The following is a 53160-nucleotide window of genomic DNA, read 5'->3' on the forward strand; positions in this document are numbered from 1 at the left end:
CGACGGTGGTGACGACCAGGGTCAACCGGCGCAAGGTTCGCCGCACCACCGCGATGTCGGTGGCCGGCGTAGATCCCGAGAGGCCCGGTCGAGCCTCCGACTGCGAGCGTTCGGCCGGCGGTAGTTCGGTCGTCATGACATGCCTCGCCCGGCGGAGCTTCGACTACTCCTAGCATCAGATCGATTAACCGGTCGTTAAGCTACCGGCCGGAGGGCGGTCCCGACGGCGGTCCCGACGGCGGGCCGCGCGGGCCGGGATGAAGCCCCGGAACGGCACCCGTTCCCGCCGGGCGGTGACGGCAGCGGCTTGAAAGCGCTAGACTTCGGCACAAGCTCTGGGGCACGGACGCGTCGCGGCTCGATCGAGGGTTGCGTGGCGAGGAGGAAATCCGATGGCCGAAGCCGAAGCCCAATGGCCGCGCCGCGTCGCGGCGAAGGTCGATCCGATCTGGGACGGCGTGCGGGTCGACGCCGAAGCGACCGCCCGCGAGGAGCCGGCCCTGGCCAGCTTCCTGCACGCGACCGTGCTGGCGCACGAGACCCTCGAGGACTCGCTCGGTTACCACCTGTCGCAGAAGCTCGGGTCGGAATCGATCACCGGGCTGTCACTGCGGCAGACCATCGACCGGGCGGTCCACGGCGAGCCCGATGTCGGGCAGCAGGTGCGGGCCGACCTGTCGGCGGTGTTCGACCGCGATCCGGCCTGCACGAGCTATCTCGAGCCGTTCCTGTATTTCAAGGGGTTCCAGGCGCTGCAGGCGCATCGGGTGGCGCACTGGCTGTGGGCCAACAACCGGCGGGCGATGGCGCTGTACCTGCAGTCGCGCACGTCGGAGGTGTACGGCGTCGATATCCACCCGGCCGCCCGGATCGGCCGCGGCATCATGATCGACCATGCCACCAGCGTGGTGGTCGGCGAGACCGCGGTGATCGAGGACGAGGTCTCGCTGCTGCACGGCGTGACGCTCGGCGGCACCGGCAAGGAGACCGGCGACCGGCACCCGAAGGTGCGGCGCGGGGCGCTGATCGGCGCCAATTCGACGATCCTCGGAAACATCGAGATCGGCCAGTGCTCCCGGGTCGGGGCCGGCAGCGTGGTGCTGCGCGACGTGCCGCCGAACACCACCGTCGCCGGGGTGCCGGCCAAGGTGGTCGGGGCGGCCGGCTGCGATCGTCCGGCATTGTCGATGGACCAGCGGTTCTGGGAAGACCCGCGGGTCTGAGACCGCCGATCCCGGAAGCAGCCGACAGCCCGTCTTTGCCTTTGTCGGACGTCCGCCCGATACTGCCGGGACGCGATCCCTTGATGGCGGATGGAGGGCGGGAGCATGACCGGGCGGCTGCGGACGACGGATGGCGAGGCTCCTGTGGCGGGTTCGCCGCCGGAGGCGATCTGGCAGGCGAGCGGCGAGGTGCTGCACCAGCACGCCTCCAAGGTCGGGCTGATCACGCATCTGCTGGCGACCGCGCTTGGCCATGACGAGGCCGTGGCGGCCGCCTTCGCCTATGCCGGCACCATGCATGACGTCGGGCGCACCGCCATGGCGGACGACCTGTTCGCGAAGGTCGAGGACCTGACCGAGGCCGAGGTCGGCGAGATCCGACGGCACACCGGCCACGGCGGGATGCTGCTCGAGGAGGCCGGCTACGATCCGGACGGCCTCGTCGTCCAGGCGGCCCTGCACCACCACGAGCGCTTCGACGGCACCGGATACCCGACCGGTCTGGCGGGCGAGGCGATCCCGCTGGTCGCGCGGATCGTCGCGGTCGCCGACGTTTACGATGCCCTGCGGGCGGCGCGCCCTTACAAGCCGGCGTTCGATCACGAGGCGGCCTGCCGGATCATCCTCGATGGCGACGGGCGTTGCCGGCCGGACCACTTCGACCCGGCGGTGCTGGCGGCCTTCCGCGACAGCGCCGAGGCGATCCGCCGGCTGTGGGACCCGGCGACGTAGCCGGCTCCCGGCGGTCGGCGCTACTTCGCCGACGCCGGATGGTACTGGTACAGCCAGGTCTCGGTCAGCACGGTATCGCCGCTGCGCAGATAGCAGCGCATGTCGACCGGTTGCGATCCGTCCGTCGTCAGGTCGAACTGGGCCCGCCAGTGGCCCGGCACGTCGTTCGGCACCGCCTCGGTGAACACGTAGGAGAACGCGCCGCGCGACGCCGTCAGCACCGCCTCCGGCAGGGTGCCGAACGGCAGGTCGGCGAGCGGCCCGCCGAGGAACTCGACCATGAACTTGCGCACGTTCTGCGGACGCGGCTGGCCGGGCTGGCCGCCGTTGCCGAGGCGGGTGGCCACGCACCGCCCGAGCCCGCTCGGGTACGGCTCGTCGGCCAGCCAGTGCAGGCGATAGGCGAGCTCGACGTGCTGGCCGGCGCCGTGCGGCGCGTCCGGCACCCACATGGCGCAGATGTTGTCGTGGATCTCGTCGTCGGTCGGGATCTCGATCAGCTGCACCACGCCGCGTCCCCAGTCGCCGCGGGGCTCGATCCAGGCGGTCGGCCGCTTCTCGTACTTCACGCCGTCCAGGTAGTGGTCGAAGTTGCGGTCGCGCTGCGACAGCCCGAAGCCGCGCGGGCCGGCGTCCACGAAGCTCGAGATCGTCACCTGCGGCGGGTTGTTGAGCGGTCGCCAGATCCGCTCGCCGGACCCGGTCCACATCGCCAGGCCGTCGGAGTCGTGCACCTCCGGCCGCCAGTCCACCATCGTCGACTTGGCGGTCTCGGAAAACCAGTACATCGAGGTCAGCGGCGCCAGGCCCAACCGCTCGATCGTACGACGCGGATGGACGCTGGCCTCGATGTCCATCACCACGCCGGCGGTGCGATGCAGCAGGAAGCGGTAGGCGCCGGCGACCGACGGCCCGCTCAGCAGGGCATAGACCGTGACCGGGGCGTCGGCGTCGGCCGCCGGCTCGAACCAGTAGGAGACGAAGTCCGGAAACTCCTCGGGGCCGGGCGCACCGGGCGCCAGCGCGATGCCGCGGGCCGACAGCCCGACCTGGCCGAGCTCGCCGACGCCGCGGAAATACGACGCCCCCAGGAAGGTCGCCCAGGGTTCGACCTTGTCCAGGTCGCCCTTCGACAGCGGGTCGTGCACCCAGAACCCGGCGAAGGCCGACGGTTCCTGGCCGAGCGCCGCCGCCACATGGCCCTCGCCGACGGTGAAGTAGGTCGGGTCGTACAGCACCTCGCGGGCGGTGCCGCCGTCGATCGCGTGCATGCGCACGGTCTTCGGGAAGAACGTCCCGACATGCTGGAACGAGATCGGGTAGGCGCCCTCGCGGTACAGCGAGAACTCCTTGCGGTAGCGCAGCTTGCCGTGGGCGTCGTAGTCGATCTTCGCGACGATCGCCGGCTCGGGCCGCGGCGGCGTCTCGTAGGGCCGGGTCGCCAGCTCCCGGGCGTGGGTCTTCAGCCAGTCGTAGGAGAACGGCTCGGCCGGGCCGAACTTCAGCCCGGTCGCGGCCGCGGCCGAACCGCTGCCGCCGATTGCCCGGGCGGTGCCGGCAGCGAGCAGGATCTGCAGGAAGGAGCGACGATCGAAGGCTGCCATGACTGGGTCCGTTTGATTGCGCATCGGGCCGCCGGTCGGCCGGCGGCTGCGCAACGCATCGCGCGAGAAGGGGTTCCCCTCGCGGCCGGCCCGACGGCGCGCGAGGGGGAAGCCGTTACCAGCTGCCGGTGTTGGCCATCGAGGCCCAGGGCTCGGCCGCGTCCTTGGCGGCGCCGTTCTGCAGCAGCTCGATGGAGATGCCGTCCGGCGACTTCACGAAAGCCATGTAGCCGTCGCGCGGCGGCCGGTTGATCGTGACGCCGTTGTCCTGGAGCTTCTGGCAGGTCGCGTAGATGTCGTCGACCCGGAACGCCAGGTGGCCCCAGGCCCGGCCGGTCCCGTAGTCCTCCGGGTCCCAGTTGTAGGTCAGCTCCAGCAGCGGCGCCTTCTTGTCGGAGGCGGCATCGGCCTCGTCCGCCGGGGCGGCCAGGAAGATGTTGGTGAAGCGTCCCTTCTCGCTGTCGTAGCGGCGGATCTCCTTCATGCCGAGCAGGTCGCAGTAGAACCGCAGGCTGGCGTCGACGTCGCTGATCCGGACCATGGTGTGAAGATACTGCATGGGCATCGGGCGTCCTCCGTTGGGCGGGCTGGGCGAAGTGAAGGCCGATACATAGCGCGGAGCGGGCCGGAGTCGATAGGGCGGTTCGGCACGGCACCGTGTCCGCCGTCCGCGAAGGATCGTCGGCGGCCAGGGCCGGGATTGCGGTCCTGCGTCAGTCGCCGCCCGGCGCCGCCATCGCGGCCAGGGCGCGGTCGCCGTCGCCTGCCTTGTCCTGCCAGCGCGCGACCAGGTAGCGGCGCAGGCCGAACAGCGCCATCAGCGGCACGCCGATCGACATCAGGGTGCTGCCGGCATGGGCGAGCGACCACGGCACCGCGGCGCCGGCCACGGCCAGCAGCAGCAGCGAATAGCCACGGCGAGCGCCGGTCGGCAGCCCGGCGATGCCGACGAAGCCGCGGGGCGCGAACAGGGTGAGGGCCGCGCCGACCGCCAGGATCGCCACCAGCACCCCGGTCTGCGCGGTGTCGACCAGGGTGCCCGCCAGCGCCGGTTGCCCGGCGTGGAACAGCCCGACGACCAGCGGCGTGATCACGAGCATGTGGAGGTTGATGCCGAGCAGGATCGGGTCGAAGGGCGTCCGCCGCAGCCGCAGTGCCAACAGCACGGCGGCGGCCAGCCCGCAGCCGGTCCAGCCGGCGGCCTCGAGGCCGACCAGGTCGCCGCGCCACAGCGCCAGGAACGTCACGGACGGCAGGGATTCCAGGATACCGGTCACCCATTCGCGCTGCTGCGAGCCGGTCATGGCGTTCCCTCCCAGCACTCGCCGGCGACCCAGCGTCCCGACCGGATACCCGAAATGGTAGCGGATCCGGTGCGGCTGCTCCAGCATCGATGCCGGCGCGCCGGGCGCCCGTCAGCCGGGCCGCACGCCCTCGGCCAGCATGGTCATGCCGGGGATCATCGGCTCGACCGACACCTCCTCGAAGCCGGTGCCGCGCAGCTCCTCGGCCAGCCAGGCGTCGTCGAGCGACCGGGCCTCCGGCGTGAACGCGGTATGCTGGAGCTGCCAGAGGGCGGCGAGCTTCGGGCCGGTACGGTCGGCCGACACGATGAAGTCGTGGATCAGCAGCCGGCCGCCCGGCGCCAAGTGGTCGAAGGCACGGGACAGCAGGCCCTCGTGCTCGTCGCCCGGCACCCCGGAGAACAGATAGGACATCAGGATCGCGTCCTGCCCGGTCGGCCAGTCGGTCCGGAGCGCGTCGCCCGGCACATAGGCGATGCGGTCGCGCAGCCCGGCCTTCGCCACATAGGCCTCGCCGATGACCGCGACGTTCGGGAAGTCCACGACGGTCGCCTTCAGGTCGGGGAACGCCTGGCAGAGCGTGATCGCGAAGGCGCCGGTGCCGCCGCCGACGTCGAGCAGCCGCTTGCCGCCCGACAGGTCGAGGCGGCGCGCCAGGCCACGGGCCGGGCCCAGGGATCCGGCGTGCTGGCTGCGCGAGTACAGCCGCGCCTCCTCCGGGTCGGAGAACCAATCGGCGTAGGAGCCGGTGGCGTCGTCCGGCAGCTTGTTGGCGAGCGCCAGCTCGATCTGGTCGAGCAGGCCGTACATCTGGCGGTCGACCTGCAGGCGCAGGTAGTCGCCGAAGTCGTGCCTGGCGCCCTTGACCAGGAAGGCCTCGGCCGCCGGCGAGTTGGCGAACCGGCCGTCCTCGGCCGCCACCACGCCGAGGGCGGCGAGCGCGGTCAGCAGGGTGCGCGCCCGCTCCGGGTGCAGGCCGGTCGCCACGGCGGCCTCCTCCGCCGTCATCGGGCCGTCCGCGAGCTGCGTGAAGACGCCGTGGTGCAGCGCCGCGAACAAGGCCTTCGAGCCCATGAATCCGAATGCGACGTCGGAGATCTCTTCGGCCTTGGTCAGCAGCGTCATCCGTCTGTCCTCATTTGTCGTGATCGCGACACAACTTATTCGAATTCGACACGTAATGCCAAACCGGACTGATTTTGGGCGACAGGGCCTGGACTTATTCCGGATCGCGATCGCCGCTCGGATGCTGCGCTGCGGCAAAAAATCCGCCGCTGCCGGTCACGCGGTCGCGAGTGTCGCGAGATCGTCCGGCGTGCCAGACTGCGGGGGCGTCTCCACGACCCAACCGGCACGGCCATCGCGATGCAGTCCGACCGTTCGCCTTCGAATTCGCCCGACGCTATCCCGGGCAGAGCGATCCCGCGCCGGGCCGTCCTGGCCGGCGGCGGCGCCGGCGCCCTGCTGGCGGCGGCCGGCCTGCCGGCCCGGGCCGAGCCGCGCGGGTTCCGGCTGCGGGTCGCACCGGCCACCGCGCAGCTGGTTCCGGCGCCGCACCCGGCGACCGCCGTCTGGGCCTTCAACGGCAGCGTTCCGGGCCCCGAGATCCGGGTCCGCCAGGGCGAGCGGCTGCGGATCGCGGTCGAGAACGCGCTGGCCGAGGCCACCACCGTGCACTGGCACGGGATGCGGGTGCCGAACGCCATGGACGGGGTGCCGGACCTGACCCAGCGGCCGATCGGGCCGGGCGAGACCTTCGTCTACGAGTTCGACGCGCTGGATGCCGGGACCTTCTGGTACCACCCGCACCAGCGCGGCTCCGAGCAGGTCGACCGCGGGCTGTCGGGCGCGCTGATCGTCGAGGAGGCCGAGCCGCCGGCGGTCGACCGGGACGTAACCTGGGTGCTGGACGACTGGCGGCTGCTGGCCGACGCCTCGATCAGCCCGGATTTCGACAACATGCACGACGCCGCCATGATGGGCCGCATCGGCAATTCGGTGACGGTCAACGGCGTGGTGCCGGAGAGCTTCGCGGTGCGGGCCGGCGAGCGCATTCGGCTGCGGCTGATCAACGCCGCCAACGCCCGGATCTTCGGCTTGGAGTTCGAGGGCCACGCGCCGCGGATCGTCGCGATCGACGGCCAGCCGGTCGAGCCGCACGCCCCGGCGGGCGGCCGGGTGGTGCTCGGCCCGGCGATGCGCGCCGACCTGGTGATCGACATGACCGGCGCCCCCGGCGCCCGGTTCCGGGTGATCGACTCGTTCTACCAGCGCGGCGCCTACCGGCTGCTGGAACTGGCCTATGGCGACGCGCCGCTGCGCGAGCGGGTGCCCGAGGCCGAACTGCGGCTGCCGCCGAATCCGCTGGCCGAGCCCGACGTCGCGGCCGCCGAGCGCCACAGCGTCGCCTTCGCCGGCGGCGGCATGGCCGGCATGATGGGCGGCGGCATGATGGGGCGCGGCCCCATGGGTGGGATGATGGGCGGCATGATGGGACGGGGTATGCAGCATGCCGGGATCTGGACGATCAACGGGGTCGCCGCTACCGGCCATGTCATGGCGCCGATGCTGACCCTGGCCGAGGGCCGCAGCCATGTGCTGGCGATGACCAACGACAGCGCTTTCCACCACCCGATCCACCTGCACGGCCACTCGTTCCGGGTGCTGAGCCGCAACGGGGTGCCGACCCGCCGCCGCGAGTGGCAGGACACCGTGCTGATGAACCCGCGCGAGCGCGTCGACATCGCCCTGGTGGCCGACAATCCCGGCGACTGGATGTTCCACTGCCACATCCTGGAGCACCAGGCGGCCGGCATGATGGGCGTGATCCGGGTGGCGCCCGGGACCACCAGGACCTGAGCGATACCGTCGCCGTCCGGGCCGGACTCGGGCAATCCGACTCAGGAAATCCCGCTCAGGCGATCCGACTCAGGCGATCGGGGTCTTGCTGCTGCAGTGTCCGTCGCGGGCCGGCTCGATGCTCTGGCCGCCGCCGGACGGCGGCCGCGGGATCGGCGTGGACGCCGCGCCTGGGGCCGATGGGGTGCCGGCGGCCGGCGGCGCCTGGACGCCGGTCTGCGGGGATTGCTGGGCCACGGCCGGCGCCGCTGCCGCCACCATCGTCAGGAGTCCGAGAACGACGGCGAACCGGGAAGCCCGCGGGGCCTGGCGCCCCGGGATGCACGCTGAGACGAAGACCATTCCGCCCTCCATTCCTCAAGAGCGAGCAGGTGTCGGGAATTCTAGCGTTGCGTATAGACTAGGTTCCGGTCCGGACACCGGTCAAGCCGAAGCCGGCCGGGCCGAAACCGAGACAGTCCCGAGGGACGGGGGAGAACGGAATGACCGCAACCGCGGAAGACCTGCTGGCGCGCCTGGCGAAGCTCGAGACCGGGCTGGTGAGCGACGTCATGGACGAGGCCGGGCTGCCGAACCACGCGCTGTCGTCGGCGCTGGCGCCGCTGGCCGCCGGCACCCGGTTCGCGGGAGTCGCGGTCTGCGCCCGCGGCGAGGCGGCGGTGTCCGGCGGGCATGCCCGACCGGCACTGCCGGGGCCGGCGCTGGAGGCCGCGATGTCCCCCGGCAGCGTGCTGGTGATCGACAGCGGCGGGTTCAGCCGCGGCGCCCTGCTGGGCGGCTTCGTCGCCTACAGCCTGCAGCGCGCCGGCTGCGTGGCGATCGTGACCGACGGCCCGGTGCGCGACGCCGACGAGATCCGCGGCCTGCGGCTGCCGGTGGTGTCGGGCGGCGTGACCCCGGTCAACGGCTCGCGGCGCTGGAAATGGACCGACATCGGCGTGCCGGTGACCCTGCCGGGCCAGGAGGGCCGGCCGGTCGCGATCGCGCCCGGCGACTACCTGCTGGCGGACGGCGACGGCGTGGTGGTGATCCCGGCGGCGGTGGCCGAAACGGTGATCGCCGACTCCGAGGAACTGGCCCGCATCGAGAAGAGCATCGGCGCTGGCCTGCGCGCCGGCGGCACCCGGGCCGAAGTGTTCAAGGCCAACCCGCGCTTCGACCACGTGCGGCCGGCGACCGGGAAGAGGTGAGCGCGCGCCGGCTCACGGCGCCCGTTCGGGTATCGCGGCCGGTGTCGCCCGCATCCGGCTGCCGACCACGGTTGCCAGCGCGACGGCGATCAGCGCCGCCGCCACGGCGAAGGTGATCCGCATGCCGTCCGCGACCGCTGCGGGACCGGCCGCGGCCACGTCGCCGACCACGGCGGCGAACACCGCGCCCATCGCGGACGCGCCGGTGATCAGCCCGAGGTTGCGCGACAGGTTGAGCATGCCCGAGACCAGCCCGCGGCGGTCCGGCGGCAGGTCGGCCATGACCGTGGTGTTGTTGGCGGCCTGGAACATGGCGTAGCCGGCCGTCATGACGACGATCGGGCCGGCATAGCCGGGGATGCCCAGGGTCGCCGGCAGGATCGCGATGGCAGCGGCGCCGACAGCGATCCCGGCGAGCCCGAGGACGGTCATGCGTCGGCCGCCCAGGCGGTCGACGAGCCGGCCTGCCGGGATGCCGGTCAGGGCCGATACGATGGGACCCACCGAGACCACCAGGCCGACCATGGCGGCCTCCAGCCCGAGCGTTCGGGACAGGTAGAACGGCCCGACCACCAGGGTCGCCATCATCACCGTCGAGACCAGCGCGCTGCTGGCCAGGCCAGCGGCCAGGGTCGGGTCGCGGAGCATCGCCAGGCGGACCAGCGGTGCGGCGGCCCGGCGCTCGGCGAGCACGAACAGCCCGGCCCCGACGGCGGCGGCCGCCAGCAGCACGGCGTTCGCCGGCCCGAAGCCGCCGCGTCCCTGGGTCATGGCCAGGGCATAGGCCGCCAGGGTCAGCGCCAGCAGCAGGGTCCCCAGCCTGTCGAACCCGGCCCGGGCCGGCCGGGGCGCCGGACGATCGGCCGGCAGGTGGCGATGGGCCAGCAGCAGGGCCAGGACACCCAGCGGAACGCCGGCCAGGAAGATCGCCGGCCACCCCGCCGCCGCGATCAGGAGGCCGCCGAGCGACGGGCCGAGGGCCGTGCCGACCGCCGACATGGTCCCGAGCAGGCCCATGGCACTGCCGGTTCTCTCCTTCGGCACCGCCTCGCCGACCAGCGCCATGGAGAGCGCCATCATGACCGCCGCGCCCAGGCCCTGGGCCACCCGGGCGGCGATCAGCAGTCCCAGGGTCGGCGCCGCTCCGCACAGCGCCGAAGCCACCGTGAACACGGCGATTCCGGCCAGCAGCAGCCGACGGCGGCCGACGATGTCGCCCAGCCGGCCGGCGCCGACGATCGAGGTCGTGACCGCCAGCAGATAGCCGATGACCACCCACTGGACGCCTTGGAAGCCGGCCTCGAACGCCTGCGCCAGTGTCGGCAGGCCGACATTGGCGACGCTGATGCCGAGCGAGGGCAGCAGCATCGACAGCGACAGGGCGGCGAGCGCCTGGCGGGCGGACGGCGCGCGCGCCGTGCCGTCGGCGGCACCCGCGTCGGGTTCTGCAGTGACCGGTTTGACCATGGCTTCCATCTCCTGACGGCCCCGGGAATGGAGCCGTCCAGGATCTAGGCGGACCGACGGCATGGCGGAACACGCAGCACTTGCATCCAAATGATGCACATGACGCCATGCCAGAACCGCGGACCGTGCTATGATCGGCCCATGGCGGTCCCCGACCTGAACCTGCTGGTCACCCTGGATGTGCTGCTCGCCGAGGGCAGCGTCGCGCGCGCCGCCGGGCGGCTGGGGCTCAGCCCCTCGGCCATGAGCCGGGCGCTGGCGCGGCTGCGCGAGACCACCGGCGACCCGCTGCTGGTGCGGGCCGGTCGTGGCCTTGTGCCGACGCCGCGGGCGCTGGAGCTACGCGAGCGGGTCGGCCGGATCGTGCAGGACGCGCAGACGGCGCTGCGCCCGCAGGAGAACCTGGACCCCGGGCGGTTGGCGCGCAGCTTCACCCTGCGGGTCCGGGACGGCTTCGTGGAGAATTTCGGGCCGGAACTGATCGCCTGGATCGGCGAGCGGGCGCCCGGCGTGCGGCTGCGCTTCGTGCCGAAGACCGACAAGGACAGTGCGGCGCTGCGCGACGGGACGGTCGACCTGGAGACCGGCGTGGTCGAAGGAACGGCCGGCCCGGAGCTGCGGGCGCAGGCCCTGTTCCGGGACCGGTTCGTCGGCGTCGTGCGCGCCGGGCACCCGCTGGCCCGGGGCGAGATCACGCCGGCACGATACGCGTCCGGCCGGCACGTCCTGGTGTCCCGCCGCGGGCGCGACCGGGGGGCGATCGACGATGCCTTGGAGGCGTTCGGGCTGCGGCGCGACGTCGCCACCGTGGTCGGCGACTTCGGGACGGGCCTGGCCCTGGCGCGCTCATCGGACCTGATCGCCGCCGTCCCGGAACGGCAGACCGGCAGGCTGCGCGCCGGCCTGCACAGCTTCAAGCTGCCGGTCGATCTGCCGGGGATCACGGTCGCGCTGCTGTGGCACCCGCGGATGGACGCGGACCCGGCGCATCGCTGGCTGCGCGGCTGCGTTCGCGAGGTCTGCCTGTCCACCGCAGGCCCGGGTGACACCGTTCGGTGAGTGAAAGCTGTCGAGAAGTTGGTGCGGGCGGTCGGACTCGAACCGACACTCTGTCACCAGAACAGGATTTTGAGTCCAGCGCGTCTACCAATTCCGCCACGCCCGCAGCCTCCCACTCCTACTACGGTGGCGCGCCGGATTCGACCGGAAATTTTGAGCTGTGGGCTCGCTCAGTGCAGGAAGGCCAGCAGCACGTAGCGGGTGCCGCGGGTCACCGGCCGGGCCTCGTGCAGCAGCGAGCAGGAGAACACCACCGCCTCGCCGGCCGCCGGGCGGTAGCCGACCTCGCCGTATTCCGGGAACACCAGGTGGCCGCCGTCGTAGTCGCCGGTGTTCAGGTTCAGGGTGACCGCGAACCGCCGGGTGCGGCCGGCGCTGGCGGTGTTGTCGCGGTGCGGCCGGAAATGCCCGCCCTCCTCGGCCTCGTAGCGCACGATCTTGAACAGCTCGTGGCGCTGGATCGGCGAGTGGGTGGCCCGCGCGATCTCCGGGATCACCCGGCGCGAGAAGATATGGCGGATCTCGGCCTCGAGCGGCGAGCCCTCCGGCACCACGTGGTCGCGCCGGACCTTGACCTCGTCGTCCGACAGCAGCACCGACTCGCCCTTGACCTGCTGCAGGAAGCCGGACGGCGCGTTGCCCTTGCGGTCGTGCACCTGGATCAGCCAGCGGCACCATTCCGGCGACAGCACGTTCGGGATCACCATCACCGGGGCCTGGACCGGCGGCCCCTCCCGGAACCGCTCGGGCGGCAGCCGGTCGCGCACCAGGGCGAGGCAGGTTTCGGCATGCCCGGCCGGCCCATCGCCCGGGGCATCGTCCAGCGGCAGCACGGCGGCCAGCCGCGAGGCGCGGTCGAACACCACGGTCGTCGGCTTCTCCAGGTGGAGGTTGTGGGCCAGTGCCCCCGCCGGGTCGGCCAGTGCGGTGAGGCCGTCGGACGGTGACCCGGCGACCGCCTCCGGGCCGCCGTGGCGCACCAGATACAGGTCGGCCCCGGCGTCCGCGAACTCGCCGGCCCGGGCCGCCAGCGCCGCCGCCACCGGCGCGGGATCGGCCGGCCCGACCGCGACGTGCACGACCGCGGTGCGGCCGGCCATGCGGGTGATCGGCTTGGTCCTGCCGTCGGCGCTGCGCAGCTCGACGACCGGGGCGAGGTCGCCGACGTCGAACCAGGGATGGAGGGGCGGCTTCTGCATGGCGCGCATCTTGGCGGCGCCGGGCGGGCTCGGCAACGGCCCGGTGGCGTCGCCACGGATCGCCGCGACGGAATGTCCGGCCGGCGGCGTTCAGGGTTGCACGGGGACGGCGAAGCAGGAGAGGCGACATGTCCATCCTTTCGCGTTCTTTCGCAATCCGGGCGCTGGCCGTGCTGGCGGTGACCGCCGGCCTCGCCGCCGCGGCACCGGTCCGGGCCGAGGGACCGGGGATCACCCTCACCGACGGCGGCCGCCACGGCCACGACGGCCGTCGCGGCGATCGCGGCTGGGACCGCGACCGCGGCGGTCACCGCCGACACTGGCGGGACGACGACCGGCACCGCGGCCGGCACTGGCGCCACGGGCCGCCGCCCCGCGTGCATCACCACTACGCGCCGCCCCGGCACTCGCCCTACCGACATTGCCGGGTCGAATGGAACTTCTGGTACGGCGGATACGTGAGGATCTGCGTCTAGCGTCGGATGAAACCGGGGGCGCGGCCGGCTGGCGCTTGCGGCCCCCGGGCGGCGCTGCTATCCGGGGCGGGTCCGCCATCCGCCCCGGGATCCCCACATGCTGCGGCCGTTCTACGACTGGACCCTGCGGGTCGCCGGCGACAAGCGGGCCGACTGGTGGCTGGCGCTGGTGGCGTTCGTCGAGAGCTCGGTGTTCCCGATCCCGCCGGACGTGATGCTGGTCCCGATGATCCTGGCCGACCGCCGCCGGGCCTGGCGGGTCGCAACCATCGCGACGGCGGCCTCGGTGGCGGGCGGCGTGGCGGGCTACGCCATCGGCAGCCTGTTCTTCGAGGCGCTCGGCCAGCCGATCCTCGACCTGTACGGCTATGCCGACAAGTTCGCCAGCTTCGCCGGGCGCTACAACGAGTGGGGTGCGTGGATCGTGTTCGGCGCCGGGGTGACGCCGTTCCCCTACAAGGTCATCACCATCGCCAGCGGGGTGACCCGGCTGGACCTGGTGGTGTTCATGGTCGCCTCGGTGCTGGCCCGCGGCATCCGGTTCTTCGCGGTCGCCGCCCTGCTGTGGTGGTTCGGCCCGCCGATCCGCCGCTTCCTGGACCGTTATCTCGGGCCGGTGACGGTGGTGTTCTTCGTGCTGTTGATCGGCGGCTTCGTCGCCCTCAAATATCTGGCCTGACCGATGAGGCGATCCATGCCCCCTTCTGTTCCCTGGACCGGGCTGGCCCTGGCGGCCGCGTCGGCGGCGGCGCTGGGGCTGGCGTTCACCGGGCAGTACGGCTTCGACCTGCAGCCCTGCGTGCTGTGCGTCTGGCAGCGCTGGCCGCATGGCGCCGCGATCCTGCTCGGGCTGGCGGCCTGGGCGCTGCGCGGCCGGCCGGCGGCCGCGACCGCGGCGCTGCTGCTGGCGGTGGTGGCGGAGCTGGCGACCGGCGGGGTAGGGGTGTTCCATGTCGGGGTCGAGCAGGGCTGGTGGCAGGGCACCGCGGAATGCGGCTCGACCACGGCCGCCAACGATCTGGCGGCGCTGAAGGCGCAGATCATGAACCAGCCGATCGTCCGCTGCGACGAGGTGGCCTTCGCGGTATTCGGCCTCTCCATGGCAGGATGGAACGCGCTGCTGGCGGCGGGACTGGCCGGGCTCGGCATCGGCGCCGTCATCGAGGATCGCAGGCAGGCCAAGGAGGACGCGGCATGACCGACACGACCGGGAACCGCAGGCGTGCCGGCCGGATGCCGGGCGAGCTGTCGCACGACGCCCTGATCGACCGGATCCTGCGGGTCGACCATGCCGGCGAGTTCGGCGCCCAGCGGATCTACGAGGGCCAGCTGGCGGTGCTCGGCAAACACCCCAGCGCCAAGACCATCCGCCACATGAAGGAGCAGGAGGACCGCCACCTGGCGGCCTTCGAGCGGCTGATCCGCGAGCGCCGGGCGCGGCCGACGGTGCTGCACCCGCTGTGGCACGTCGCCGGTTTCGCGCTCGGCGCCGGCACCGCCCTGATGGGCGAGAAGGCGGCGATGGCCTGCACGATCGCCGTCGAGGAGGTGATCGACGACCACTACCGCCGGCAGGCCGAGTCGCTCGGGCCGGACGAGGCCGAACTGAAGGCGACCATCGAGGAATTCCGCGCCGAGGAGGCCGAGCACGCCGAGATCGGCCGCGAGCACGGCGGCGAGGACACCGTGGGCTACCCGGTGATGCGGGCGGCGATCCGGGCCGGCTCGCGGATGGCGATCTGGCTGAGCGAGCGGTTCTGAGGGTTCGGCGGTGGCCGGGCAGGGGATGCTGATCGTCCTGAGCGGCCTGCCCGGCACCGGCAAGACCACCCTGGCCCGCGAACTGGCGCGGCGGCTGGACGCCGTGCATCTGCGCATCGACAGCATCGAGACCGCCTTGGCGCGGTCGGTCCTGCGCATCCGATCCGCGGAGGATGCCGGTTACGTGGTTGCCTATGCCGTGGCCGAGGACAATCTGCGTCTCGGCCACGCGGCCATCGCCGACTCCGTCAACCCGATCGAACTTACACGCAGCGCATGGCGGGACGTGGCGGCGCGTGCCGGGTGCGACGTCGTCGAGGTCGAGGTGGTGTGCCCGGACACGGCCGAGCACCGCCGCCGGGTCGAGGAGCGGACGGCTGACATCGAAGGGCAGCGGGTGCCGAGTTGGGCGGACGTCACGGCCCGACACTATGAGCCGTGGACCGTAGACCGCGTGGTGGTCGACACCGCGGCTGACACCGTCGACGATTGCGCGAGTGACGTCCTGGAGCGGTTGAGGAATTCGAACGGGCGATAGTCCTGACGGGATCTATCTACCGGCCCGCTGCCGCACCCCCATCCACCATGCCGAGCCCACCGCCAGCACCAGCAGTGCCAGCGCGACCGGGTGCTCGAGCAGCCTGGCCGGGTCGCCGCCGGTGATGCTGAGGCTTTGGCTGAGCGACAGCTCGAAGCGGGGGCCCAGGAAGAACGCGATGACGAACACCACCACCGAATACCCGGTGGCGGTCATAGCCAAGCCGATGCCGGCGAACACCAGCATCACCCAGACCCCGATCAGGTCGCCGGTCGAGAGATACACCCCGACGGTGCACAGCAGCAGGGCGGCCGGGAACACCACCGATTCCGGCGCCGCCACCACTCGCGCCCACAGCCTGAGGCCGAGCTGGCCCATCCAGAGGTTCACGAAGTTGGCCATCAGCATGGCGCCGAACAGGCCGTAGATCAGCCGGCCCTGGCTCTCGAACAGCAGCGGGCCGGGCTGGATGCCCTGGATCATCAGGGCGCTGATCACCAGGGCGGCGCCGATGCTGCCGGGGATGCCGAGGCTGAGCAGCGGGATCAGGTTGGCGCCGACCACGGCGGAATTGGCGCTCTCGGTGGCGGCGATGCCGTGCAGGTTGCCCTTCCCGAAGCTCTCCGGCTCGGACGACGCCTGGCGGGCCGAGGCGTAGCTCATGAACGCCGCCGCGGTCGAGCCGATGCCCGGCATCGCGCCCAGCACCGTGCCGATGACGGCGCCGCGCAGCATGGTGGCGCGGCAGCCCCAGTATTCGGCCCAGGACACCCGCGCGTCGGCCGGGTCCTGGGCGTCCGGGATCGCCACCGCCGGCCGGGCGGCGCCGCGCATGGCGGCCAGCCGGCGCAGGATCTCGGCGACCGCCAGGGTGCCGATCGCCACCGGCGCCAGCGGCAGGCCGTCGTAGAGCGCGAACTGACCGAAGATCAGCCGCGGCGTGCCGTGCTCCGGGTCCAGGCCGACGGTGGCGCACAGCAGGCCGAAGGCGGCGGCGGCCAGCCCCCTGGTCATCGACTCGCCGACCAGCCCGGCGATCACCGAGAACGCGAACAGGATCAGGCAGAACACCTCGACCGGGCCCATGTACAGCGCCACCGCGGCCAGCGGCGCCGACACCGTGATCAGCACGATGTCGCTGAAGGTGTCGCCGGTGACCGAGGCGTACAGCGCCATCTTGGTGGCCTTCAGCGGCTTGCCCCGCTGCGCCAGCGGGAAGCCGTCGAGCGCGGTGGCGGCCGCGTCCGGGGTGCCCGGGGTGTTGATCAGCACCGCCGGGATGGCGCCGCCGAACAGCCCGCCCTTGTTGACCCCCATCAGGAAGGAGATGGTGGCCAGCGGGCTCATCACGAAGGTGAAGGGCACGGCGATCGCCATGGCCATGACCGGGCCGATGCCGGGCACGGCGCCGACGAACTGCCCGACCGCGACACCGGCGACCACGTACAGCAGATTGACCAGGGTCAGGGCGTCGCCGAGGCCGGCGAGAACGGTGTCGAAGTCGGGCATCGCGTCAGCCCGGCAGGCCGCGGCCGAGCAGGCCGGCCACCACGACCCAGACCGCCGCCGGCACAGCGCCGGCGCCGACCGCCAGCCACAGCGGCCGGCGCTCGCCCAGCCAAAGCATCAGCACCAGCACCATGACCGGCGCCACCCACACGAAGCCGAGCCGGCCCATGGCCCAGACCGCGGCGGCGGTGTAGCCGAGATACAGCAGGGCGCGGGCGGTCGCGCGCCGGTCCGGGCCGCCGCCGCCACGGCCGGTCGCCGCCTGCATCAGGCCGAGCAGCAGCAGGGCGGCGGCCGCCAGGCTCGGCAGGGTCTCCGGCCGCACCCAGCCGTAGTCGACCGCCTCGACCTGGTCCGGGATGACGAACAGCAGCAGCGCGAGGCCGAGGCCGGCGACCGCAAGGCCGGACAGTCGATCGAGGGTCATGCCGGTCTCCCGAAGGTTTGCAGCGGTCGCAGCCGACCCTTCGCGGCCCCGCCGTCGCGGGGCACCCCGGGGCGATAGGGAAACTCTGTCGCCCTGAGGTGCGAGCGCAGCGAGCCGCGAAGGGCCGGGTTGGGCGCCCCCGCTACTGGCCGAACAGCACCGTCACGCTGCCGATGCCGTCCTGCATCATTTTTGCGGTTCCGTCGGGTCCCCGGTTGTCGACGTCGGCGTGGAAGGCGTTGGCGACCAGCTTGCGCACGGTGTCGGAGGTGATCGCGGCATCCAGCGCGCCGGCCAGCGCCGCTTTGGCGTCGGCCGGCAGACCGGCCGGGGCGGCGAAGTAGAACCACGGGTCGACCGCCAGGTCGTAGCCCTGCTCGCGCAGGGTCCGGGTGTCGGGCGCGTAGGCGTGCCGGTCGCCGGTGGCGCTGGCCAGCATCTTCAGGGCGCCGGTCTTCAGGTACTCGATATGCGCGCCGGCCGCGAAGGACGCCACCACATGCCCGCCCAGCAGGTTCTGGATCATCTCGGCCGAGCTCTTCGAGGAAACCGGGCGGATGCCGGCGTCGTCCTGCTTGTTGACGGCGCGCAGGATCAGCTCCTGCGGCTTGGCGTCGAAGGCGACCGGCGCGCCGCCGTTGGCCTTGGACCAGGCGACCAGCCCGGCGAGGTCGTCGAACGGCGCGTCGGCCCGGGCGACGATCGCCACCTGGGCGCGGGTGACGGTGGCCAGGTAGTCGAAGCTGTCGAGCTTGAACGGCAGCTTGTCGCCGCGCAGCACCAGGTTGATCAGCACCGGCATGCTGACCCCCATGCCGACGGTCAGGCCGTCGGGCGCGGCGGCGCCGACCCCGGTGAACATCGCCACCCCGCCGCCGCCGGGCTTGTTCTCGGCGATCACGTCCCAGCCGGTCTGCTTCTCCATCTCGGCGGCGATCGCGCGCCCCATGGTGTCGGTCTCGCCGCCCGGGCCGAAACCGATCTCCAGCTTGACCGGACCCGAGGGCTTCCAGTCGGCCTGGGCGGGCAGCGCCGCCGAAAGCGCTGCCGTCAGTGCGAAAGTCAGTGCTGCCAGTCTCATGTCCTGCTCCCCTGTCCCGGCGCCGGGTTGCCCGGAGCGGTCTCCGGCCGGTCGCCCGATTTCTGGTCGTCGATACGGATGGCGGCGGCGCGCGCGACCGTGCGGGCACCGTCCAGGAAGCCTGCGAGCACGGCCGGTGCCAGGCAGCCGTCCAGCAGCGCCTTGCGGTCGGCCATGGTGGGGGCGATCCGCCGGTACAGGTCCAGGCCGTCCGGCGTCAGTTCGAAGTGCCGGACCCGCCGGTCGTCGCCGGCCTGCTCGGCCCGCACCAGCCCGCGCCGCTGCATCGCCGCCAGGGTGCGGCTGACCTGGGCCTGCGCCATGGCGACCTCGGCCACCAGGTCCTTCTGCGGCATCCGGCCGTGGATCCGCAGCATCAGCAGGATGCGCCACTCGACGATCGACGAGCCGCGGGCCTCCAGCGCCGTGCCCATCTGGGCCTTCAGCGCCCGGAACAGCCGCTCGACCGCGACATGCACCAGGCTGGCGGCGTCCGGAATGTCGTCGAGCCGCAGGGGATCGGCCCTGTTCATCGCATCACGCAATCGACCCCCGACCGTCCATGGCAAGGCATTGTATATCAAGTTATATATTTATCGTCGTACCCCTGCAATCGCGGGTTGGTCCGAACCGGCGATCGTTGTTCGAAAACATCCACATGAATTGGATCCGTGCAGATCGATTGTCATCGAGACAAAGAATCAATTGCCCGCGTAGAGCGTCGGATATATCCGCCGGTCGGACATGACGGCCACGGACAACGACCATGACTGCAATTCCGCCGCAGAGGCACCTGTTCGATATTCCGGAAGATGTCGTGTATTTGAACTGCGCGTACAACTCGCCGATGCTTCGGTTGTCCGCGGATCGGCTGGCGGAGGGCGCGTACCGCAAATGCCATCCCTGGAACCGCTCGCCGGCGAGCTTCTTCGACGAAGCCGAGGACTTCCGCGCGGCCGTCGCCGGGACGCTCGGCGCCCCGGCGGATTGCGTCGCCATCGTGCCGTCGGCGAGCTACGGCCTGTCGGCGGCGGCGCGGGCCCTGGAACCGCACGTGCCGGACGGCCGCGAGATCCTGCTCGTGGAGAACGCGTTTCCGAGCAACGTCTTTCCCTGGCTCCGTCTCGCCGAGGCCACCGGCGGCCGGGTCGTGACCGTGCCGACCCCGCCGGACCTCGACTGGACCGTGGCGGTCCTGGACCGGATCGGCGTGCGCACGGCGGTCGTCGCCCTCGCGCAGTGCCACTGGACCAACGGCGCGTGGTTCGATCTCGAGCGGATCTCCGACGCGGCACGGGCCGTCGGGGCGGTGCTGGCGCTCGACGCGACGCAGTCGCTCGGCGCGGTGCCGCTCGACTTCGATCGCATCCGCCCGGATTTCTGCGTGGCGGCGGGCTACAAATGGCTGCTTTGCCCGTATGGCCTCAGCCTCATGTATGTGGACCCGAGGTGGCACGACGCCCGGCCCCTGGAGGAATCCTGGCTGGCACGGACCGGTGCCGAGGACTTCGCGGCCCTGGCGAACTACTCGCATACCTACCAGGCCGGCGCGCGCCGCTTCGACGTCGGCCAGAAATCCGTGCCGACGCTGCTGCCGGGCGGTATCGCGGCACTGCGGCAGCTCGGCGACTGGGGCGTGGCGGCGGTGGCGGAGAGCCTGCGGGGGATCAACCGGTCGATCGTCGAGGCGATGTCGGGGTTTCCCCTGGCACCGCTGCCCGAGGCCGTGCGGGCGCCGCATCTGCTCGGTTTCACCGCCGAGGCGAGGCTGCCCGACGACCTGCTGGCACGGCTGGCATCCGAGAAGGTGTATGTCAGCCGCCGCGGAGCGTCCCTGCGGTTCGCGCCGCACTTGCATGTGACGCCGAACGACCTCGACCGCCTGCGGACGGCGATGTCGAAGGTGCTCTGAGCCTGCGGGGCGTCAGAACGCCGGCAGCGTTGCCACCGCCGGGCGGCCGGCGTCGTCGTCCTGGTCCAGCTCGATGTCCCAGTACAGGTAGTCGCGCCAGCTCTCGTGCAGGTAGTTCGGCGGGAAGCCGCGGCCGGCGTCCTGCAGGTCGTAGGCGGTCGGCTGGCGCGGGCTGTATTGCGGGATCATGCCGATGTCGCGCGGCATGCGGTTGCCCTTGCGCAGGTTGCAGGCGCCGCAGGCGGTGACCACGTTCTCCCAGCTCGTGCGGCCGCCGCGCGAGCGCGGCACCACGTGGTCGAAGGTCAGGTCCTGGGTCGGGAACCGGTGGCCGCAGTACTGGCAGGCGAAGCGGTCGCGCAGGAACACGTTGAAGCGGGTGAAGGCCGGCCGGCGCGACTGGTGGACATACTCCTTGAGCGCGATCACGCTCGGCAGCTTCATCTCGAAGCTGGGGCTGCGCACCACCGTCTCGTAGTTCGAGACGATGTTCACCCGGTCCAGGAACACCGCCTTGACGGCGTCCTGCCAGGACCAGAGCGAGAGCGGGAAATACGACAGCGGCCGGAAGTCGGCGTTGAGGACAAGCGCAGGAGCGTTGTCCGGCCCCGTCACCGCGTCGTCTCCCGGGTCGGGAGTTGCGCGCGGTGATCGCGGCCGCGATGCCCGGGGCTAGGGCGACTCGTCGAGTGTTGCGGCCGGTGCCGCCACAACATCTTGACTGTCAGCTCCTCGTTCATGGCGTCGATCGCTTCCGTAGCGGGAGTTTTCGATGCGGTCGTGACGTCTGTATAACTACATGTTGTTACAGTTTTATGCGTGCCGCAAGGCCTCGTGCAGGCCTGCTCCAGTCATACAGAAAGCACGTGCTTGAGGAAACCCAGGCCGAGCCGCAGGCCGTCCTGGTCGATGCCGTGGGCGAGGCCGGGGCGGGCGAAGGTCTCCACCGGGATTCCGGCCGAGGACAGCACCTGCTCGGCCGCCGCCATCGCCTGGAACGGCACGATCTGGTCGTCGGTGCCGTGCACCAGCATCACCGGCGGCCTGGCGGTCGCCTCGGCGGCCAGGGTCGCGGCCCCCATCAGCGCCCCGGAATAGCCCAGCACCCCGGCCACCGGCGCCGGCCGTCGGGGCGCGGTGTAGAGCGCGGTCATGGTGCCCTGGCTGAACCCGACCAGTGCCAGCCGGTCCGGGCCGAGGCCGTGGCGTTCCAGCTCGCGATCGACGAAGGCGTTGACGATCGGGGCGGCGGACTGCACCCCGGCCAGCATCGTCTCCGGCCGGCGATCCTGCAGGCTGAACCACTGGTAGCCGTAGGGGGCCATGTCGCAGGGTTCCGGCCCGTTCGGCGCCACGAAGGCGACGCCCGGCAGCAGCGGCGCCCACATCGGCGCGATGCCGATCAGGTCGTTGCCGTCGGCGCCGACGCCGTGCAGCATCACCACCAGTGCCGTGGTCTCGCCGCCGTCATGGGGGCCGAAGCGCGGGCCGTCGAGTTCGATCATCCTGGTCTTCCCCTGCCTTCGAGTCGCCGGACGGTACCCGGCGCGCCTGTCTCTGTCATCATGCCGCCATGCCCGACCGCTCCGAGACCGTCGTCAGCCGCTTCGCCCCCAGCCCGACCGGGCTGCTGCATCTCGGCCACGCCTACTCGGCGATGCTGGCATACGACGCCGCGCACGCCGCCGGCGGCCGCTTCGTCCTGCGCATCGAGGACATCGACAGCGGGCGCTGCCGCGCCGAATTCGTCGACGCCCTCGAGCAGGATCTGGCCTGGCTGGGCCTCGACTGGGAGCGGCCGGTGCGCCGGCAGTCCGAACACATGGACGACTACCGGGCGGCGCTCGACCGGCTGCAGGCGATGGACCTGCTGTACCCCTGCTTCCTCAGCCGCAGGGAACTCGACGCCGCGCTGTCGGCACCGCATTTCCGGGCGATGCGCGGGCCCGAGGGGCCGGCCGTGGTCGACGCCGACCGGCTGCTGCCGGCAGCCGAGCGGGCGGCCCGGATGGCGGCGGGCGAGCCCTATGCGCTGCGCCTGCGCATGGCGGCGGCGCTCGCGCTGGCCGGACCGCTGACCTGGCAGGACGAGGGCCACGGGACGCAGGCGGCCGACCCGGCGGCGTTCGGCGACGTGGTGCTGGCCCGCAAGGACATCCCGACCAGCTATCACCTGGCGGTCACCGTCGACGACGCGCTGCAGGGGATCACCCTGGTGGTGCGCGGCGAGGACCTGTTCCAGGCCACCCATGTGCACCGGCTGCTGCAGGCGCTGCTCGGCCTGCCGACCCCGCGCTATCGCCACCACCGGCTGCTGACCGATTCCGAGGGCCGACGCTACGCCAAGCGCGACCGGGCGCTGACCCTGCGGGCCCTGCGCGAGGCCGGCCGCACGCCGGCCGATGTGCGGGCGATAGTGGGGCTTTGACCTACGCCCGTCGCGTCGTGGGTTCCGGATGAGCCGCGCTGCTGCGCGTCTCTCCGGAATGACGAAGAGGAAAACAGGCGGCGTTGGTCGCGCTCCACCACCCAGTCGTCATTCCGGACGAGCGCGCTATTGCGCGATCGAGCCGGAACCCACGAGGCGACGGGCGCCGGCAGCTTAGCCCTTGGCCTGGACGAAGCGGAAGCGGTCGTTGCGCATCTCGATGGCGGTCAGCACACCGGTGAATACCGCGCCGGTGTCCAGGTTGATGCGGTGCCTGGCCACCGTCGGGCGCTCGAACGGCTCCTCCGGGGAGTGGCCGTGCACCACCACCACCTCGAACGGCCAGGGCTCGGCCGGGTGCAGGAACGGGTCGCGGATCCAGGTCAGGACCTCCTCGGGCTGGTCCTCCAGCGGCCGCCGCGGGTCGAGGCCGGCATGTACGAACACATAGTCGCCGATGCGCCGCGACCCGCGCATGCCTCGCACCGCGTCCTGCACGAACTGCGGCACGGCGGCGCGCAGGGCCGGCGCCAGGCCCTGGAACGGGGTCAGGGGCGGTACCTTGAGCGCGCGCCAGGTCGGCTGCCCGCCGTTGGCGGCCCACAGTTCGGCCATTTCGACGGTCAGGGTGTCCTCGAAGGCGGCCTTCAGCCAGGCGTCGTGGTTGCCGAGCAGCAGCACGTCCTCGACCGGCATGCGGTCGCCGAGATAGGCCGACAGCCCGCCGGCGGCGAGGCCCAGGGTCTCGAACGACCGGTCGCCGCGGTCGATCAGGTCGCCCAGGAAGATGCAGGTGGCATGCGCCACGCCCGGCACCCGGGCATCCTCGGCGAGGGCGGCCAGCAGCGGGTCCAGCAGGTCGGCCCGGCCGTGGACGTCGCCGATCGCGCAGATCAGGTGGTCGGTGTGCAGCGGCTTGGGGGCGTGCGTCCACTCCCCGCGTTCGATCGTCACCATGGGTTCACGAGACCGCAGATCGCCGGTCGGTGCAAGGGATGGCGTTCACCCCCGAACCGGCCGGCGTCAGAACCGGTAGCCGACGCTGAAGGCGCCGAACAGGCTCGGGCCTTCCTGGCCATCGAATTCCTTGGTGCGCATCACCTGGACGTAGGACACCCGCATGTCGCCGAAGGTCACGACCACGCCCGCCGACAGGTCGGCGACCAGCAGTTCCTTGTCGACGCTGGGGCTGTCCCGGAAGGTGTTGCCGTCGAGGAAGATGTTGCGGGCCACCGCCCGGCCTTCGGCCCCGGCGAACAGGTACCAGCCGAACTCGTCGTCCGGCGCGCGCGCGGCGAAATACTCCGATCCCGGGGTGTGCGGCTGCAGGCGCGGCGGCCCGTAGTCGTATTGCGGCGGCTCGCCGAACCGCAGGGTGAAACCGGCGGCCGCGTGGGTGAACACGTTGCCGAGCGCCAGCCCGACATGCGGCGAGACGTCGCCCCGCAGGTCGCCCACGATCGGCTCCGACGGCACTACCCAGCGCCGCTCGAGGTTGAGCAGCACCGCCGGCTCGTCGTGCAGTTGGTGGTCCCAGCCCTGCGGCTCGGGCGAGTTGACGATCTCGTGGACGAATTTCTGGGCCTCCTCGCCGAGCGCCGACGGGCCGACCACGCCGAGCGAGAGCTGGACGCTGGTCTGGGTCCGGTTGCCGTCGCCGGTGGCGAGGTCGTTGAGCACGCCGATGGTGCCGTACAGCCAGCCGGCATAGGGCTGGTCGTCGGGATCCGGGTCGCTCACGGTGATGTCCGACGGCGTGTACATGTTCTGACCGAGCCCGACGGTCCAGCGCACCGTGCCGATGGTGCCGATCAGCGGCCGGGCGGCGTCGACCACGGCCTCCGGGACGGCGCCGACCGGACTGGTCCGGTTCAGCCGGATGCCGTTGGTGAAGTATCGGTCGGTGTTGTTGGTCAGGTCGTTCTCGAGGGTCAGCGTCCACACCGGCCGCTCGTCCTCGGGCGGCTGGGCGGTGCCGGTGCCCTCCGCCAGCGCGGGCCAGGACAGGCCGGTGGCCAGCGCGGGGAGAACGAGCCTTGTGATGCGCTGCAGCATACCGCCACTATGGCTCACGGCCGAGGCTGCCGCCATCCGAGTCTTGGGCCGGGGCCGCGCGAACGCCGATCCCGGAAGGCTTGACCCGGCCGCCGGGTTGTGGCTCAAATCCGAACCATGATGTTCGGAACCTGGACGCTCGGCCTTCGACTTACGGACCCGGCTCTCTGACGAGAGACCGGGATCTATCCGTTCGCCGTCCGCGTCCAACCCAAAGGTTCCCAGGCCGATGACTGTCGGCAAACCTTCCATACCCGCCCCCGCTAGCTGTCGCGTTCCACGTGGCGTGGAACGCGTCGACACGGCTCCGGTTCCGGGCGATCGGACGGCTTCTGCACGCCGCACCCCCAAATTCGCACGACGACGCGCGCCCGCCGGCTGAGGCGCAGGGCGCGCCACAGGAGACCGTCATGAACGTCCAACCCATTCACAAGTACCGATCCTACGCGCCGGTCGGCCTGAACGACCGGTCCTGGCCGGACAAGGTGATCGACCACGCGCCGATCTGGTGCTCGGTCGACCTGCGCGACGGCAATCAGGCGCTGGTCGACCCGATGGACGGCCCGCGCAAGCGCCGGATGTTCGACACCCTCGTCAAGATGGGCTTCAAGCAGATCGAGGTCGGCTTCCCGTCGGCCTCCGACACCGACTTCAACTTCGTGCGCGAGCTGATCGAGCAGAAGCTGATCCCCGACGACGTCACGATCCAGGTGCTGACCCAGGCCCGCGAGCACCTGGTCGACCGCACCTTCGAGAGCGTCCAGGGCGCGAAGAACGTCATCATCCACCTGTACAACTCGACCTCCGAGCTGCAGCGCCGCGTGGTGTTCCAGCAGGACCAGGCCGGGGTGAAGCAGATCGCCGTCGAGGGCGCCGAGATGGTGAAGGCGCGGCTCGACCGCCTGAAGGGCAGCAACGTCCAGCTGCAGTACTCGCCGGAGAGCTTCACCGGCACCGAGCTCGACTACGCGCTGGAGGTGTGCGAGGCGGTGATGGACGTCTGGTGCCCGGTCACCGACAACAAGATCATCATCAACCTGCCGTCGACCGTCGAGATGTCGACCCCGAACATCTACGCCGACCAGATCGAGTGGATGCACCGGCGGTTCACGCGGCGCGACCGCGTGGTGCTGTCGGTGCACCCGCACAACGACCGTGGCACCGGGGTGGCCGCCGCCGAGCTGGCGGTGATGGCCGGCGCCGACCGGATCGAGGGCACGCTGTTCGGCAACGGCGAGCGCACCGGCAACGTCGACATCGTCACCCTGGGCCTGAACCTGATGACCCAGGGGGTCGACCCGAAGCTCGACTTCTCCGACATCAACGGCCTGATGGAGACCGCCGAGTACTGCACCCAGCTGCCGATCCACCCGCGCCATCCCTATGCGGGCGAGCTGGTGCACACCGCGTTCTCCGGCTCGCACCAGGACGCCATCAACAAGGGCATGAAGGCGATCCAGGCCTCGAACTCGGGGCTCTGGGAGGTTCCGTACCTGCCGATCGACCCGCACGACATCGGCCGCAGCTACGAGGCGGTGATCCGGGTCAACTCGCAGTCGGGCAAGGGCGGCATCGCCTACATCCTGGAGACCGACCACCACATCCGGCTGCCGAAGGAATGGCAGGCGCAGTTCAGCCAGGTGATCCAGCGGCTGACCGACGCGACCTCGCAGGAGATCTCCAGCCAGGAGATCTGGAACGCCTTCGACAAGGAATACGTGGCGCAGCCGGACGGCCGCTTCGAGCTGGTCTCGTTCGAGGACAGCCGGGTGCCGGGCTCCAACCAGGTGATCCGGGTGACCGCCGAGGTGAAGTGCGACGGCGAGGTCCGGACCATCCAGGCCGAGGGCAACGGCCCGGTCAACGCGTTCTCCAAGGCGATGCGCGAGGCCTTCGGGCTGAAGTTCCGGTTCAAGGACTATGCCGAGCACACCCGCTCGGTCGGGTCCGACGCCGAGGCGGTCGCCTATATCGAGCTCAAGACTCCCGACGAGAGCGGCAAGAGCGTGTTCGGCGTCGGAATCGCCACCGACATCACGCTCGCGCCGATCAAGGGCGTGGTCAGCGCCTGCAACCGTCTGTAGGCGGCGCCCGGCCGGCTGGACGGCGGTATTGTTCCCGGCGGACGCGGATCATCACGACACCGTGTCCGCCGGGCCGCATTATCGCCCCTGGTCGAACGGTCGCGACGACACCATTTATCCGACATGCCCGGACCGACGTGGCGGCGCATCCTGCCCCGCGCCGCACGGTTCCTAGACTCCTCTCGGCGGTTCGGGACGCCGGTAGAGGCGCGAGCCTCTTCCGCCGCGACCGGGCCGATCCGCTCCATGCCCCCGGAGTTCGGATCGGCCCACCGCGGCCTCTCAGCCGGGAAGCCCGGCGCTCCCGCCATGACTACGCGTCACTTCGCCTCCAGGAACGCCAGCACCGCGGCGTCGAACAGCGCTTCCTGCTCGATGTTCGAGAGGTGGGCGGCGGCCGGCAGGATCGTGAGGTGCGCGCCGGCGATGCATTCCTGGATCTCGCGCGCCTTCTCCGGCGTGGTGCTGGGGTCGTCGGCGCCGACCACGATCAGGGTCGGGGCGGTGATCGCCTTGATGCTCTCGCGCTGGTCCATGCCCTGGATCGCCCGGCAGCAGCCGACGAAGCCGGCGACCGGGGTGTTCAGGATCATCGCCCGGATCTTGGCGACCGCCAGCGGGTCCTTTTCCCGGAACGGCCTGGTGAACCAGCGTTCGATGGTGGCGTCGACGACGCCGGCCATGCCCTGGGTCTCGGCCAGCTGGATGCGGCCCTCCCAGAGGTCGCCCGGGCCCATGTAGCTGGCGGTGTCGCACAGCACCAGCCGGTCGACCCGCTCCGGGTGCAGGGTGGCGAGCCGCTGGCCGACCATCCCGCCCTTCGACAGGCCGCAGAAATGCGTGCGGGCGATGCCCAGGTGATCGAGCAGCCCGACGGCGTCGGCGGTCAGCGTGTCGATGCTGTAGGCCCCGGCCGGGGCGGCCGACTGGCCGTGACCGCGGCTGTCGTAGCGCACCACGCGGAAGTGCCGGTTGAACGCCTCCATCTGCGGGTCCCACATGTGCAGGTTCGAGGCCAGCGAGTTCGACAGCAGCAGCGTCGGCCCCTCCTGCTTGCCGGAAATCTCGTAGTACAGGTTGATTCCGTTGACGGATGCGTGCGGCATGCTTTCCTCCCGAGTCCGGTTCGGCGGCATTCGAGCGCACCGTGGCGGCCACGGCAATAGCGCCACTCGACACGTCGCCGCGGCTCGGCTCGAATTGCCGGCGTCCCGCAGGGGCGGACCCAGCCCGAGGAGAACGCGCGAATGGCGCCCGACCCGTTGCCTGCCGAGGCCCTGTACCGCCGAACCGACCTCGCGGGGCTCGATTTCCGGAGCACCGCCGACCTCGACGACGTCGAGACCCTGGTCGGCCAGGACCGCGCGCTCGACGCCGTGCGGTTCGCCGCCCGCATGCGGTCGCGCGGCTACAACCTGTTCGTGATGGGGGCCAAGGGCTCCGGCAAGCACGCGGCGGTCCGCAACTACCTCAACGAGCGGGCGGCGGCGCTGCCGTCGCCGGACGACTGGGTCTACGTCAACGACTTCGACGACGCCCACCGGCCGCGCTGCCTGCGGCTGCCGCCGGGCGGGGGCCCGGCCTTCGCGCGCCGCCTGGAGGGCCTGGTCAAGGACCTGCGCGACACCGTGCCCGGGCTATTCGAGGCCGAGGACTACCGCCTGAAGCGCGAGGCCATCGAGAAGCGGTTCGCCGAGCGCTCGGAGGCGCGCTTCAAGGAGGTCGCCGAGGAGGCGACCAAGCGCGACCTGGCGCTGGTCCGCACCCAGCAGGGCCTGGTGGTCGCGCCGGTCGAGGACGGCAAGCCGATGCCCCCGGAGAAGTTCCAGGCGTTGCCGGCGGAGCGGCGGTCCGTCCTGCAGGCGGCGATCGAGGAGGTGCAGGGGCATCTGCGCGCCGCCCTCCACACGGCGCCGATCCTGGAGCGCGAGCGCCAGGCGGCGGTGCGCGCGCTCGACCGCGAGGAGGCCGGCGCGCTGGTCGACCTTGAACTGGCCGAGGCCCGCGACGGCCTCGAGCTTCCGGCGGAGACCGCCGCCTGGCTGGACCGGCTGCGCGACGACCTGATCGACAATGTCTCGGCCTTCGTCCGGCCGGCCGAGGGCGACGAGAACTCCGGCGGCCCGGCGATCTCCGGCCCGCCGGAGGCCCGCTTCCGGCGCTGGGCGGTCAACGTCCTGGTCAGCAACGGCGCAGCGCGCGGCGCGCCGGTGATAACCGAGGACCATCCGACCCTCGGCCGGCTGATCGGCCGGATCGAGCACCGCGCCCAGATGGGGGCGATGCTGACCGACTTCACGCTGATCCGGCCCGGCGCCCTGCACGTCGCCAACGGCGGCTACCTGCTGCTGGACGCCCAGAAGCTGCTGACCAACGCGCATGCCTGGGACGCGCTGAAGCGGGCGCTGTACGCCGAGCGGGTGGTGATCGAGGGGCCGGCGGAATCGGCGGCGACCGCCCTCATGGTGTCGATCCAGCCCTGCCCGATCCCGCTGGCGGTCAAGGTCGTGCTGTTCGGCGACCAGCGCGTGCAGGCGGCGCTGTCGGCAATGGACCCGGACTTCACCGACCTGTTCAAGGTGGCGGCCGACTTCGACGACGTGATGGACCGCGATGCCGCCCACGACCTGCTGTACGCCCGGCTGGTCGCCACCATCCAGCGGCGGTCCGCGCTCCGGCCGTTCGACCGCGGCGCCGTCGAGCGGGTGATCGAGCACTGCTCGCGCCTGGTCTCCGACGCCCGGAAGCTGACCGCCCGGGTCGGGGTGATCGCCGACGTCATGCGCGAGGCCGACTATGTCGGCCGCGACCGCCGCCACAGGGTGATCCGGGCCGAGGACGTCGAGGACGCGCTGGAGGCGCAGCGCTACCGTTCCGACCGGGTCGAGCGCCGGATGCGCGAGCAGATCCTGCGCGAGACCGTGCGGATCGCCTCCGACGGCGAGGCGGTCGGCCAGGTCAACGGCCTGGCGGTGCTGCAGGCCGGCCAGCTGGCCTTCGGCCGGCCGACCCGGATCTCGGCGCGGGTCCGGGTCGGGCGCGGCCGGGTGATCGACATCGAGCGCGAGGTCGAGCTCGGCGGCCCGCTGCACTCCAAGGGCATGCTGATCCTGCAGGGCTACCTGGCCGGCACCTTCGCGCCCGACGTCCCGGTGGCGCTGCAGGCCAGCGTGGTGTTCGAGCAGTCCTACGGGGGCGTGGATGGCGACAGCGCCTCGTCGACCGAGCTCTACGCCCTGCTGTCGGCGCTGTCGCAGCTGCCGATCCGCCAGGGCATCGCGGTCACCGGCTCGGTCGACCAGATGGGCATGGTGCAGGCGATCGGCGGCGTGAACGAGAAGGTCGAGGGCTTCTTCGAGATCTGCAACGCCCGTGGCCTGAGCGGCGGCCAGGGCGTGATGATCCCGCGCGCCAACGTCGAACACCTGATGCTGAAGCCCGAGGTGATCGAGGCCTGCCGGCGCGGCGCCTTCCGGATCTGGCCGATCGACAGCGTCGACGACGGCATCGAGGTGCTGACCGGGGTCGCGGCCGGCGAGCGCGGGCCGGACGGGCTGTTCCCCGAGGGCAGCGTCAACCGACTGGTCGAGGACCGCCTGCTCGGGTTCGCCGAGGCGCGGCGGAAGTATCTGGGGGACGGTGACGAGGCGTGATCCGGCTCTACGGCCGGCAATACGCGTCGACGGGTGCGGCGCCGGCGACCTCCCAGACGGCGCCCTTGGTGATCAGGTATTCGCTGGCCCCGAATTTCGGGGTATCGGGGTTCCAGTCGTAGGTGTAGCCGAGCCGGGTCCACGGCGCGCCGCCGGCGGCGTAGGCCCAGGCGTAGGCGGCGTTGAACCAGGCCAGGTAGTCGTCGACGCCCTTGACCTTGGGCGCCACCGGCAGGCCGTTCGCCATCGGGAAGGCGACGTTGCAGGCGGTGTCGCCGGTCTCCGGGTCGGGGCACGGCCGGAACAGGTCGGTTCGGTCGACCCAGAGCTCGACGAACATGTCGTAGGGGCGGTCCGGGACCAGGCCGAGATGCTCGCGCAGCCGGTCCTTCAGGGCGTCGCCGGCCAGGCCGGTCGCCCGACAGAACTCCCGGATCTGCGGCGCCAGGGTCACCCAGGCATGGACGCCGCCGGTCACGCCGCCCGGCGTGTTCCGGTAATACTTGTCGTAAGACGCCTGCGACATCAGCGAGACGACCTTGATCTGCTTCTTGGCAGCCGGGTCGCGCCATATCAGCTTCGGATTGCCGTCGGAGATTGCGAACAGCCCGTCGTAGACGTTGGCCGCCGACTGGCCGCTGGCGTCGCCGATCGCGGCCTCGAAGGCGACTGCGTCGAGGGTCGGCGGCGCCGGAGTCGGAGCGGTGGTGGTGGCGCAACCGGCAAGCAGCAGCCAGACGGCGGCGACGGCAGGCAGGATCACGGGCTTTATGCGGACGACCCGTCAGGTTTTTTCAACTATAGGAGATATCACTGCTTCGGGGAAAGCCCACTCGGGCGGTCCAGCCTGGCCGGGGCCGCCGCCTGACAGTCCGGCGAACGGGTGTTATGATCAGGTCGCACTACAGGATCTGGGTGACGGTATGGCTGGGAAGTTTTCCGATGATGCGATTCCGCTCTCCGAGTTGAAAGCCGACCCGGATCGGGTCGTCGGCCATGTGCTGGAGACCGGCAGACCGGTTCTCCTGACCTCCGAAGGACATGGGGTCGCGGTCGTTCAGTCGATTGCCGGCTATGAGGAATCCGAGGAAGAGCGAGCCTTCATGCGTGCTGTGGCGCAGGGACTCGCGGATATTGAAGCCGGGCGTCACGTCTCGCTGGCCGAGGCCAAGGCGCGCTTCGGCCTCGAGTAACCGGATGCCCGGGGTCGTCGTCGGCGTCGCCAACTCGGCGATAGCGGACTTGAACGCACTCCGATCCTGATATGTTGAACAAGGGGCTCCCGCAGCAGGTAATCGCCTGATCGCCGAAATCTTCACTCGGGTCGAGGTTCTGCACGATTTTCCGGAGATCGGGAGGATCGTACCCGAGTTCGGCCGACACGGCCTGCGAGAACTGATCCATCCACCGTTCCGTATCGTCTACCGTTGCTCGTCGTCTCAGGTATGGGTGATCCGCGTCTGGCGAAGCGAGCAGCAACTCAAGCTGCCGCCGGACCCGTCCACTCGCTGACCACCGTCTCGAACGCCGGGCGCGGGCGCTCGTTCGGCGGGGTCGTGGGCGTGCCGATGTAGATGAAGCCGATGATCTCGGTGTCCGGGGAATGCCCGAGCGCCTGGCGGACCGCCGGGTGGTAGGACGGCCACTCGGTCAGCCACTGGGCGACGAAGCCGCTGGCATGGGCCGCCACCAGGATGTTCTGGCACAGCGCGCCGCCCGAGAGCTGCTGCTCCATCAGCGGGATCTTCGGGTGGTGCGGGTCGACCCGCGCGGTCACCGCCAGCAGCACCGGCGCGCGCTGCGGCCGCTGGCGCTCCAGTTCGACCTGGCGTGCCTCGGCCTCCGGGTGCTCGGCCGCGAAGACCGTCGCCAGCACATCGCCGAGGGCGGCCTGGCCGGGCTTGTGCAGCACCTGGATGCGCCAGGGGCCGAGCTTGCCGTGGTCGGGCACCCGGATGCCGGCGGCCAGGATCTTCTCCAGGGTGGCGGCGTCCGGCCCCGGCTCGCCCATGTCCTTGGCGACCACCGAGCGGCGGGTCAGAAGCAGATCGAGGGTGTCCATAGGGGGTGATCTCCGTCGGGTTCCGGGCGAACATAGGCATCCGCAGGGCCAAATCAAAGTGCTCTATTGCATGTCGTTCGCAACAATGGGTCCCGCCATGCCCGATACCGTCGTCCTCGCCGTTCATTACCAGAACGAGAACTGCCATCCCGACGGCAAGGTCGGGATCGGCATCGGCGAGGACCGGGCGTGGAGCGAGGCCAGGCTGGCGAGCGCGAAGCGGCTGTTCGCGGCATCCCGCGCCGCCGGGGTGCCGATCGTGCACACCCGGCTGGCCCTGCCGGCGGACATGGCGACGGTGATCGCCAACACGCCGATCCTCCGGCGCTTCGTCGAGATCGGCGCCTGGGTCGAGGGCGGCTGGGGAGCGGAATTCCTCGACGGGCTCGGCCCCGAGGACCGGGAGCCGGTGGTCACCCACACCCGCAACAATGTGTTCCACAACTCGATCCTGGACGAGGTGCTGTTCCCGCTGCGACCGCGTCGGCTGGTGGTGTGCGGGGTATCGACCGCCTACGCCGTCGACCACGCCGTGCGGCACGCCGCCGACCTCGGCTACGAGGTCACGGTGGCGGCCGACGCCTGCTCGACCGCCACGATCCGCCAGCATGAGGCGACCCTGGAGACCCTGAAGCTGCTGGCCCGGATCGCCACCGTCGACGAGATCGTGGCGGAGTTCGCCGCTCTCGGGTAGAATGCCGCCGCCGTCAAAACGACGGCACGACCCGGTCCCGAAGCGGACCCGCCGAAAGAATTTCGGAGACACGCCATGACCCGATCCGCCTCCAGATCCCTGATCCGCCGCGCCGCCATCACCGTTGCCGCGGCCGCTGTCCTGGCCGCGAGCGCTGCCTGCACCCCGGTCGAGGTGGGTATCGGCGCCGCCGCGCTCGCCGGCCCGCAGATGGCGACCGGCCGCAACACCTTCTACTGGACCGACCGGCTGTTCGGGCGGTCCTGCGCCGATGTCAGCTATTTCGACCGGCCGGTGCGCTGCGTCAACGACGGCTGACCGCCTCGGTTTCCCGCGGCGTCTTCGGTCGCTCCATCCTTGACCGGCGATTGTTGTTGTTGACTGACGGCAATAAATTTACGTAAAACGTAAATATGAACGCGACATCTCATGCCGAGAAAGACGCGCGCTCCCGGCTGATGCGGCTGGCCGGGCTGCTGCGCTGGATGCTGCTGGCGGTGGCGGCGGCGATCCCGGCGGCGGCGCTGCTGATCGCCGTCCTGGCGCCGCAATGGGTGCTGCAGCGCGCCGGGCTGGCCGGGCTGCCGCTCGACCTCGCGGCCGGCGACCCGTGGCGGCTGCGCGCCGCGATCGCGGTCGGCGCGGTGCCGTCGCTGGTGCTGATCTGGGGGCTGGCGCGGCTGTCGACGCTGTTCCGCCGGGTCGCCGAGGGCGAGGTGTTCTCGGAGCCGGGGGCCCGGGCCCTGCGCGATTTCGCGGTCGCGGTGCTGGCGCATGCCGCGCTGGCGCCGCCGGCGCATACCGCGGTGGTGCTGGTGCTGACCCTGGCCAACCCGCCGGGGCAGCGGCAGCTGGCGATCGCGCTCGGCTCCGACGACGTCGCCGGGGTGGTGATCGGCCTGGTGTTCCTGGCGGTCGCCTGGATCCTGCGCGAGGGCCGGCGGATCGCCGACGAAAACGCCCTGATGATCTGACCGATGCGGATCGTGGTGCGGCTGGACGTCATGCTGGCGCGGCGGAAGATGCGCTCCAAGGAACTGGCGGAACGGGTCGGGATCAGCGAGACCAACCTGTCGCTGCTGAAGTCGGGCAAGGTGAAGGGCATCCGCTTCGCCACCCTGGAGCGGCTGTGCGAGGCCCTGGACTGCCGGCCCGGCGACCTGCTGGACGTCGAGCCGGGCGAAGGGAGCGAGACATGAGACGGATGCTCGCGGCGGCGGCGCTGCTGGCGGCGGCCGGGCTGCTGCCGGCCGGCTGCGGGTCGATCGACTGGCGCGCCACGGTGGCCGACCTCGCCGGCAGCGCCTGCCGTGGTATCGGCAACTGCACCGTCGCGTGCGGCGACGGCTCGACCCTGGACGGCCGGCCGACCGGCGCCCGCTGCCCCCGCTGATCGGCCCGCGCTAGTCGCCCGGGCCGTTCAGCCGGTCCAGACCGAACCGCATCGCGAAGGCCAGGAAGCAGCAGCCGGCCACCACCGCGCACATCGCCAGCGGCGTGCCGTCGTGCAGCAGGCCGACCAGCAGGCTGGAGAGCGCGCCGAGGCCGAACCGGACCGCGCCGAACAGCGCCGAGGCGGCGCCGGCGCTGGCCGGGAACGCCCCCATCAGCCGGGCCGTGCAGTTCGCCGCCACCGGCGCCTGGATGCCGACCACCACCAGCAGCGGCGCCGCCACCAGCCACAGCCCGCCGATCCCGGTCAGTCCGGCGAACAGCAGCACCGCCCCGCCGGCGGCACCGGCGGCGATCGACAGCCGGGTGATGCGGCGCAGCCCGAGCCGCTCCAGGTAGCGGGCGTTCAGCGCGGAGGCGATGACCAGAGCGACCACGTTGATGCCGAACAGCGCCCCGTACCACTGCGGCGGGACCCCGAAGAACTCGATGTATACGAACGGCGTGCCGGTGATGTAGGCGAACATCGCGGCACTGTTGAAGCTGCCCGACGCCAGGTCGGCCAGCGCCCGCCGGCTGACCAGGATGCGGCCGTAGGCGGCGAACGCGCCCAGCAGCCGGATGCCGATCCGGGCCGAAGGCGGCAGCGACTCCGGCAGCAGGGTCAGGCTGGCCAGCAGCCCGGCCGCGCCGAACGCGGCCAGCACGTAGAAGATCGCCCGCCAGTCGGCGACCAGCAGGATCTGCCCGCCGACCGTCGGCGCGGCCAGCGGGGCGATCGCCATCACCATCGCCATCAGCGACAGCACCCGCGCCGCGCCCTCGGTCGAGAACAGGTCCTTGGCGACCGCCCGCGCCAGGGCCGAGGCGGCACCGCCGCCGACCGCCTGCAGGAAGCGGCCGAGGGTGAGCGTGCCGATGCTGTCGGCGACCGCGCACATCAGCGAGGCCAGCAGGAACAGCGCCAGCCCGGCGGCGATCACCGGCCGCCGGCCGACCCGGTCGGAGATCGGCCCGTACACCAGCATGCCGACCGCGAAGCCGAGCAGGAACACGGTGATGGTCTGCTGAACCTGGGCCGGATGCGCCGCCAGCCCGGCGGCGATGTCCGGCAGGCTGGGGAGGTACATGTCGACCGCCAGCGGGCCGACCATGACCAGCGACCCGAGCAGGACGATCAGCGACCGGCCGGGAGCGGGCGCGGGGGCCGGGGGAGAGGCGGTGGCGGTCATGCGGGCTCCGATCGGCGGGACGTTCCCTGCGTAGCATGGCGATGCCGCGACCGTCGCCGGTGTCGCGCATCGCGATTGCGTCCAAAGGCCGATTCATGTCCTGTTTCGCGGGCAAGGTGGGGGTGTGGAGCAAGCGAAATATGTCACTGAAAGCATCGCTGATCGCCGGCGTCCTGATCGCCGGCTGGAGCCTGACGGCCGCCGCCGAGACCCCGGTCGAGCGCGGCCGCTACCTGGTCGAGTCGATCGCCGGCTGCGGCAACTGTCATTCGCTACAGGACGCCGGCGGCGTGGTTCCGGGCAAGGAGTTCGCCGGCGGCCCGCCGATCAAGGACGCCGCCTTCGACGCCTGGCCGGCCAACATCACCCCGGACAAGGAGACCGGCATCGGGAGCTGGAGCGACGCCGAGATCGTCCGCGCCATCCGCGAGGGCGTCGACCGCGACGGCCGGTTGATGGGGCCGCCGATGCCGTTCTGGCTGTACCGCGACATCGCCGACGACGACGTGAACGCGATGGTCGCCTATCTGCGCACCGTGAAGCCTGTGAAGAACAAGGTCCCCGACAGCGTCTACCGGATTCCGCTGCCGCCGGCCTGGGGCCCGGCGGTCGCCGGCGTCACCGCGCCGCCGCGCACCGACAAGGTGGCCTACGGCGGCTATCTGGCGGGCCCGGTCGGGCACTGCGTCGAGTGCCACACCCCGATGACCGACAAGGGCGGGCTCGACATGACCCGGCTCGGCGCCGGCGCCCGCGAGTTCCACGGGCCGTGGGGCACGTCGATCTCGCGCAACATCACGCCGGCGGCGATGGGCGACTGGAGCGATGCCGAGATCAAGCGGGCGATCACGACCGGGGTCAGCCGCGACGGCACCCGGCTGCTGCCGCCCATGGGCTTCGGCTTCTATGCGAGGATGACCGACGGCGACCTGGACGCGCTGGTCGCCTGGATGCGGTCGCTGCAGCCGGCCGACTGACGGAAGACGGAGACCGATGACCGAAGGGCCCGGCACGAAGACCCTGCTGATCGTGGCGCACGCGCCGTCGCCGAACACCCGGCGGCTGCGCGACGCCGTGGCGGCCGGGGCCGGCGACGCCGGGGCCGACGGGATCGCGGTGCGCGTGGTGGCGCCGCTGGACGCCGGGCCGGACGACGTCCTGGCGGCCAGCGGGGTCGTCCTCGGGACCTCCGAGAACCTCGGCTACATGAGCGGGGCGCTGAAGGACTTCTTCGACCGCACCTACTACCCGGTGCTGGAGAAGACCCAGGGCCTGCCCTACGCCCTGTACATCCGCGCCGGCCACGACGGCACCGGCACCCGCCGCGGGGTCGAGACCATCGTCACCGGCCTCCGCTGGAAGCCGGTGTGCGAGCCGGTGCTGTGCCGCGGCGAGTGGCAGGACGGGTTCGAGGCGAAGTGCCGCGAGCTCGGCACCCTGATGGCCGCCGGGCTCGACGCCGGGGTGTTCTGAGGGCACGGGAAGCGATCCCCTGCAATCTCGCGCCCCGACCCGGCTGTCCGGTCCCGGGGCGCGCCGGCCGGACGATCAGCGGCCGGCCAGCAGCCAGGCCCGGGCGCTGGCCTCTTCGGTGAACACCCGCGCCCGGCCGTCCCTGCCGCCCGGCTTGGTGGCGGCCCAGAGCGCGGCCATGGCGAGATGGCCGGGGATGTCGGCGATGACCGCTGCGGTCGGCAGGCTCGGGTAGCCCATGGCGGCCTTGTGGGCCTGGTAGGCTCTCAGGGCAGCGAGGTCGATCTCGTCGAGGCTGGTGTCCAGGTGCAGGGCGAGGAGGCGCGTCCCGGCGCCGATCCCGGGGGTGGTGAAGACGGCGTCGGCGGCGGCCAGCATCAGTTCTAGGGTCACGTGGCCGCGGTATTCCAGCCGCAGGATATTGTCTCGGTCGTCATAGGCGACGTGAAAACTGCCCCGGGTCGGACCGCCGGGCATCGGGCCTCAGGCCCGCAGCAGCGAGGCCGGATTGAGAGTTACCGGGACCAGCCCGGTCTTCGGGTCGCGCTGGCCGAAGCCGGCGAGCCGTCCCGCGTCCAGCCGGTCGGCGCTCGATTCCAGTCGGCACACATAGAGCAGCCACAACTCGACGGATCTGCCGACGCGCCGGAACGGCAGCCAGATCCGGTCGTGCGTGATGGTGAGGCCGTGCTGGGTCTCCATCACCCGGTTGGTCCAGGCCGGGGCCGCGCGTTCGCCGAGCCGCCGGAAGTGCTCGAGCAGCAATCGCGGGGTGGCGGCGTAGACGCCCTGCGAGACCAGCCGGCCGGTCAGGTCGATGCCGGCCTGTTCGGTAATGCGCGAGCCGACGAGCCGGTAGCGGATGTCGCGGCCGCCGTCGACCACATCGTACAGGCTGATCCAGCCCATCCAGGGCAGCAGCGCGACCGGGTCGACGTCGCTCCAGTCCGGGATCGCGCCGCCGTCGCGCGGCAGGCCGTTCCACCAGTCCAGCAGGGCACGGGCGTCGGCCTTGCCGCAGGCCTCGGCCGGCAGCAGCGGTGCCACCTCGATCCCGTCGACCCGGTCCGGGCCGGCATTCGCTGCGGTCGTCATCGCCAAGCCCTTATCGCTCCACCCTCGGCTCGTCCAGCGTCATAGCACGGTCACATTAAGGTGAACTTAACGATGACAAGGCTCGCGCAGGTAGCAGTCCCGCCGCCGGTGCTACCGATAGCGGCTGCGGGCATACTCTTCCAGGGCCTTCGGCATGATCTGCTGCAGGTTGGCGATCCGCGACCCGGGCGCCGGATGGGTCGAGAGGAACTCCGGCGGGCGCTGGCCGCCGAGAGTCTCGAAATTGCGCCAGAGCTGGACGGCCGCGCGCGGGTCGTATCCGGCCTTGGCCATCAGCATCAGGCCGATGTGGTCGGCTTCGGCCTCCTGTTCGCGGGTGAACGGCAGGATCAGGCCGAGGGTCGACGCCTGGGCGAGGATGTCGGCCATCCCGGGATACTGCGAGCCGATCGCCTGCTGGCCGACCTGCACGATGGCCTGCCGCGAGACCCGTTCGGCACTGTGGCGGGCGATCGCGTGGCCGACCTCGTGGGCCATGACCGCGGCGAGCTGGTCCTTGTTCTCCGCGACCTTGAACAGGCCGGTGTTGACCCCGACCTTGCCGCCGGGCAGGGCGAAGGCGTTCGGCTCCTCGTCCTCCAGCACGGTGAACTCCCAGGCCAGCCCCGGCTGGCCGCTGACGTCGGCGATCCTTCGGCCGATCTCGTTCACCGGTTGGGTATAGCGGGGATCGCCGGAAATTCCCTTCTCGCTCTTGATCTGCCGGTAGGCGTCGACCCCCATCTGCCGGGCCTGGCCCTCCGGCAGCAGGATCAGCTGCTGGCGCCCGGTTACCGGCGCCTCGGCGCAGGCGGCCACGGTCATGGCGACGGCGACGGCCGCGGCGAGGCGGCTGGGCAGGGCGGCAAGTCTCGGCATGGTCGGGATCCTGGGCGTTGCAGGGCGCGGGGCTGCCCTGTCAACGCCGCTGCAGGGTCATGGTTTCAGCCGGCTCAATGGTCGGTCGGGTCGCCCCGGTTCAGCCGGTCCGGCAGCGGCGTGCCGGCCTCGACGAACTCCAGCGAGACCGAGTTCATGCAGAACCGCGCCCCGCTCGGCGGCGGGCCGTCCGGGAACACGTGGCCGAGATGGCTGTCGCAGCGCGCGCAGCGGTTCTCGACACGCACCATGCCGTGGCTGACGTCGCGCAGGTTGGCGACATGGGCCGGGTCGAAAGGCGCGAAGAAGCTCGGCCAGCCGGTCCCGGAGTCGAATTTGTGCTGCGACGAGAACAGCGGCAGCCCGCAGACCCGGCAGACGTAGGTGCCGGTCTTCTTGTTGTCGAGCAGGGTGCCGCAGAACGGCCGCTCGGTGCCGTGATGCAGCAGCACCCGGATCTCCTCGCGGTCCAGGCCGGCGGTCAACTGCTTCATCTCGGCTTCGTCCGGCCGGTGCAGGTCGTAGCCGGCGGCCGAAGTGGCATTCGAGGCGGCGGTGTCGGTCATGGCGGTCTCTCCCGGACGGGGTGTCTCGCGCCCTCAGGCGCCGGTCTTCTCGGCGGCCTTCAGCCGCTGCGGATAGGTCTTGCGCAGCTTCGCCACCTTCGGCGCGGAGACGTGCACGATATAGGGCTGCGACGGGTTCCGGGCCGCGTAGTCGGTGTGATAGTCCTCGGCCTCGTAGAACACGTCTAGCGGCTCGACCGTGGTCACGATCGGCGCGTCGAAGACGTCGGCGGCGTCGAGCTGGGCGATATAGGCCTCGACGACCCGCTTCTCGTCGGCGTTGGCGTAGAACACCGCCGAGCGGTATTGCGGGCCGCGGTCGTTGCCCTGGCGGTTCAGCTGGGTCGGGTCGTGGGCGACCGAGAAGAACACCTTCAGCAGATCGCCGTAGCTGGTCGCGCCCGGGTCGTAGGTGATCGCGATCGCCTCGGCATGGCCGGTGGTGCCGGAGCACACGGTGCGGTAGTCGGCGGTCTCGGCGGTGCCGCCGGCGTAGCCCGGGCGCACGGCGCGGACCCCGGCCAGTTCCTTGAACACCGCCTCGGTGCACCAGAAGCAGCCGCCGGCCAGCACGGCGGTGCGCTCTCCGGTTCCGTCCGCCGGCAGGTCGACGGCGGGGTCGGGGAATGTCGACGGGGTCATGGACTTGCCTCCTGGCAACCAGCGGAACATCGGCGTCTGCCTCCCGGACCGGCGAATGTCGCGGCGGGCCGAAAGGATACGCCCTCGCCGCGCCCGGAACCATGTGGGGCGCGGGCGCCCGCTGTCGAGGGAGCGCACGCAGCCGTGTACCGGTATACCCTCTGATGGATCGCGCCGGTGATCCGGTGTACCGATGGCGTTCGGTGGCCGCGGGGGAAACGATTGGACGAGCATCCGGGGGCGGTCCGGGTCAGGGAGATCCTGGCGGTCGCCCGCAATCAGCAACTTCGCGGGCTGCTGGAGTACTGGCTGGCGATCCATCCGCCCGACCGACTGCCGGCGCGCGGCGACTTCGACCCGGGCGAGGTTCCGGCGGCGCTGCCCTGGCTGGTCCTGACCGAGGTCGAGCGCGACCCGTACCGTTTCCGGGTCCGCCTGATGGGGACGGCCGTGGTCGCCGCCTTCGGCCGCGACTTCACCGGGCGCTACCTGTCGGAGATGCTGACCGACCACGAGATCGACTACAGCTACCTGCACCGGATCGAGGTCGCGGAGACCGGGCTGCCGAACTACCGCTACGGCGACCCGCGCATGGCGTTCAAGCTGGACTTCGGCCCGATCGAACGGATCTACCTGCCGTTCGCCGCGGACGGCGAGACCGTAGACATGATCCTGGGGATGACCCTCTATCTGGCGCGCCGGCCGTGATCGCGGACCGCCGCGTGGTGCCGGCGCCCGGGTCGGACCGGCCTTCCCGCGGTTCCGAAAGCGAGGCGAAATGATCGTCCGGCAGACCATCCTGGGGGTGACCCTGCTGCTCAGCTCGGCCGGCGGGCTGGTGGTGGAGATCGTCGCCGGCCGGCTGATCGCGCCCTATGTCGGCATGTCGCTGTACACCTGGACCGCGATCATCGCCGTGGTCCTGGCCGGGCTGTCGGCCGGGCACTGGATCGGTGGCCGGATGGCGTCGGCCCGGATCGGCGATCTCGGCGCCACCCGGCGGCTGGCGGTTGCCCTGGCACTCGCCAGCGTCAGCAGCTTCGCGACCCTGGGCCTGCTCCGCCTGCTGGCCGGCCCGCTGCTGGGCAGCGGCCTGGGAACGGTGCCGGCGGTCGTCCTGCTCAGTGCGGCGCTGTTCCTGCTGCCGAGCCTGTTCGTCGGGATCGTGGCCCCGATCGTCACCCGCCTGGCGGTCGGGCTGCGGCCGGACGACCCGGGTCCGGTGATCGGCCGCATGTACGCGCTCGGCACGCTCGGCAGCATCGCCGGGACGCTGTCCGCCGGCTACCTGTTCATCGCCTGGATCGGCTCGACCGGGACCATCGTCGCGGTCGCGGCGGTCTATGCCGTGCTGGCGGTCCTGTGCGCCGGCCTTGCCGGCCGCGGCTTCGCCCCGCGGGTCGGCCTCGGGATAGCGGTGCTGCTCGGCGGCGTCGCCGCCTGGAGCCAGGGCACCGGGGCCCTGGTGTCGCCCTGCGACCGGGAGAGCGACTACTTCTGCATCCGCATCGACGATTTCGCGCCGGTCAGCGGCCGGCCGAGCGCCGTGATCGTGCTCGATCACCTGGCACACAGCATCAACGATCGCGACGACCCGACGCTGCTGTTCAACCCGTACATCCATTTCGTCGACGAATATGCCCGCCGCCGCCTGCGGCTCTCCGCCGACCGGCCGCCCGCCGCCTTCTTCATCGGCGGAGGCGGCTACACCCTCCCGCGGGCCTGGGCATCGGAGATGCCGGCGGCCCGGCTGACGGTGGCGGAGATCGACCCTGCGGTCACCGCGGCGGCGCGCGAGCGGCTGTGGGCCGACACCGGGCATCCGGCCCTGGAGATCCGGCACCGCGACGCCCGCATGCTGCTGCAGTCGCTGCCGGTGGAGCCGGCCTTCGACGTGGTGTTCGGCGACGCCTTCCACGACATCTCGGTGCCGGCCCATCTGGTGACCCGGGAGTTCCACGGCGAGGTCGCGCGCCGCCTGACCGATCGCGGGTTCTACGTCGCCAACGTGGTCGACGACGGCCGGCGGCCGCGCTTCGTGGCGGCGCTCGCCCGCACCCTCGGGCAGGACTTCGCCGGCGTCGAGGTCTGGGCCGAGGCCGACGCGCTGGCGGCGGCGCTGCGCGGGGGCGAGCCGCGCCTGACCTACGTGGTGGTCGCCGGCCGCACCGCCGGCGGCCTCGACAGCTTGGCGGCGGTGCGCGGTATCCGGCGGGTCTGGCTGCGGCTGCCGGTCGAGGCGGTGATGGCGGCGGCCGGCGGTCAGGTGCCGGTCCTGACCGACGACTTCGCGCCGGTCGATCGGCTGATGACCACGCTGCTGCTGGCGCCGGCGGATTGACCGCCAGGGCGACGACGGGGCCGTCCGGCAATCATGGCGGGTGCGTACCACGGCGCCAGTGCGATACGCTCCCGCAGCGGTTCGGGCTTCGTACGGGCGAGATGACCAAACATCCCAGCATCGAGAAGGCCGAGGAGATCCTGCCGCTGATCCGGCATCCGGCGTTGCGCGGGCTGCTCGAATACTGGATGTCGATCCATCCCGGGGACCGGATGCCGGGCCGGCAGGACTTCGATCCGCTGGCGGTCCCGCGGGCCCTGCCGAACATGGTCCTGACGGATGTCGAGCGCGAGCCGTTCCGGTTCAGGGTCCGGCTGATGGGAACCGCCGTGGTCAAGGCAATGGGCGACGATTTCACCGGCCGGTACCTGGACGAGGTCTGGCCCGATTCCAGCGACCAGCCGCTGATCGCCCACCGGGTGGAGGTCGCCGGGAGCGGGCTGCCCAACTACCGGCACGGGGTGTCCCCCACGAAGTTCAGGCTGGATTTCCTGCCGGTCGAGCGGATCTTCCTGCCGTTCGCGGCCGATGGCCGTCAGGTCGACATGATCCTCAGCATGATGATCTACATGTCGCGTGCCGACGCGCCGGCCGGCGGGCCGCGATGACCGATCATCCGAGCGTCGCCCGCGCGAACGGGATCCTCGAGATCGCCCGGGCCGCGGAAATGCGGGCGCTGCTGCGCTACTGGCTGTCGGTGCACCCGCGCGATGCGCTGCCGGGCCGGCGCGACTTCGACCCGGCGGCGGTGCCGGGCGCGCTCGCCAACCTGGTGCTGACCGAGGTCGAGCGCGATCCGCTGCGCTTCAGGGTCCGGCTGATGGGGACGGCGGTGGTCCGGGCGTTCGGCAAGGACTTCACCGGGCGGTATCTCGACGAGGCGCTGCCGGGGGTCGTCGACACGGTGATCCACACCGACCGGGTGGCGGTGGTCGAGACCGGCCTGCCGAGCTATCGCCACGGGGCGACGGCGATGCCGATCAAGTTCGACTTCGCGCCGATCGAGCGGGTCTATCTGCCGCTGGCGACCGACGGCGCGACGGTCGACATGATCCTGGCGATGACGCTCTACCTGACCAGGAGCGCGGACCGCAGGCGGTAGCGCCGGCGCTCAGACGAACTTCCGGAAGATCTTCGCCTGGTCGAACAGTTCCTCGAGCGTCCGCATCCGTTCTTTGGTTTCGCTCCAGGTCGCGGTCTGGACGGCGGCGACCAGGGCCTCCACCACGAACAGGGTCACCACCGAGGAGTCCCAGGCCGACGGCGCCTCGATGCGGGCGCGGAAGCTGTGGGTGGCGAGCTTGGCGGCCGGCGAGCCCCACTGGTCGGTGAACAGCACGAGCTTCACGCCGCGCGCCGTGACGGTCTCGGCGAGCCGCAGCACGTCGTGCTCGTAGCGCCGGACGTCGAAGGCGACCAGCACGTCGCCCTCCTTCATGTTCAGCACGTAGTGCGGCCAGGTGTTGGAGTTCGGGGCGATCAGGGTCAGGCCGCTGCGGATCACCTGCATGTGTGTAAAGAAATAGTCGGCGAGCGACCGGGTGATGCGGCCGCCGACCACGTAGACGTCGCGCTTGCGGTCGCGCAGCAGGGCGGCGGCACCGTCGAACTCGTCGATGCCGATCTGCCGCAGGGTCTGCCGCAGGTTCTCGGTCACCGCCTCGGCGAAGCGGTTCAGGATGTGGGTGTCCGGCGCGTTCCCGGCCCAGCGGTCGTGCTTGGCGATCGGGCTGGAGATTGTGGCCTCCAGCTCGCTCCGCAGCGCCGCCTGCAGCTCCGGGAAGCCGCTGAACCCGAGCTTCTTGGCCATCCGCACCACGGTCGGGGTGGAAACGCCCGAGGCCTCGGCCAGCGCGGTGATGCTGCCCAGGCCCGATACCGGGTAGTTGGCCAGGATCGCATTGGCGAGCTGGCGCTCCGCCCGGGTCAGGGACTGGAAGCGGTTGTGGATGCTGTCGGCGACCGTCTGGTCGCGGGGCGGCGGATGGGGGGCCGGGCTCATGGTGGGGAAAATCTCGCTCGCGGGTAGGCGGATTGTCTCAGAATGTCGCTTGACTGTCTGCATCGCTCTGAAATGATAATTTCAGAACCCGAGAGGATGTGTGATGCGTTCCAAGGCCAGCGCAGCGGCCGGCTTTCCACAGGCCGGCGGCTTGCTCCGGACCGACCCGGTCGAACTGGTCAACCCGACCGGTCGCGGCGGCTTCGTGCTGGTCTGCGAGCATGCCGGGAACTTCATCCCCCCGGAGCTGCGCGATCTCGGGCTGGGCCCCGGCCTGACCACCAGCCATATCGCCTGGGATCCGGGCGCCCTGCCGGTCGCCCGCGAGCTGTCGCGAATCCTGGATGCGCCGCTGGTCGCCCAGCGGGTCTCGCGGCTGGTCTACGACTGCAACCGCCCGCCGGAATCCGACAGCGCGATCCCCGAGGTCAGCGAGGTCCACGCGGTGCCCGGCAACCGCGGGCTGTCGCCGGAAGCCCGGCAGGATCGGGTGGACCGGGTCTACGTGCCGTTCCACCAGGCCCTGGCGGCGCATCTCGACGCCCGCCGGGCCGCCGGCGAGGAGCCGGTGGTGGTGACCGTGCATTCCTTCACGCCGGTCTACAAGGGCGTGCGGCGCACGCTCGACGTCGGCATTCTTCATGACATGGACGCCCGCTTCGCGGATGCTGTGTTGCAGCATGCCGGCGCCGAGCCGGGGCTGGCGGTCCGCCGCAACGAGCCCTATGGGCCGGCGGACGGGGTGACGCATACGCTGCAGCGGCATGCGCTGCCGCGCGGACTGGGGAATGTCATGATCGAGGTCCGCAACGACCTGATCCGGAACGGGGCCGGCCAGCGGGCGATGGCCGCGCGGCTGGCCGGTTGGCTGACCGCGGCGCAGGCGGACCTGGCCGGCGGGCCGGCTTCGTCACGACAGACGCCGCGCGTCGGCTGACGGCGGCGGGGACAGGAACGATGCCGAAGGCGATCCAGCTCTACGTACGGTATGTCGAGGCGTTCAACCGCCGGGTCGGCCGGATCGCCATGTACGGGATCTTCGCCCTGGTCGGCATCCTGCTGTGGTCGTCGATCTCCAAGACTTTCTTCCTGCCGTCGCTTTGGACGCTGGAGATGGCCCAGTTCATGATGGTGGCGTACTACATCCTCGGCGGCCCGTACTCGATCCAGCTCGACGCCAACGTGCGCATGGATCTGATCTACGGCAGCTGGTCGCCGCGCACCAAGGCCTGGGTCGACGCCTTCAGCGTGCTGTTCCTGATCTACTTCCTGGGCGTGCTGATGTACGGCGGCGTCAACTCGACCGTCTACTCGCTGGAATACGGCGAGCGCAGCCCGACTGCGTGGCGGCCCTATCTCTGGCCGATCAAGATCGTCATGTGCTTCGGGATCGGCCTGATGATCCTTCAGGCCGTCGCCGAGTTCTTCAAGGACATCGGCCGGATCCGCGGGGAGCAGCTCTGATGTCCTACGAGCTGATCGCCGCCCTGATGTTCTCGACCATGATGCTGATGCTCATGACCGGGCAGCGGGTGTTCGGGGCCATCGGCTTCGTCGGCGCCGCCGCTGCCATGCTGCTGTGGGGCACCGGCGGGTCGGACATCCCGTTCTCGGCGGCCATGAAGCTGATGAAGTGGTACCCGCTGCTGACCCTGCCGATGTTCATCTTCATGGGCTACGTGCTGTCGGAGTCGCGGATCGCCGACGACCTGTACCGCATGTTCCACGTCTGGATGGGCCCGGTGCGGGGCGGCCTGGCGATCGGGACCATCGGCCTGATGGTGCTGATCTCGGCGATGAACGGCCTGTCGGTCGCCGGCATGGCGATCGGCGCCACCATCGCGCTGCCGGAGCTGCTGCGGCGTGGCTACGACAAGATCATGGTCACCGGCGTGATCCAGGCGGGATCCAGCCTCGGCATCCTGGTCCCGCCCTCGGTGGTCCTGGTGCTGTACGCCATGATCGCGCGCCAGCCGGTCGGCCAGCTCTGGCTCGCCGGCGTGGTGCCGGGACTGCTGATGGCCGGGCTGTTCATCGTCTACATCGCGGTGCGCTGCCGCCTGCAGCCCGAGCTCGGTCCGCCGCTGCCGGCCGACGAGCGCGCCATGCCGCTGTCCGAGAAGCTGGCGCTGCTGCGGGCCGGGCTGCTGCCGCTGGCGATCTTCGCGGCCATGATGGTGCCGTTCGTGAACGGCTGGACCTCGCTGGTCGAGAGCTCCGCCATAGGGGCGATGACGGCCTTCCTGGCGGCGGTCGTGAAGCGCCGGATGACCCGCGAGGTGTTCGAGACCTCGGTGCGCCAGACCCTGGCGATCTCCTGCATGTTCATGTGGATCATCCTGGCGGCACTGGGCTTCGGCGCGGTGTTCGATGGGCTGGGCGCGGTCCGCGCCATCGAGAACCTGTTCACCGAGCAGCTCGGGCTGTCGCCCTGGATGATCCTGATCCTGATGCAGCTCAGCTTCATCGTGATGGGCACGTTCCTGGACGACACCGCCATGCTGGTGATCGTCGCCCCGCTCTACGTGCCGCTGGTCGCGGCCCTCGGCTACGACCTGATCTGGTACGGGGTGCTGTACACGATCACCACCCAGATCGCCTACATGACGCCGCCCTTCGGCTACAACCTGTTCCTGATGCGGGCGATGGCGCCGCCGGAGATCGGCATCCGCGACATCTACCGCTCGATCGTCCCGTTCGTGGCGGTGATGGTGCTGGCCCTGGCGCTGGTCATGGTGTTTCCGCAGATCGCCCTGTGGCTGCCGGAAGCCGTCTACGCGAAATAACCGGAGAGAGCCCGGCAACGGGCCGGAAACCAAGAAACAAGGGGACTTCACAATGACGACACGACGCAAGCTTCTGACCACCGGCGCGCTCGCCGGCGCCGCCGCCCTGGCCGCCCCGGCGGTCCACGCCCAGACCAAGATCCGCTGGCGCATGCAGACCTATGCCGGCCCGGCGCTGGCCGAGCACGTGATCAAGCCGGCGATCGAGAGCTTCAACAAGATCGCCGGCGACCGCATGCAGATCGAGCTGTTCTTCGCCGATCAGCTGGTCCCGACCGGCGAGTTGTTCCGCGCCATGCAGCGCGGCACCATCGACGCGGTGCAGTCCGACGACGACTCCATGGCATCGCCGACCGAGGTCACGGTGTTCGGCGGCTACTTCCCGTTCGCCAGCCGCTACAGCCTCGACGTGCCGGTGCTGTTCAACCAGTACGGCCTGAACGAGATCTGGGACGCGGAGTACTCCAAGGTCGGCGTCAAGCACCTGTCGGCCGGCGCCTGGGACCCCTGCCACTTCGCCACCAAGGAGCCGATCCACAGCCTGGCCGACCTGAAGGGCAAGCGGGTGTTCACCTTCCCGACCGCCGGCCGCTTCATGGCGCAGTTCGGCGTGGTGCCGGTCACCCTGCCGTGGGAGGACATCGAGGTCGCGGTGCAGACCGGCGAGCTCGACGGCATCGCCTGGTCGGGCATCACCGAGGACTACACGGTCGGCTGGGCCGACGTGACCGACTACTTCCTGACCAACAACATCTCCGGCGCCTGGGCGGGGTCGTTCTTCGCCAACATGGACCGCTACAACGAGCTCCCGGACGACCTGAAGGAGCTGCTGAAGCTGACCATGGACAGCAGCCACTACTATCGCCAGTGGTGGTACTGGGGCGGCGAGGCGTCGCTGCGGGTCAACGGCACCAAGATGAAGCTGACCACGATCCCCGACGCCGAGTGGGACACGGTCGAGAAGGCGGCCGTCAAGTTCTGGGACGAGATCGCCGCCGAGTCCCCGACCAAGAAGAAGGTCGTGGACATCTTCAAGAAGTACAACGCCGACATGCAGAAGGCCGGCCGGCCGTATCGCTACGGCTGACGGCAGGGCGGCGGGCGTTCGGCGCCCGTCGCTCCGTGGGCCCCGGAGCCGCCCCGGATCAAGTCCGGGGCCCTCCGGGGTGACGACGAGGGGATGAGGCCGGATGGCATTGCCTGGCCGGTCCCCGTCCTTCGTCATTCCGGAGGGGGCGCGCGAGCGCCCGGCTCCGGAAACCACGCGACGCCTCTGCACTGACGAACCCGGGACTGGCGCTTCCCGGCGGACGTGATACAGCGGCGCCGTAACCCACAGGATCGCGACGGACCCCATGGCTGGCAGGATGACACTGGACGAACTCAGGCAGGCCGTGGCGGACGGCGCGATCGACACGGTGGTGGTCGCGCAGGTCGACATGCAGGGCCGGCTGATGGGCAAGCGCATGCAGGCCGAGTACTTCGTCGACAGCGCCTGGGCCGAGGTGCATTCCTGCAACTACCTGCTGGCGACCGACCTGGAGATGACCACGGTCGAGGGCTACAAGTCGACCAGCTGGGAGGCCGGCTACGGCGACTACACCATGCGCCCCGACCTCTCGACCCTGCGCCGGATCCCGTGGCTGGAGGGCACCGCCCTGGTGCTGTGCGACGTGCTCGACCACCACGGCCACGCCGAGGTGCCGCACGCCCCGCGCGCGATCCTCAGGAAGCAGATCGCCCGGCTCGAGGCCATGGGCATGAAGGCCATGATGGCCTCGGAGCTGGAGTTCTTCCTGTTCCGTGACAGCTACGCCGAGGCGCACGCCGCCGGCTACCGGAACCTCGCGACCTTCAGCCACTACAACGCCGACTACCACATCCTCCAGACCACCAAGGAGGAGGACGTGATGCGGGCGATCCGCAAGGGCCTGCAGGGCGCCGACATCCCGGTCGAGAACTCCAAGGGCGAGGCCGACGCCGGGCAGTGCGAGATCAACGTGCGCTACGCCGACGCCCTGACCATGGCCGACCGCCACGCCATCACCAAGAACGCCTGCAAGGAGATCGCCTGGGCCAAGGGCCGATCGATCAGCTTCATGGCGAAGTGGAACTACGCCGCCGCCGGCAACTCCTCGCACGTCCACCAGTCGCTGTGGAGCCTGGACGGAAAGCCGCTGTTCCACGACCCGGCCGCCGAGCACGGCATGTCCGAGACCATGCGGCACTACATGGCCGGGCTGCTGCACAACGCCCGCGACATCACCCTGTTCCTGGCGCCCTACATCAACTCCTACAAGCGCTTCGTGAAGGGCACCTTCGCGCCGACCAAGGCGGTGTGGTCGCTGGACAACCGCACCGCCGGGTTCCGGGTGTGCGGGGCCGGCGGCAAGGGCGTGCGGGTCGAGTGCCGGATCGGCGGCGCCGACCTGAACCCCTACCTGGCGATGGCGGCGATGCTGGCGGCCGGCCTCGACGGTATCGAGAACAGGCGGGCGCTGGAGCCGGCCTTCGTCGGCGACGCCTATGGCGGCACCGGCGTGCCCGAGGTGCCGACCACCCTGCGCGAGGCGATCGCCGCGCTGGACGGCTCGGAGACCATGCGGGCCGCGTTCGGCGGCGACGTGGTCGACCACTACCTGCACGCGGCCAGCTGGGAGCAGTCGGAATACGACCGCCGGGTCACCGACTGGGAAGTCGCGCGCGGGTTCGAACGGGCCTGAGCCCGAGGGAGGACGATGGCATGAGCACGATGATCCGCTGCATTTCGCCGATCGACGGCTCGGTGTTCGCCGAGCGCCCGGCGATGCCGGCCGAGGCCGCCCGCGCCGCCGTCGACGGCGCCCGCCGCCTGCAGAAGGAGTGGGCGGCCCGGCCACTGGCCGAGCGCGTCGCCCTGGTGCGCGCCGGGGTCGAGCGGCTCGGCGCCATGAACGACGAGGTGGTGCCCGAGCTGGCCCGCATGATGGGTCGCCCGGTGCGCTACGGCGGCGAGTTCCGCGGCGTGAACGAGCGCGCCTCCTACATGGCCGATATCGCCGGGACGGCGCTGGCACCGATCGTGGTCGAGGACTCCGATCGCTTCGAGCGCCGCATCCTGCGCGAGCCCCACGGCGTGGTGTTCGTGGTGGCGCCCTGGAACTACCCCTACATGACCGCCATCAACACCGTGGCGCCGGCGCTGATCGCCGGCAACGCGGTGGCGCTGAAGCACGCATCGCAGACCCTGCTGGTCGGCGAGCGCATGGTCCGCGCCTTCGAGGAGGCTGGGCTGCCGAAAGGGCTGTTCGTCAACCTGTTCCTCGACCACGCCACCACCGAGGCGCTGATCGCCGGCCGGGCCTTCGACTTCGTGAACTTCACCGGCTCGGTCGGCGGCGGCCGGGCGATCGAGCGGGCGGCCGCCGGCACCTTCACCGGGCTGGGGCTCGAGCTCGGCGGCAAGGACCCGGGCTACGTCATGGACGACGCCGACGTGGCGGCGGCGGCCGACACCCTGATCGACGGCGCCATGTTCAACTCCGGCCAGTGCTGCTGCGGGATCGAGCGGATCTACGTGGTCGACCGCCTGTACGACGACTTCGTCGCCAAGTCGGTGGCGATCGTCGAGGGCTACCGGCTCGGCAATCCGCTGGACCCGGAGACCACCCTCGGCCCGATGGCCAACAAGCGCTTCGCCGACGAGGCCCGCGCCCAGGTGTCCGAGGCGGTCGCCGCCGGGGCGAGGCCGCTGATCGGCCGGCAGCTGTTCCCGCAGGACGACGGCGGCACCTACCTGATGCCGCAGATCCTGGTCGACGTGACCCACGACATGCGGGTGATGCGCGACGAGACCTTCGCCCCGGTGGTCGGCATCATGAGGGTGTCCGGCGACGACGAGGCCGTCCGGCTGATGAACGACAGCCAGTTCGGCCTGACTGCCTCGCTGTGGACCCGTGACCCGGGCCGCGCGGCGGCGCTCGGTGCCCGCATCGAGACCGGCACCGTGTTCATGAACCGCGCCGACTACCTGGACCCCGGCCTGTGCTGGACCGGCTGCAAGGACACCGGCCGCGGCGGCGCGCTGTCGCCGATCGGCTTCCAGAACCTCACCCGTCCCAAGTCCTACCATCTGAAGAAGGCCTGACGCGCATGTCGTCCCCGACCGCCAACTGGAGCTATCCGACCGCCATCCGCTTCGGGGCCGGCCGGATCAAGGAACTGCCGCAGGCCTGCGCCGCCGCCGGGATCCGGCGGCCGCTGCTGGTGACCGACCGCGGCCTCGCCGGGTTGCCGATCACCGCCGCCACCCTTGACATCCTGGACGCCGCCGGCCTCGGCCGGGCGATGTTCTCGCAAGTCGACCCGAACCCGACCGACGTCAACCTCGCGGCCGGCGTCGCCGCCTTCAAGGCCGGCGGCCATGACGGGGTGATCGCGTTCGGCGGCGGCTCCGGCCTCGACCTCGGCAAGCTGGTGGCGTTCCAGGCGGGCCAGACCCGGCCGGTCTGGGACTTCGAGGACATCGGCGACTGGTGGACCCGGGCCGACGCTTCGAAGATCGCACCGAACGTGGCGGTGCCGACCACCGCCGGCACCGGCTCCGAGGTCGGCCGCGCCGGCGTGCTGACCAACTCAGAGAGCCATGTGAAGAAGGTGATCTTCCACCCGAAGATCCTGCCCTCGGTGGTGATCTGCGATCCCGAGCTGACGGTCGGCATGCCGAAGGCGATCACCGCCGGCACCGGTCTGGACGCCTTCGCGCACTGCCTGGAGGCCTATTGCAGCCCGTTCTATCACCCGATGAGCCAGGGCATCGCGCTCGAGGGCCTGCGGCTGGTCGCCGCCTACCTGCCGCGCGCCTATGCCGACGGCGGCGACCTGGAGGCCCGCGCCCACATGATGAGCGCCGCCGCGATGGGGGCGGTCGCCTTCCAGAAGGGCCTGGGCGCGATCCACGCCCTCTCGCACCCGGTCGGTGCGGTCTACAACACCCATCACGGCACCACCAACGCCGTGGTGATGCCGGCGGTGCTGCGCTTCAACCGCCCGGCGGTCGAGGCCCGGCTGGCGGCGGCGGCGTCCTATCTCGGGGTCGGCAGCAGCTTCGGCGCGTTCTACGACCTGGCGCTCGGGCTGCGGTCCGAGATGAACATCCCGGAGAAGCTGCGCGAGCTCGGGGTCGGCGACAACCGGATCGACGAGCTGGCCGCCATGGCGATCGTCGACCCGACGGCCGGCGGCAACCCGGTCGAGCTGACCCTGGACGCCGCGAAGGAGCTGTTCCGCGAGGTGATCTGAGCAGCCCGTCGCTGCGTCTACGGTGTTCACACATTTCTCGGCGGCTGGTGGGTTCCGGAGCCGGACGCTCACGCGTCCCCTCCGGAATGACGGAAGTTTGGCGGAATTCGGCCGATTTCACCGCGAGATCCCACCCCCCTGTCGTCATCCCGGAG

General features: G+C 71.0%; 59 protein-coding genes, 1 tRNA gene and 1 pseudogene (1 of these 61 running past the window's edge). 34 read left to right on the forward strand and 27 right to left on the reverse strand.

Going from position 1 to position 53160, the window contains the following annotated elements; genetic code table 11:
• Positions 1–136: the 5' end (the start) of a sensor histidine kinase gene (locus RIC31_RS11065; protein WP_350106666.1), read on the reverse strand. The gene continues 1358 nt to the left of window position 1, outside the view; only the first 136 of its 1494 coding nucleotides appear in the window; it begins with the start codon at positions 134–136; the stop codon falls past the left edge of the window.
• 256 nt (positions 137–392) lie between these two features.
• Here RIC31_RS11065 and cysE point away from each other — a divergent pair, with 256 nt between their 5' ends.
• Together cysE and RIC31_RS11075 are read left to right on the forward strand one after the other, a co-directional pair.
• A complete protein-coding gene (gene cysE / locus RIC31_RS11070) occupies positions 393–1223 on the forward strand; it encodes a serine O-acetyltransferase (protein WP_350106669.1) in 831 nt (276 codons plus the stop codon).
• A 105-nt stretch (positions 1224–1328) separates the two neighbouring features.
• Entirely contained in the window at positions 1329–1955 is a 627-nt protein-coding gene (locus tag RIC31_RS11075; protein WP_350106672.1) for an HD-GYP domain-containing protein, read from the forward strand.
• 20 nt (positions 1956–1975) lie between these two features.
• On the opposite strand, the gene RIC31_RS11080 is transcribed toward RIC31_RS11075, so the two are convergent.
• The 4 genes from RIC31_RS11080 to RIC31_RS11095 form a co-directional block, all read right to left on the reverse strand.
• A complete protein-coding gene (locus RIC31_RS11080) occupies positions 1976–3559 on the reverse strand; it encodes an OpgD/OpgG family glucan biosynthesis protein (protein ID WP_350106675.1) in 1584 nt (527 codons plus the stop codon).
• A gap of 115 nt (positions 3560–3674) precedes the next feature.
• Positions 3675–4118 (reverse strand): lactoylglutathione lyase, encoded by a 444-nt coding sequence (gene gloA, locus RIC31_RS11085; protein ID WP_350106678.1) that lies wholly within the window; start codon positions 4116–4118, stop codon positions 3675–3677.
• 154 nt (positions 4119–4272) lie between these two features.
• Positions 4273–4863, reverse strand: coding sequence for a hypothetical protein (locus RIC31_RS11090; RefSeq protein WP_350106681.1), 591 nt, complete (start codon positions 4861–4863; stop codon positions 4273–4275).
• 111 nt (positions 4864–4974) lie between these two features.
• Positions 4975–5988: a methyltransferase gene (locus RIC31_RS11095; protein ID WP_350106684.1), complete on the reverse strand. Its 1014-nt coding sequence runs from the start codon at positions 5986–5988 to the stop codon at positions 4975–4977.
• A gap of 240 nt (positions 5989–6228) precedes the next feature.
• Here RIC31_RS11095 and RIC31_RS11100 point away from each other — a divergent pair, with 240 nt between their 5' ends.
• Complete coding sequence (locus RIC31_RS11100; RefSeq protein ID WP_350106687.1) at positions 6229–7722, forward strand: multicopper oxidase family protein; 1494 nt, start codon at positions 6229–6231, stop codon at positions 7720–7722.
• Positions 7723–7791: 69 nt separating this feature from the next.
• Here RIC31_RS11100 and RIC31_RS11105 read toward each other — a convergent pair whose 3' ends face one another.
• Positions 7792–8064 carry a hypothetical protein gene (locus RIC31_RS11105; RefSeq protein ID WP_350106689.1) on the reverse strand — a complete coding sequence of 91 codons (273 nt, stop codon included), beginning with the start codon at positions 8062–8064 and terminating at the stop codon, positions 7792–7794.
• Positions 8065–8204: 140 nt separating this feature from the next.
• Here RIC31_RS11105 and RIC31_RS11110 point away from each other — a divergent pair, with 140 nt between their 5' ends.
• Complete coding sequence (locus RIC31_RS11110) at positions 8205–8912, forward strand: RraA family protein (protein WP_350106693.1); 708 nt, start codon at positions 8205–8207, stop codon at positions 8910–8912.
• Positions 8913–8924: 12 nt separating this feature from the next.
• Here RIC31_RS11110 and RIC31_RS11115 read toward each other — a convergent pair whose 3' ends face one another.
• Positions 8925–10379 (reverse strand): MFS transporter, encoded by a 1455-nt coding sequence (locus RIC31_RS11115; protein WP_350106695.1) that lies wholly within the window; start codon positions 10377–10379, stop codon positions 8925–8927.
• A gap of 141 nt (positions 10380–10520) precedes the next feature.
• Between RIC31_RS11115 and RIC31_RS11120 the strand changes: the two genes are divergently transcribed.
• Positions 10521–11438: a LysR family transcriptional regulator gene (locus RIC31_RS11120; protein ID WP_350106698.1), complete on the forward strand. Its 918-nt coding sequence runs from the start codon at positions 10521–10523 to the stop codon at positions 11436–11438.
• 19 nt (positions 11439–11457) lie between these two features.
• Here RIC31_RS11120 and RIC31_RS11125 read toward each other — a convergent pair.
• Positions 11458–11544: transfer RNA gene (locus tag RIC31_RS11125), tRNA-Leu, on the reverse strand.
• A 64-nt stretch (positions 11545–11608) separates the two neighbouring features.
• Entirely contained in the window at positions 11609–12637 is a 1029-nt protein-coding gene (locus RIC31_RS11130) for a 2OG-Fe(II) oxygenase family protein (protein WP_350106701.1), read from the reverse strand.
• A gap of 128 nt (positions 12638–12765) precedes the next feature.
• On the opposite strand from RIC31_RS11130, the gene RIC31_RS11135 reads away from it, so the two are divergent.
• From RIC31_RS11135 to RIC31_RS11155, 5 genes are all read left to right on the forward strand, one after another.
• Positions 12766–13113 carry a hypothetical protein gene (locus RIC31_RS11135; protein WP_350106704.1) on the forward strand — a complete coding sequence of 116 codons (348 nt, stop codon included), beginning with the start codon at positions 12766–12768 and terminating at the stop codon, positions 13111–13113.
• A gap of 97 nt (positions 13114–13210) precedes the next feature.
• Positions 13211–13792, forward strand: a complete 582-nt coding sequence (locus RIC31_RS11140; RefSeq protein ID WP_350106707.1) for a YqaA family protein — start codon at positions 13211–13213, stop codon at positions 13790–13792.
• A gap of 15 nt (positions 13793–13807) precedes the next feature.
• A complete protein-coding gene (locus RIC31_RS11145) occupies positions 13808–14311 on the forward strand; it encodes a disulfide bond formation protein B (protein WP_350106710.1) in 504 nt (167 codons plus the stop codon).
• Positions 14308–14874: a demethoxyubiquinone hydroxylase family protein gene (locus RIC31_RS11150; protein WP_350106713.1), complete on the forward strand. Its 567-nt coding sequence runs from the start codon at positions 14308–14310 to the stop codon at positions 14872–14874. The genes RIC31_RS11145 and RIC31_RS11150 overlap by 4 nt, the downstream gene beginning before the upstream one ends.
• A gap of 25 nt (positions 14875–14899) precedes the next feature.
• Positions 14900–15412: a P-loop nucleotide/nucleoside kinase family protein gene (locus RIC31_RS11155; protein ID WP_350106716.1), complete on the forward strand. Its 513-nt coding sequence runs from the start codon at positions 14900–14902 to the stop codon at positions 15410–15412.
• A gap of 12 nt (positions 15413–15424) precedes the next feature.
• On the opposite strand, the gene RIC31_RS11160 is transcribed toward RIC31_RS11155, so the two are convergent.
• The 4 genes from RIC31_RS11160 to RIC31_RS11175 form a co-directional block, all read right to left on the reverse strand.
• Complete coding sequence (locus tag RIC31_RS11160; RefSeq protein ID WP_350106719.1) at positions 15425–16921, reverse strand: tripartite tricarboxylate transporter permease; 1497 nt, start codon at positions 16919–16921, stop codon at positions 15425–15427.
• 4 nt (positions 16922–16925) lie between these two features.
• Entirely contained in the window at positions 16926–17348 is a 423-nt protein-coding gene (locus RIC31_RS11165) for a tripartite tricarboxylate transporter TctB family protein (RefSeq protein ID WP_350106722.1), read from the reverse strand.
• A gap of 142 nt (positions 17349–17490) precedes the next feature.
• The gene (locus RIC31_RS11170; RefSeq protein ID WP_350106725.1) at positions 17491–18429 is read right to left on the reverse strand and encodes a tripartite tricarboxylate transporter substrate binding protein; all 939 of its coding nucleotides are present in this window, start codon (positions 18427–18429) and stop codon (positions 17491–17493) included.
• Positions 18426–18962, reverse strand: a complete 537-nt coding sequence (locus RIC31_RS11175; RefSeq protein WP_350106728.1) for a MarR family winged helix-turn-helix transcriptional regulator — start codon at positions 18960–18962, stop codon at positions 18426–18428. The genes RIC31_RS11170 and RIC31_RS11175 overlap by 4 nt, the downstream gene beginning before the upstream one ends.
• 323 nt (positions 18963–19285) lie before the next feature.
• Here RIC31_RS11175 and RIC31_RS11180 point away from each other — a divergent pair, with 323 nt between their 5' ends.
• A complete protein-coding gene (locus RIC31_RS11180) occupies positions 19286–20341 on the forward strand; it encodes an aminotransferase class V-fold PLP-dependent enzyme (RefSeq protein WP_350106731.1) in 1056 nt (351 codons plus the stop codon).
• A gap of 12 nt (positions 20342–20353) precedes the next feature.
• Here the strand turns inward: RIC31_RS11180 and RIC31_RS11185 are convergent, their stop codons facing one another.
• Together RIC31_RS11185 and RIC31_RS11190 are read right to left on the reverse strand one after the other, a co-directional pair.
• Complete coding sequence (locus RIC31_RS11185) at positions 20354–20956, reverse strand: HNH endonuclease (RefSeq protein ID WP_350106734.1); 603 nt, start codon at positions 20954–20956, stop codon at positions 20354–20356.
• A gap of 236 nt (positions 20957–21192) precedes the next feature.
• Positions 21193–21846, reverse strand: a complete 654-nt coding sequence (locus RIC31_RS11190) for an alpha/beta hydrolase (protein ID WP_350106738.1) — start codon at positions 21844–21846, stop codon at positions 21193–21195.
• Between the two features lie 68 nt (positions 21847–21914).
• On the opposite strand from RIC31_RS11190, the gene gluQRS reads away from it, so the two are divergent.
• Positions 21915–22769, forward strand: coding sequence for a tRNA glutamyl-Q(34) synthetase GluQRS (gene gluQRS / locus RIC31_RS11195; protein ID WP_350106741.1), 855 nt, complete (start codon positions 21915–21917; stop codon positions 22767–22769).
• Between the two features lie 174 nt (positions 22770–22943).
• On the opposite strand, the gene RIC31_RS11200 is transcribed toward gluQRS, so the two are convergent.
• Positions 22944–23723 (reverse strand): metallophosphoesterase, encoded by a 780-nt coding sequence (locus RIC31_RS11200; RefSeq protein ID WP_350106744.1) that lies wholly within the window; start codon positions 23721–23723, stop codon positions 22944–22946.
• A 69-nt stretch (positions 23724–23792) separates the two neighbouring features.
• Positions 23793–24842, reverse strand: a complete 1050-nt coding sequence (locus tag RIC31_RS11205; protein WP_350106747.1) for a lipid A deacylase LpxR family protein — start codon at positions 24840–24842, stop codon at positions 23793–23795.
• A gap of 392 nt (positions 24843–25234) precedes the next feature.
• Between RIC31_RS11205 and leuA the strand changes: the two genes are divergently transcribed.
• Positions 25235–26908: a 2-isopropylmalate synthase gene (leuA, locus tag RIC31_RS11210; protein ID WP_350106750.1), complete on the forward strand. Its 1674-nt coding sequence runs from the start codon at positions 25235–25237 to the stop codon at positions 26906–26908.
• A 320-nt stretch (positions 26909–27228) separates the two neighbouring features.
• On the opposite strand, the gene pcaD is transcribed toward leuA, so the two are convergent.
• On the reverse strand, positions 27229–28014 hold the full coding sequence (pcaD, locus tag RIC31_RS11215; RefSeq protein WP_350106753.1) for a 3-oxoadipate enol-lactonase: 786 nt from the start codon (positions 28012–28014) through the stop codon (positions 27229–27231).
• A 141-nt stretch (positions 28015–28155) separates the two neighbouring features.
• Here pcaD and RIC31_RS11220 point away from each other — a divergent pair, with 141 nt between their 5' ends.
• The gene (locus RIC31_RS11220) at positions 28156–30561 is read left to right on the forward strand and encodes a Lon protease family protein (RefSeq protein ID WP_350106756.1); all 2406 of its coding nucleotides are present in this window, start codon (positions 28156–28158) and stop codon (positions 30559–30561) included.
• Between the two features lie 7 nt (positions 30562–30568).
• Here the strand turns inward: RIC31_RS11220 and RIC31_RS11225 are convergent, their stop codons facing one another.
• Entirely contained in the window at positions 30569–31324 is a 756-nt protein-coding gene (locus RIC31_RS11225) for a hypothetical protein (protein WP_350106759.1), read from the reverse strand.
• Positions 31325–31484: 160 nt separating this feature from the next.
• Between RIC31_RS11225 and RIC31_RS11230 the strand changes: the two genes are divergently transcribed.
• Both RIC31_RS11230 and RIC31_RS11235 read left to right on the forward strand, forming a co-directional pair.
• A complete protein-coding gene (locus RIC31_RS11230) occupies positions 31485–31754 on the forward strand; it encodes a type II toxin-antitoxin system Phd/YefM family antitoxin (protein WP_350106763.1) in 270 nt (89 codons plus the stop codon).
• A gap of 85 nt (positions 31755–31839) precedes the next feature.
• Positions 31840–32073 (forward strand): annotated as a pseudogene (locus tag RIC31_RS11235) (type II toxin-antitoxin system RelE/ParE family toxin); the annotation flags it as partial.
• Here the strand turns inward: RIC31_RS11235 and RIC31_RS11240 are convergent.
• A complete protein-coding gene (locus tag RIC31_RS11240; RefSeq protein ID WP_350106766.1) occupies positions 32042–32623 on the reverse strand; it encodes a nitroreductase family protein in 582 nt (193 codons plus the stop codon). The pseudogene RIC31_RS11235 and the gene RIC31_RS11240 sit on opposite strands and share 32 nt — an antisense overlap.
• 97 nt (positions 32624–32720) lie before the next feature.
• On the opposite strand from RIC31_RS11240, the gene RIC31_RS11245 reads away from it, so the two are divergent.
• The 5 genes from RIC31_RS11245 to RIC31_RS11265 all read left to right on the forward strand — a co-directional run bounded on the left by RIC31_RS11245 (position 32721) and on the right by RIC31_RS11265 (position 34710).
• A complete protein-coding gene (locus RIC31_RS11245; protein ID WP_350106769.1) occupies positions 32721–33317 on the forward strand; it encodes a cysteine hydrolase family protein in 597 nt (198 codons plus the stop codon).
• Positions 33318–33392: 75 nt separating this feature from the next.
• Entirely contained in the window at positions 33393–33635 is a 243-nt protein-coding gene (locus tag RIC31_RS11250) for a hypothetical protein (RefSeq protein WP_350106772.1), read from the forward strand.
• A 95-nt stretch (positions 33636–33730) separates the two neighbouring features.
• Positions 33731–34291: a DUF2975 domain-containing protein gene (locus RIC31_RS11255; RefSeq protein WP_350106775.1), complete on the forward strand. Its 561-nt coding sequence runs from the start codon at positions 33731–33733 to the stop codon at positions 34289–34291.
• A gap of 3 nt (positions 34292–34294) precedes the next feature.
• Positions 34295–34516: a helix-turn-helix domain-containing protein gene (locus RIC31_RS11260; RefSeq protein ID WP_350106778.1), complete on the forward strand. Its 222-nt coding sequence runs from the start codon at positions 34295–34297 to the stop codon at positions 34514–34516.
• Positions 34513–34710, forward strand: a complete 198-nt coding sequence (locus RIC31_RS11265) for a hypothetical protein (RefSeq protein WP_350106782.1) — start codon at positions 34513–34515, stop codon at positions 34708–34710. The genes RIC31_RS11260 and RIC31_RS11265 overlap by 4 nt, the downstream gene beginning before the upstream one ends.
• 10 nt (positions 34711–34720) lie before the next feature.
• On the opposite strand, the gene RIC31_RS11270 is transcribed toward RIC31_RS11265, so the two are convergent.
• Positions 34721–35941: a Bcr/CflA family multidrug efflux MFS transporter gene (locus tag RIC31_RS11270; RefSeq protein WP_350106784.1), complete on the reverse strand. Its 1221-nt coding sequence runs from the start codon at positions 35939–35941 to the stop codon at positions 34721–34723.
• A 140-nt stretch (positions 35942–36081) separates the two neighbouring features.
• On the opposite strand from RIC31_RS11270, the gene RIC31_RS11275 reads away from it, so the two are divergent.
• On the forward strand, positions 36082–36918 hold the full coding sequence (locus RIC31_RS11275) for a cytochrome c (protein ID WP_350106787.1): 837 nt from the start codon (positions 36082–36084) through the stop codon (positions 36916–36918).
• 16 nt (positions 36919–36934) lie between these two features.
• Positions 36935–37414: a flavodoxin family protein gene (locus tag RIC31_RS11280; protein ID WP_350106790.1), complete on the forward strand. Its 480-nt coding sequence runs from the start codon at positions 36935–36937 to the stop codon at positions 37412–37414.
• 75 nt (positions 37415–37489) lie between these two features.
• Here the strand turns inward: RIC31_RS11280 and RIC31_RS11285 are convergent, their stop codons facing one another.
• From RIC31_RS11285 to msrA, 5 genes are all read right to left on the reverse strand, one after another.
• Complete coding sequence (locus tag RIC31_RS11285; RefSeq protein ID WP_350106793.1) at positions 37490–37891, reverse strand: hypothetical protein; 402 nt, start codon at positions 37889–37891, stop codon at positions 37490–37492.
• A gap of 6 nt (positions 37892–37897) precedes the next feature.
• A complete protein-coding gene (locus tag RIC31_RS11290) occupies positions 37898–38509 on the reverse strand; it encodes a PAS domain-containing protein (protein ID WP_350106796.1) in 612 nt (203 codons plus the stop codon).
• Positions 38510–38620: 111 nt separating this feature from the next.
• A complete protein-coding gene (locus tag RIC31_RS11295) occupies positions 38621–39388 on the reverse strand; it encodes a M48 family metallopeptidase (RefSeq protein ID WP_350106800.1) in 768 nt (255 codons plus the stop codon).
• A 74-nt stretch (positions 39389–39462) separates the two neighbouring features.
• Entirely contained in the window at positions 39463–39954 is a 492-nt protein-coding gene (gene msrB / locus RIC31_RS11300; RefSeq protein WP_502990118.1) for a peptide-methionine (R)-S-oxide reductase MsrB, read from the reverse strand.
• Positions 39955–39987: 33 nt separating this feature from the next.
• Positions 39988–40596: a peptide-methionine (S)-S-oxide reductase MsrA gene (msrA, locus tag RIC31_RS11305; RefSeq protein ID WP_350106803.1), complete on the reverse strand. Its 609-nt coding sequence runs from the start codon at positions 40594–40596 to the stop codon at positions 39988–39990.
• Positions 40597–40818: 222 nt separating this feature from the next.
• Between msrA and RIC31_RS11310 the strand changes: the two genes are divergently transcribed.
• From RIC31_RS11310 to RIC31_RS11325, 4 genes are all read left to right on the forward strand, one after another.
• The gene (locus tag RIC31_RS11310) at positions 40819–41304 is read left to right on the forward strand and encodes a PAS domain-containing protein (protein WP_350106806.1); all 486 of its coding nucleotides are present in this window, start codon (positions 40819–40821) and stop codon (positions 41302–41304) included.
• Positions 41305–41374: 70 nt separating this feature from the next.
• A complete protein-coding gene (locus RIC31_RS11315; protein WP_350106809.1) occupies positions 41375–42937 on the forward strand; it encodes a fused MFS/spermidine synthase in 1563 nt (520 codons plus the stop codon).
• Between the two features lie 101 nt (positions 42938–43038).
• Positions 43039–43545 carry a PAS domain-containing protein gene (locus RIC31_RS11320; RefSeq protein WP_350106812.1) on the forward strand — a complete coding sequence of 169 codons (507 nt, stop codon included), beginning with the start codon at positions 43039–43041 and terminating at the stop codon, positions 43543–43545.
• The gene (locus RIC31_RS11325) at positions 43542–44039 is read left to right on the forward strand and encodes a PAS domain-containing protein (RefSeq protein WP_350106815.1); all 498 of its coding nucleotides are present in this window, start codon (positions 43542–43544) and stop codon (positions 44037–44039) included. Before RIC31_RS11320 ends, RIC31_RS11325 begins: the two co-directional genes overlap by 4 nt.
• A gap of 9 nt (positions 44040–44048) precedes the next feature.
• On the opposite strand, the gene RIC31_RS11330 is transcribed toward RIC31_RS11325, so the two are convergent.
• Positions 44049–44939, reverse strand: a complete 891-nt coding sequence (locus RIC31_RS11330) for a MurR/RpiR family transcriptional regulator (RefSeq protein ID WP_350106819.1) — start codon at positions 44937–44939, stop codon at positions 44049–44051.
• 103 nt (positions 44940–45042) lie between these two features.
• On the opposite strand from RIC31_RS11330, the gene RIC31_RS11335 reads away from it, so the two are divergent.
• The 7 genes from RIC31_RS11335 to RIC31_RS11365 all read left to right on the forward strand — a co-directional run bounded on the left by RIC31_RS11335 (position 45043) and on the right by RIC31_RS11365 (position 53005).
• Entirely contained in the window at positions 45043–45876 is an 834-nt protein-coding gene (locus RIC31_RS11335) for an N-formylglutamate amidohydrolase (RefSeq protein ID WP_350106822.1), read from the forward strand.
• 20 nt (positions 45877–45896) lie between these two features.
• Positions 45897–46403 carry a TRAP transporter small permease subunit gene (locus RIC31_RS11340; RefSeq protein ID WP_350106825.1) on the forward strand — a complete coding sequence of 169 codons (507 nt, stop codon included), beginning with the start codon at positions 45897–45899 and terminating at the stop codon, positions 46401–46403.
• Complete coding sequence (locus tag RIC31_RS11345) at positions 46403–47725, forward strand: TRAP transporter large permease (protein ID WP_350106828.1); 1323 nt, start codon at positions 46403–46405, stop codon at positions 47723–47725. Before RIC31_RS11340 ends, RIC31_RS11345 begins: the two co-directional genes overlap by 1 nt.
• Positions 47726–47777: 52 nt before the next feature.
• Positions 47778–48812 (forward strand): TRAP transporter substrate-binding protein, encoded by a 1035-nt coding sequence (locus RIC31_RS11350; protein ID WP_350106830.1) that lies wholly within the window; start codon positions 47778–47780, stop codon positions 48810–48812.
• A gap of 268 nt (positions 48813–49080) precedes the next feature.
• Positions 49081–50448, forward strand: coding sequence for a glutamine synthetase family protein (locus RIC31_RS11355; protein ID WP_350106833.1), 1368 nt, complete (start codon positions 49081–49083; stop codon positions 50446–50448).
• 20 nt (positions 50449–50468) lie between these two features.
• Positions 50469–51851, forward strand: a complete 1383-nt coding sequence (locus RIC31_RS11360) for an aldehyde dehydrogenase family protein (protein WP_350106836.1) — start codon at positions 50469–50471, stop codon at positions 51849–51851.
• A gap of 5 nt (positions 51852–51856) precedes the next feature.
• Entirely contained in the window at positions 51857–53005 is a 1149-nt protein-coding gene (locus RIC31_RS11365; protein ID WP_350106839.1) for an iron-containing alcohol dehydrogenase, read from the forward strand.
• The last annotated feature ends 155 nt before the right edge of the window (positions 53006–53160 follow it).

The sequence above is a fragment of the Thalassobaculum sp. genome, assembly GCF_040219615.1.
Taxonomy (GTDB): domain Bacteria; phylum Pseudomonadota; class Alphaproteobacteria; order Thalassobaculales; family Thalassobaculaceae; genus Thalassobaculum_A.

Excerpts from the sequence above, each read along its gene's own strand:
- cysE (WP_350106669.1), top strand. The coding sequence starts at position 393 with ATGGCCGAAGCCGAAGCCCAATGGCCGCGCCGCGTCGCGGCGAAGGTC.
- RIC31_RS11075 (WP_350106672.1), top strand. The coding sequence starts at position 1,329 with ATGACCGGGCGGCTGCGGACGACGGATGGCGAGGCTCCTGTGGCGGGT.
- RIC31_RS11080 (WP_350106675.1), bottom strand. The coding sequence starts at position 3,559 with ATGGCAGCCTTCGATCGTCGCTCCTTCCTGCAGATCCTGCTCGCTGCC.
- gloA (WP_350106678.1), bottom strand. The coding sequence starts at position 4,118 with ATGCAGTATCTTCACACCATGGTCCGGATCAGCGACGTCGACGCCAGC.
- RIC31_RS11090 (WP_350106681.1), bottom strand. The coding sequence starts at position 4,863 with ATGACCGGCTCGCAGCAGCGCGAATGGGTGACCGGTATCCTGGAATCC.
- RIC31_RS11095 (WP_350106684.1), bottom strand. The coding sequence starts at position 5,988 with ATGACGCTGCTGACCAAGGCCGAAGAGATCTCCGACGTCGCATTCGGA.
- RIC31_RS11100 (WP_350106687.1), top strand. The coding sequence starts at position 6,229 with ATGCAGTCCGACCGTTCGCCTTCGAATTCGCCCGACGCTATCCCGGGC.
- RIC31_RS11105 (WP_350106689.1), bottom strand. The coding sequence starts at position 8,064 with ATGGTCTTCGTCTCAGCGTGCATCCCGGGGCGCCAGGCCCCGCGGGCT.
- RIC31_RS11110 (WP_350106693.1), top strand. The coding sequence starts at position 8,205 with ATGACCGCAACCGCGGAAGACCTGCTGGCGCGCCTGGCGAAGCTCGAG.
- RIC31_RS11115 (WP_350106695.1), bottom strand. The coding sequence starts at position 10,379 with ATGGTCAAACCGGTCACTGCAGAACCCGACGCGGGTGCCGCCGACGGC.
- RIC31_RS11120 (WP_350106698.1), top strand. The coding sequence starts at position 10,521 with ATGGCGGTCCCCGACCTGAACCTGCTGGTCACCCTGGATGTGCTGCTC.
- RIC31_RS11130 (WP_350106701.1), bottom strand. The coding sequence starts at position 12,637 with ATGCAGAAGCCGCCCCTCCATCCCTGGTTCGACGTCGGCGACCTCGCC.
- RIC31_RS11135 (WP_350106704.1), top strand. The coding sequence starts at position 12,766 with ATGTCCATCCTTTCGCGTTCTTTCGCAATCCGGGCGCTGGCCGTGCTG.
- RIC31_RS11140 (WP_350106707.1), top strand. The coding sequence starts at position 13,211 with ATGCTGCGGCCGTTCTACGACTGGACCCTGCGGGTCGCCGGCGACAAG.
- RIC31_RS11145 (WP_350106710.1), top strand. The coding sequence starts at position 13,808 with ATGCCCCCTTCTGTTCCCTGGACCGGGCTGGCCCTGGCGGCCGCGTCG.
- RIC31_RS11150 (WP_350106713.1), top strand. The coding sequence starts at position 14,308 with ATGACCGACACGACCGGGAACCGCAGGCGTGCCGGCCGGATGCCGGGC.
- RIC31_RS11155 (WP_350106716.1), top strand. The coding sequence starts at position 14,900 with ATGCTGATCGTCCTGAGCGGCCTGCCCGGCACCGGCAAGACCACCCTG.
- RIC31_RS11160 (WP_350106719.1), bottom strand. The coding sequence starts at position 16,921 with ATGCCCGACTTCGACACCGTTCTCGCCGGCCTCGGCGACGCCCTGACC.
- RIC31_RS11165 (WP_350106722.1), bottom strand. The coding sequence starts at position 17,348 with ATGACCCTCGATCGACTGTCCGGCCTTGCGGTCGCCGGCCTCGGCCTC.
- RIC31_RS11170 (WP_350106725.1), bottom strand. The coding sequence starts at position 18,429 with ATGAGACTGGCAGCACTGACTTTCGCACTGACGGCAGCGCTTTCGGCG.
- RIC31_RS11175 (WP_350106728.1), bottom strand. The coding sequence starts at position 18,962 with ATGAACAGGGCCGATCCCCTGCGGCTCGACGACATTCCGGACGCCGCC.
- RIC31_RS11190 (WP_350106738.1), bottom strand. The coding sequence starts at position 21,846 with ATGATCGAACTCGACGGCCCGCGCTTCGGCCCCCATGACGGCGGCGAG.
- gluQRS (WP_350106741.1), top strand. The coding sequence starts at position 21,915 with ATGCCCGACCGCTCCGAGACCGTCGTCAGCCGCTTCGCCCCCAGCCCG.
- leuA (WP_350106750.1), top strand. The coding sequence starts at position 25,235 with ATGAACGTCCAACCCATTCACAAGTACCGATCCTACGCGCCGGTCGGC.
- pcaD (WP_350106753.1), bottom strand. The coding sequence starts at position 28,014 with ATGCCGCACGCATCCGTCAACGGAATCAACCTGTACTACGAGATTTCC.
- RIC31_RS11220 (WP_350106756.1), top strand. The coding sequence starts at position 28,156 with ATGGCGCCCGACCCGTTGCCTGCCGAGGCCCTGTACCGCCGAACCGAC.
- RIC31_RS11230 (WP_350106763.1), top strand. The coding sequence starts at position 31,485 with ATGGCTGGGAAGTTTTCCGATGATGCGATTCCGCTCTCCGAGTTGAAA.
- RIC31_RS11240 (WP_350106766.1), bottom strand. The coding sequence starts at position 32,623 with ATGGACACCCTCGATCTGCTTCTGACCCGCCGCTCGGTGGTCGCCAAG.
- RIC31_RS11245 (WP_350106769.1), top strand. The coding sequence starts at position 32,721 with ATGCCCGATACCGTCGTCCTCGCCGTTCATTACCAGAACGAGAACTGC.
- RIC31_RS11250 (WP_350106772.1), top strand. The coding sequence starts at position 33,393 with ATGACCCGATCCGCCTCCAGATCCCTGATCCGCCGCGCCGCCATCACC.
- RIC31_RS11255 (WP_350106775.1), top strand. The coding sequence starts at position 33,731 with ATGAACGCGACATCTCATGCCGAGAAAGACGCGCGCTCCCGGCTGATG.
- RIC31_RS11260 (WP_350106778.1), top strand. The coding sequence starts at position 34,295 with ATGCGGATCGTGGTGCGGCTGGACGTCATGCTGGCGCGGCGGAAGATG.
- RIC31_RS11265 (WP_350106782.1), top strand. The coding sequence starts at position 34,513 with ATGAGACGGATGCTCGCGGCGGCGGCGCTGCTGGCGGCGGCCGGGCTG.
- RIC31_RS11270 (WP_350106784.1), bottom strand. The coding sequence starts at position 35,941 with ATGACCGCCACCGCCTCTCCCCCGGCCCCCGCGCCCGCTCCCGGCCGG.
- RIC31_RS11275 (WP_350106787.1), top strand. The coding sequence starts at position 36,082 with ATGTCACTGAAAGCATCGCTGATCGCCGGCGTCCTGATCGCCGGCTGG.
- RIC31_RS11280 (WP_350106790.1), top strand. The coding sequence starts at position 36,935 with ATGACCGAAGGGCCCGGCACGAAGACCCTGCTGATCGTGGCGCACGCG.
- RIC31_RS11285 (WP_350106793.1), bottom strand. The coding sequence starts at position 37,891 with ATGCCCGGCGGTCCGACCCGGGGCAGTTTTCACGTCGCCTATGACGAC.
- RIC31_RS11290 (WP_350106796.1), bottom strand. The coding sequence starts at position 38,509 with ATGACGACCGCAGCGAATGCCGGCCCGGACCGGGTCGACGGGATCGAG.
- RIC31_RS11295 (WP_350106800.1), bottom strand. The coding sequence starts at position 39,388 with ATGCCGAGACTTGCCGCCCTGCCCAGCCGCCTCGCCGCGGCCGTCGCC.
- msrB (WP_502990118.1), bottom strand. The coding sequence starts at position 39,954 with ATGACCGACACCGCCGCCTCGAATGCCACTTCGGCCGCCGGCTACGAC.
- msrA (WP_350106803.1), bottom strand. The coding sequence starts at position 40,596 with ATGACCCCGTCGACATTCCCCGACCCCGCCGTCGACCTGCCGGCGGAC.
- RIC31_RS11315 (WP_350106809.1), top strand. The coding sequence starts at position 41,375 with ATGATCGTCCGGCAGACCATCCTGGGGGTGACCCTGCTGCTCAGCTCG.
- RIC31_RS11320 (WP_350106812.1), top strand. The coding sequence starts at position 43,039 with ATGACCAAACATCCCAGCATCGAGAAGGCCGAGGAGATCCTGCCGCTG.
- RIC31_RS11325 (WP_350106815.1), top strand. The coding sequence starts at position 43,542 with ATGACCGATCATCCGAGCGTCGCCCGCGCGAACGGGATCCTCGAGATC.
- RIC31_RS11330 (WP_350106819.1), bottom strand. The coding sequence starts at position 44,939 with ATGAGCCCGGCCCCCCATCCGCCGCCCCGCGACCAGACGGTCGCCGAC.
- RIC31_RS11335 (WP_350106822.1), top strand. The coding sequence starts at position 45,043 with ATGCGTTCCAAGGCCAGCGCAGCGGCCGGCTTTCCACAGGCCGGCGGC.
- RIC31_RS11340 (WP_350106825.1), top strand. The coding sequence starts at position 45,897 with ATGCCGAAGGCGATCCAGCTCTACGTACGGTATGTCGAGGCGTTCAAC.
- RIC31_RS11345 (WP_350106828.1), top strand. The coding sequence starts at position 46,403 with ATGTCCTACGAGCTGATCGCCGCCCTGATGTTCTCGACCATGATGCTG.
- RIC31_RS11350 (WP_350106830.1), top strand. The coding sequence starts at position 47,778 with ATGACGACACGACGCAAGCTTCTGACCACCGGCGCGCTCGCCGGCGCC.
- RIC31_RS11355 (WP_350106833.1), top strand. The coding sequence starts at position 49,081 with ATGGCTGGCAGGATGACACTGGACGAACTCAGGCAGGCCGTGGCGGAC.
- RIC31_RS11360 (WP_350106836.1), top strand. The coding sequence starts at position 50,469 with ATGAGCACGATGATCCGCTGCATTTCGCCGATCGACGGCTCGGTGTTC.
- RIC31_RS11365 (WP_350106839.1), top strand. The coding sequence starts at position 51,857 with ATGTCGTCCCCGACCGCCAACTGGAGCTATCCGACCGCCATCCGCTTC.